The organism is Streptomyces sp. P3, from assembly GCF_003032475.1.
GTDB lineage: Bacteria > Actinomycetota > Actinomycetes > Streptomycetales > Streptomycetaceae > Streptomyces.
Genome location: NZ_CP028369.1, coordinates 57,672 through 115,342, shown reverse-complemented (window position 1 = coordinate 115,342; position 57,671 = coordinate 57,672). Strand labels below are relative to the sequence as shown.

The window sequence follows — 57,671 nt, the reverse complement described above, 5'->3', positions numbered from 1 at the left end:
TACGCGCCGGTTGCGCAGCCTGTACGCGCCGGTTGCGCAGCCCGTGCGCGCCGGGCTGCGCGGCGAGTCCGCAGAGGCGTCGTGCTGCGGCGCCTCTGCGGTGTGCCCCGGGCGCCGACATCCGCCTCCTGGCGGACGGGGTCAGCTTCATCCGGGCGGCCGGTGATCCCTGTGCGGCATCCGGTGATCCCGGTGCCGGCGACCGCACCCGCATCCGGTGACCTTGCGCCGAGTGGGCGCTCGTCCGGCTGCTGCGGGCGACGGCCGGGCGCCTCCCTTGGTGCGTACCACTGCCCGGCGAACGGCCGCCCTCAGGGGGCGGCCGTTCGTGCGTCAGCGGGCGGCGGCGCGGCGCAGTACCTCCGAGGCGGCGCCGCCGGTCCGTGGCAGCGGGGGCGGGGCCTCGGAGAGAGCGAACGGCTCGGGGGCCGAATCCGCGTTGGGGCGACGGCCGCCACGGCCCTCACCGAGGACCTGCCAGCCGTCGCGGGTCAGCGTGATGTACGCCCCGCAGCGCAGCCCGTGCAGCGTGCAGGCGTCCCGCAGGCCCCACATCCACGCGCCGTCCTCCTCCGTCCAGCGCGCGTCGCCGTCGCGGCAGTAGAGCAGCACGGCGGTGCGCACCGGGGTGCGGCGCCGCAGGTCGTGCGGGATGACCCGGCGCAGCTGGGCGAGCAGGGCGTTGCGGTACATCCATCCGTCGGTGGACGCCTGGCGCCGGGTGAACGAGGCGCTGGCCCGTACCCTCTCGTCCGGGTCGAGCACGGCCACTATCGCGGTGGCCGGCCCTGGCCGGTGCCGGGAGTGCAGCCCGCTGACGACCTCCCGCGGACTTCGCAGCAGCGGGATGCCGGCCGAAGCCCATTCGGCAGGCTCGAGCAAACGGTTGGCGGAAGTGGCGGACGTGTTCGTCGACAACGATGCCGCCGAGGACGGAGCGAATCCGAAGGTCACGATCCTCCCTTCGGCTACGGCCCACACTGCGGGCGGGGCGGATGAGGGGGAGCGCACGCCGCAGCAGAGCCCTAGCGGACTACGGGCGAGCCGTGCGGGGAGCGGACCTCAATTCTTCCTGCCGAACTTGGATGCGGCAACGAGCAATTGGGACTGCCGACCGTTATATGGCGGCGAGTGACTTATATCCCTACCCGGTGATTCGCGGCAGGACGCCTGAACCCACCGTTCCAGTCCGGCTCGCGAGCCCCGTCGGACCCATCGCGAGACCGTCGTCACGCTGCGTGAAGTGGCTGATTGTCACTGGCATCGGGTTGCATGGGGACATGGACGATCTGGAGCTGCGCACCGAAGCCGACGCCATCCTCGCCGAGCTCGTCGGCGCCCCCGGGGGCGCGGCACGGCTGCGGGAGGACCAGTGGCAGGCGGTGGCCGCCCTGGTGCGGGAGCGCCGGCGGGCCCTGGTGGTGCAGCGCACCGGATGGGGCAAGTCGGCGGTGTACTTCGTCGCCACCGCTCTGCTGCGCCGGCGTGGCTCCGGTCCGACGGTGATCGTCTCGCCGCTGCTGGCGCTGATGCGCAATCAGGTGGAGGCGGCGGCACGAGCGGGGATCCGGGCCCGCACCATCAACTCGGCCAACCCGGAGGAGTGGGACACCGTCTACGACGAGGTCGACCGCGGCGAGACCGACGTTCTCCTGGTCAGCCCCGAACGGCTCAACTCCGTCGACTTCCGCGACCAGGTGCTGCCCAAGCTCGCGTCGACGACCGGTCTCCTGGTGGTCGACGAGGCGCACTGCATCTCCGACTGGGGCCATGACTTCCGGCCCGACTACCGCCGGTTGCGGGCGATGCTCGCCGAACTCGCCCCCGGCGTCCCGGTGCTGGCCACCACCGCGACCGCCAACGCCCGGGTGACGGCCGATGTGGCCGAGCAGTTGGGCACCGGCGGCGGCGAGGCCCTGGTGCTCCGCGGTCCGCTGGACCGGGAGAGCCTGCGGCTGGGCGTGGTCCGGCTGCCGGACGCGGCACACCGCCTGGCCTGGCTCGCCGAGCATCTGAACGAGCTGCCGGGCTCCGGGATCGTCTACGCGCTCACCGTCGCCGCGGCCGAGGAGGCCACCGCCTTCCTGCGGCAGCGCGGCTTCGAGGTCGCGTCCTACACGGGCCGTACGGAGAACGCCGACCGGCTGCAGGCCGAGGCCGACCTGCAGGAGAACCGGGTCAAGGCACTGGTGGCGACGTCTGCGCTGGGCATGGGCTTCGACAAGCCCGACCTGGGCTTCGTGATCCATCTGGGGTCGCCGTCCTCGCCGATCGCCTACTACCAGCAGGTGGGGCGTGCGGGCCGCGGCGTGGCCCACGCCGACGTGCTGCTGTTGCCGGGCAAGGAGGACGAGGCCATCTGGCGTTACTTCGCCGACACCGCGTTCCCACCCGAGCCGCAGGTCAGGCAGACTCTTGCGGCTCTCGCCGAAGCCGGCCGCCCGCTGTCCGTGCCGGCCCTGGAGACGGCGGTGGACCTCCGGCGCAGCCGACTGGAGACCATGCTGAAGGTGCTGGACGTCGACGGCGCGGTCAAGCGGGTCAAGGGCGGCTGGACGTCCACCGGCGCCGCTTGGGCGTACGACGCCGAGCGCTACGCGTGGGTGGCACGGCAGCGGGCTGCGGAGCAGCAGGCCATGCGCGACTACGTGAGCACGTCGGGGTGCCGGATGGAGTTCCTGCGCCGACAGCTGGACGACGAAGGCGCTCAGTCCTGCGGCCGGTGCGACAACTGCGCGGGCCCCTGGGCCGACCCGACGGTCTCCGCGGACACGCTGACGGGCGCGACGAGGGAGCTGGACCGTCCCGGAGTGGAGGTCGAGCCTCGCCGGATGTGGCCGACCGGGCTGCCCGCGCTGGGCGTCGAGCTCAAGGGCCGTATCCCCGCCAAGGAGCAGTGCGCCGCCGGACGGGCTCTGGGACGCCTCTCGGACATCGGCTGGGGCAACCGGCTGCGTCCGCTCCTGGCCGAGAACACCCCTGACCAGCCGGTTTCGGACGACGTACTGAAGGCGGCGGTGGCGGTGCTCGCCGACTGGGCGCGCTCTGCCGAGGGCTGGGCCGCGAACGGCCCGGACGCCGCCGCCCGGCCGGTGGGAGTCGTCGCCGTGCCGTCCCTGTCCCGCCCCCGGCTGGTCGGCTCCCTCGCCGAGGGCATCGCGACCGTCGGCCGGCTGCCCTTCCTCGGTGCGCTGACGTACACGGGCCCGGGCGGTGCGCACGCGGCGCGGCGCAGCAACTCCGCCCAGCGGGTCCGGGCGTTGGCGGGCGCGTTCGCCGTCTCCGAGGAGCTGTCCGGGGCCCTGGCGGCATCCCCGGGACCCGTACTGCTGGTGGACGACTTCACCGACTCCGGCTGGACCCTGGCGGTCGCGGCGCGGCTGTTGCGCAGGGCGGGCGGGGGCGAGGTCCTCCCGCTGGTGCTCGCCACGGCCGGCTGAGCGTCCCGGCCGCATTCCTGCGAGAAGCTCCGACTTCCCTTTCGGGGAGGGCCGTTCGGCCGTCGGGCCGGAAGGTCGAGCGAACGTTGCCCGGTGCATGGACACGGTGTTACGGTTTCGCCGAGCCCCGTATGGGCCTACGCATGGAGGTAGCGGCTACTCGCCATTACAGAGATCGGCACCGTTCCGTCTCTCGCAGCTCGTCGATCCCACCCGGGGATTGCTGCGCCCATTTTTCACTGCGTAGGTATGCGGGGTATTCGTGTGTCGATTTTCCGGTGGCGTGGCCGTCTCTCTGCGATCAGCCGACACCGAAAGGCAGCGCATGAGCGAGGAACGGGCCGCGACAGGCCAGGAGCAGTCCAAGAGGCGGGATGGGCAGGCGGCCCAGGACCGGCAGGAGCAGACGGGCAACGGGGCGGGCTTCGACGTCCATGACTTCCAGCGCCGGGTCATCGCCGAATTCCGCGCCGAAGAGGGCAAGCTGAGCGGCATGTTCGACGGCTGGACCCTGACCGTGTTGACGACTGTCGGGGCCAGGACCGGACTGCGCCGTGAAAGCATTCTGGGCTACCTCGAATTCGACGGGAAAGGCGTCGTCGTCGCCTCCGCGAACGGCGCCGACAAGCATCCCGGTTGGTATCACAACATCCTCAGGAACCCGATAGTGACGGTGGAGACCGGCACCGACACCTATCAGGCGATCGCGGCCGTTCCGCAGGGCGGGGAACGCGACGCGCTCTTCGGCCGTGTGATCGAGGAGGCGCCCGGCTATGCCGACCACCAGGCCCGGACGGAACGGGAGATCCCGGTGGTCGTGCTCCACCGGATCGGTCCGGTGCCCGGGGCGGAACGGGTCAAGGGGATGGGCGACTGGATCGCCGAGGTTCACGACTGGCTGCGGGGCGAGCTGAGGTCCCTTCGCGAACAGGCCGATCGGCTGGTCGCGGGCAGGGCCGACAGGATCGAGCGGACCGCACCGGACCTCGCCCAGCAGATGCGCGCCCGCTGTCTGGATTTCTGCGGCGCGCTGACAAAGCATCACGGCGGTGAGGACATGGCCGTGTTCCCGGCGCTCGCGGGACAGTTCCCCGCCCTGGCTCCGGCGCTGGGCCAGCTCGGGGCCGAGCACAGGGCGGTGGCGGGAGCCCAGGAGGCCATCCGGGAACTCGTGGACGGCTTCGTCCCCGGCGAGTCCGACCCGATGCGGTTGCGGGAGGAGCTCGAGCGGCTGGCCGACCTCCTCGAGCGCCACTTCACCTACGAGGAGGAGACGATCGTCACCGCGCTCAACGCCACGGTGCCCGCCCCGCACGTCGGCTGACCGCGCAGCTCTGTTGACATGTCTCCGACCCGAGTTATCCACAGGCTGAGCGGGATTTTGCGATCTGCGGGATCGTCAGGGCATGACGAATCACAGCGAAGCCACGGGAACCCCCGAGAACAGTGACATTACGGGCTGGGCGGAGTCCGGGCCGGATGCCCCCGGCCGGGAGGGACGTCGTCGGGACGGGCGAGACGGGAAAAGGCACGACCGGGAAGGGCATGACCGGGACGAGGGTGGGCGGGAAGGGTGGGATGCGGCCGTTCACCAGGTCACCCTGCGCACCCCGGAGGAACTGGCCGACGCTCTTCCCTACCTGCTCGGCTACCGCCCCGAGGACAGCATCGTCCTGGTAGCCCTGCATGACGAGGGCGGGCGGGGCCGGTTCGGCGGCCGGGCCCGGCTCGGCATCCCCTCGAACCCCGACGACTGGCCCGCCGTCGCCGACCAGTTGGCGCGAGGGCTCGTGACGGGCGGTGAGCGCCGAGGCGCCCGTCCTGCCCAGATGGTCGCCTACCTGTGCCAGGAACCGGCGAACGGGGAGACGGGCCGTCGGACCATGGAACGGCTGCAGCCACTGGCCCAGCAGCTGAGGGTGGCGTGCGGGCGCCTCGACGTCCCGGTGATCGAGGCGCTCTGCATCGCCGACGGCCGCTTCTGGTCGTACTGCTGCGCGGGCAAGGGCTGCTGCCCGGTGGAGGGCGTCCCGATGGGACTGCCCGGGACCTCCGTGCTCGCCGCGGCCGCGACCTACGCGGGCATCCAGGTTCGAGGCACCCTGCGCGAACTGCGCGCTCGGCTGCAGCCTTTGGAGACCGTCGCCGCCCTGGAGCAGGAGATCGCCCTGGACACCGCGGGCCTGGCGCTCGTCCCCCGGATCCTCGACGAGTCGAGCCGCACGTCGGTGGCCGACGAGACGCTCGGACTGGCTCGACATGTCATGCGGCGCCTCACCGCGGCGCCACTCGTGCCTGGCTCCCGGGAGGCCGACTGCCGGGACGACGAACTGCTCGGACCGGACGAGGCCGCCGCCCTGATCCTCGGCCTGCAGGACCGGGTGACGCGCGACCGGGCGGCGGAGTGGATGGAGGGCGACGAGGCGGCCCCGGCGCTGCGTCTGTGGCGGGCACTGGCCCGCCGCTGCGTGGGCCCGTACGGAGAACACGCGGCGGCGCCTCTCACCCTGGCCGGCTGGGTGGCCTGGTCCAGCGGCGACGAACTAGAGGCTAGGGAGGCCCTGGCGATGGCCCTGGGCGCCGACCCCGGGTATCTCTTCGCCCGCCTTCTGCACCAGGCCTGCAACGAAGGCCTCGACCCCGAGTCGGTACGCCGCTGCCTCCGAGCCGAACGCACGGGACGCGCGCGCCCCGCGGCCCTCGGGACAGACGAGGAGCCGCACCGGCAGGAAGTGCGACGCGAGACGGCGCAGACACCGACGGCGGTGCGGGCTCCGGAGGCGGTGCGGGCTCCGGAGACGAGGGAGGAGTCGACAGCGGTGCAGACGCCGGTGATCAGGGAGGCTCCGGACTCGTGGGAGGAGCCCGAAGGCTCGCTCCCCGGACCGGAATCGGTAAGCGGCGCTTCGGTGGTCCGAGCCCCCCGCTCACACCCGCAGAAACCGCATCCCACCCGTCCCGCTTCGGCCGGCCGGGCCAGGTCCCGCCCCCGCCCCGTCGGCAAGGCCTCCGCACGGCGTCGTGGCTCCGGCACCGAAGGAGCGCGATCCGACGCCGACGCCGCCCCCGGCAGGTCGTGAGGCCGGAGCGAGATCGCCCGGCGCGGGCACCCGGAGCGCCGGGCTCGTCCACCGCCATTCGGTGAGGTCTGCGCCCCGGTGCGTGACCTGGGGGAGTGCGGTCCCGTTCACCTGAGTGGCGGAGCGCCCGTACGGGTGGCCCGCGACGCGCATCCGCACCTGCCGGAGCCTTCCACCAGGCCTCGACCATGCCCGAGGCGCACAGAGAGCAGAAGAAGTCACCCATGGACCAGCCGACTCCGCCCTCCGCCGCCGACGAACGCTCCCGCCTCGACAGCCCGCGCACGGCGTCCGGTCCCACGACGCCCTCTCCACCCGCTTCACCGGCCCCGCCGGCTCCACCGGTCGCGCAGAGGTCGGCCACGCTCCGTGCCCCGGATCCCTCGCCGCTGGCGGAGCCGGGAGGCGGGCCGGGCCCGGCCACCGGCCGGGGCGTTCGCGGCACCCCCCGCTTCCCGGTGGCGGGCGCGCCGCGCCGCGCGTCCACACCGACGAGCAGAGGCACCGTGCCGCCCTCCGCGCAGCGCACCACCGGACTGCCGCCCGCCCACACGGCGATGATCTGCGTCGCTCTGCCGGGCCTCGCCGTCTCGTCCGACCAGGGACAGTTGACGGGACACGGACTCGACGGGATCTACCGCGCGGGCCGACGGATCCTGTCCCGTTGCCTGCTGCGGGTGGCGGGCCGCGAACCGCTCGTCGTCCAGGCCCGGATGACATCGGCCGACTGCGCCCACTTCGTCGCCGCTCTGCGCGTCACGCCGCACGGCGGCCCGGACCCCGACGTGATCGTCGAGCGCACCCGCTCGGCGGACGGCGTCGAGCGGATCACCCTGCGCAGTGCCGCGGCCCGGCCGCTGTGCCTGCCGGTGGAGGTGGCTCTCGGCGCCGACCTGGCCGACCTGGGCGCGATCGGGGCCGGCGCCGCCGTTCCCGAACTGCCCGCCAGCGTCCACGGCACCGGCCTGCGCTGGTCCGGCGCCGGCGGAACCTCGTACGTCACCGCTCAACCGCCGCCCGCCGACGCGATCGCCGCCGCGGGACTGCTGCGCTGGGAGTTCGACGTTCCTCCCGGCGGCAGCGTCCGCGTGGAGCTGCGGGTACGTCTGGACGGCGCCGGACCGGTCCGGGCCGTGGGTCGTACGGCGACCAGCCCCCTGGCTCCGGCGAGCGCCAGTGGTGACGATCCGCGCGTCCGGGCCCTCCTGGCGACGAGCGTGAAGGATCTGCGGGCGCTGCTGGTGCGCGACCCCGCCCACCCCGCGGACACCCATCTGGCCGCCGGAGCGCCCTGGCGCTGCGGTCTCGCCCCGGCCGACGCCCTGGCCGCCGCCCGTATGGCACTGCCGCTCGGCACGCGCCTCGCAGCGGGGACGCTGCGCATCCTGGCCCGCACCCAGATCACCGGACCGGGCCCCCGCTCCGGCATGATTCCCGGCCCCCGGCGGGACGCGGGCCCGTACCTCCCGCCGGGCTGCACGGGAACGGAGGCCACGCTGCTCTTTCCCGCGCTCCTCGCCGAGGCCCGCCGCTGGGGACTGCCCGATCACGAGACGGAGGAACTCCTGCCGGCAGCCGAGCGGTGCCTGACCTGGTTGCGCGGCGCGGTCGGGGACCAGCCCTACCTGAGTGACCCCCAACCCGACGGTCCCGTACGCTGCGAGACCCAGGCCCATGCCCACCGTGCGGCCCTGCTCGGCGCCGACCTCCTCGACGCCTGCGCGAGACCGGGCGGCGGCACCCTGCGGGAGTGGGCCCGGACCTCCCGTGCCGTGTTCCGCCGGGACTTCTGGATCGACGACCCCGGCGGCGGTCGGCCCGCCGCCGCGCGCACTCCGGACGGACGGACGCTGCCCCACCTCTGTGCGACGGCGGCCCATCTCCTCGACACCGGACTGCTGGGCGGCGGCGCCCAAGCCCCGGGACTGCTGGACAAGGTGCAGACCGAGCAGCTCGCCCGACTGCTCGGCGGTCCGGTCATGGATTCGGGCTGGGGACTTCGCGGCCTCGGCGTCGACGAGGTCGGCTACAACCCCTTCGGCCACCGCAGCGGCGCCGTGCGCATCCACGAGACGGCGATCGCTTTCGCCGGCATGGCCGCCGCGGGCTACGAGAAGGAGAGCACAGCGCTGCTCCGGGGCGTGCTGGCTGCGTCCGAGGCCTTCGGCCACCGTCTCCCGGAGATGTACGCCGCGGAGCAGCGCGGGGACGGCAGCGCGCCGCTGCCCCATCCGGCCGCGTGCCGGCCCGCCGCGACCGCCGCGGCCGCGGGCGTCCTGCTGCTGACCGCTCTCGTCGGCATCCGCCCCGACGCGCCGGCCGGGACCGTCGCCCTGCGCCCATTGCCCGGCGCACCCCTGGGCGAGGTCGGTCTCACGGGAATGCGGGTCGCGGACGCCCCCTTCTCCGTACGGGTCAGCAGGCTCGGACTCGCCATGGTGGAGGAAGCGGCCGAGGGCCTTCAACTGGGCGCGTGACCTCTCCGTTCCATGAGCATTCGCGGCGAGGGTCGGCCATCGATGCGGCCGATGAAGGACGTGTTTATCGTCAGGAAGACGACTATGATCGCCGCATGTCCTACGACCCGTCAGCCTTTCCGCCCTTCGCCGTGACCGTGGACCTGGTCGTGCTGACCGTGCGCCGCCATGCCCTGTGCGCGCTGGCGGTGCGCAGGGGCGAGACGCCGTTCCAGGGATGGTGGGCGCTACCCGGCGGTTTCGTACGGGCGGACGAGGACCTCACCCAGGCGGCGGCGCGCGAGCTGGCGGAGGAGACCGGGCTGCACGCCCATGACCCCTCGGTCCCGGCCCAGGACAACGGTGCCCACCTGGAACAGCTGGCCACGTACGGCGATCCGGAGCGAGATCCCCGCATGCGCGTGGTGAGCGTCGCGCATCTGGCGCTCGCCCCCGACCTGCCCGCACCACGAGCGGGCGGCGACGCGAGCAACGCGCGCTGGGCGCCCGTCGAGGAACTGCTCCAGCACGGCGGGCACGTCCGGGACGGCGAACCGGTCGCGCCGCTGGCCTTCGACCACGCACGGATCCTCGCCGACGGAGTGGAACGCGCCCGCTCCAAGATCGAGTACTCCTCCCTCGCGACCGCGTTCTGCCCCACGGAGTTCACGGTCGGCGAACTGCGCCGTGTCTACGAGGCGGTGTGGGGCGTGGCGCTCGACCCGCGCAACTTCCACCGCAAGGTGACGGGTACGCCCGGCTTCCTGGTCCCCACCGGCGGCACCACCACCAGGCAGGGGGGCCGGCCCGCGCAACTTTTCAGGGCCGGCGGCGCGACGTTGCTCAACCCGCCGATGCTGCGCCCGGAGGTCTGAGAACCGGCACTGCGGCCCCGGATGCACGACCGGCCGTGCGGTACACGGAAAAAAGGGATATAGCGCGCTATCTTCCTGAAGGTGATCCAGGCCTACGGACTGACCAGCGATTCCCGTAAGGCGCTTCCGCCTGCCGTCGACGACGTCTCCTTCGAGGCGTGCGCGGGCCGCGTCACCGTGCTGCTCGGAGCGCCGGGCGCCGGCAAGACCACCGTGCTGAGACTTCTGCTCGGACTTCAACAGGGCCGCGGCCTGGCCTACTTCAGAGGCCGCCCTCTGCATCGCGTCGCCCACCCCGCACGCGAGGTCGGCGTCCTCCTCGGCGATGTGCCCGGACACCCGGCCCGCACGGTCCGCGGCCACCTGCGCATGTTGTGCGCGGCCGCCGGCGTCGCGGTCCGGCGAGCCGACGAAGTGCTCGAGGCGGTCGGCCTGGTCAGCCTGCGTGAAGAACGCCTCGGTGGCCTCTCCCGAGGTACAGACCGCCGACTAGGCCTGGCCTGCGCGCTTCTCGCCGACCCGCACACCCTCGTCCTCGACGACCCGGCCGCCGGGCTGTCCGGACGCGAGAGCCGCTGGCTGCACGGGATGCTGAGCGCGCACGCCGAGCAGGGAGGCGCGGTGCTGACGACCACGGCCGATCCGAAGGAGGCCGCCCGCGTCGCCGACCGGGTCCTCACCCTGGAGCAGGGCAGGCTCGTGGCCGACCAGGAGGCCGCCGACTTCGCCCGCACCCGGTTGCGCCCGAGGGTGGCCGTCCGCAGCCCCCACGCCGTTCGCCTCGCCGCACAGCTCACCAGGGAGGCCCGCGCAGCGCAGCGTTCCGTCGAGGTGGTGCAGGAGGGCGCCAACCGGCTCTCCGTGTATGGCAGCAGTTGCGCCGACGTCGGTGAGACGGCGTTCCGCCACGGCATCCTCGTCCACCAACTCGCCGACGAGACGGGCGACATGGGGCCTAAGACGCAAAAGGAGACCGCAGGGAGCAAGGCCGCGGAGAGCAGGTCCGCGAAGAGCGCGACCGCGGAGAACGAGGCCACGGGCAACAAGATCACGCGACACGAGGCCTTGAGGAGCAGGGCCTTGAGGAGCGAGGCCCTCGAGAGCATGGCGTTGGGGAACGCGGCCTTGGAGGAAACGGCCGGCGGAAGCGGGGCTGCGGGGAGCGTGGCCGGAGGCGCGGCGCGGTTGGAGTCGGACCCCGGAAGGACAAAACGATCGCTCTCGGCCGGGAGTCCGTCCGTGGTCGCGTCGTTGGAGCACCCCACTCCGCTCGACCCCGCCCCGGCAGACCCCGCCTCTACGGGCCCTGCCTCGACCGGCTCTGCCTTTACGGGCCCTGCCCCGACCGGCTCCGCCCCGACCGGTCGTCCCGAAGACGTGGACGACCTCCGTTTCGAGTCCGGCGCCGAGCCCACGGCCTCGCCGCCCGCCCCTCGCCGCGGCGCTGCCCGAACCCCCGGCAGCCTTCCCGCGTTGCCGCCTCCCCTCTCCCCGCGCTCCGCACCCAGCCCCTTGCGCCCCCTGCGCTACGAGATCCGCCGCGCCACCGGGATCAGCACCGGCTTCCTCACCGGCGCCGCCGTACTGCTCCTCTCCGCATTCACCGCCGTGGTGCTGGGCGGGGCGGGCCACACCGCCCAGGCGCGGCTGCTGGCCGCCTGGCCCGTACAGCTGCCGCTGCCGCCCGCGGCCCTCGGCGCGGGTCTGCTCGGCGCGCTGGCCTTCGGGGACGAGTTCCGCCACCCCGCCCTGGCGGGGTGGCGCGGCACCGTGCCGCGAAGGCTCGGGGTGCTCACCGCAAAGCTGATCGTCGCCGCGGTCACCGCCGTGACGCTGGCCTGTCTCACGGTGGGCTGCGACGCCGAGGTGCTCTACCTCGTCTACGGGCAGGAACTCGCCCGGGTTCCCGCGGACTGGATCTCGCTCGGCGTGAGTTGGCTCGGGCTCGTGGTCGGCTGTGCCTGGGCCGGGGTGCTGGCGGCCGGAGTCTTCCGGTCCACCACGGCCGGACTGGCGGCGGTGGTCGCGGTGCCCGTCGTCGTCGTGCCCGTCGTACAGAAGGCCGTGGAGAGCGCGTCCGTGCGGGCGGCTGCCGGACTCCCGATGCGGTTGCGCGAGACGCTTCTGGTGCAGTGGCCCTTCGGAGGGGAGCGATATGTGGACGCCGCGGCGCGCGTGCTCGGCCAACCCGTCGGCGGGGCAATGACGTTGTCCTTGGCCGCGCTGCTGTGCGCGTATCTGCTCACGACCCTGCGCGGCAGGGTCCGATGACGACCGTCCAGGCCCAACCGATCCCCGCGTGTGCGCAACTCCCCGAAGAAAGCCCATTTCTTTCCGATAAGGCGTCAATTGCGACGGGGTGAGCGATCACCCTTTCGTGTGCTTTTCACCAAAGACCTCAAGGGAGTTGGAAACAGCGCCGACAAAGGATCCGTGAGTACCCTTGCGCACACCATGATGACCGCCGCCCGCTCCGCCGACTCCGGTCTGGCCGGCCCGGGCGAACTCGACCGCTATCCCTACGCCGAGGCCCCCGTCGCCGACCGCGTCGGAGCCTCCGTCTGGGAGTCCGCGGAGCCCGAGCTGGGCCGCGTGGGCCGCCGCTCCACGGGGAACCGCGGGCGTGGGCTGCACGGCCAGCTCGTCCAACAGCTGGGGCAGATGATCGTCTCGGGTGACCTGGGCGCAGACCGCCCCCTGGTGCCGGAGGAGATCGGCCAGCGGTTCGAGGTGTCCCGTACCGTCGTCCGTGAGTCGCTGCGCGTCCTGGAGGCCAAGGGCCTGGTCAGTGCCCGTCCGAACGTCGGCACGCGCGTGCGTCCCGTGAGTGACTGGAACCTTCTCGACCCGGACATCATCGAGTGGCGGGCCTACGGCCCCCAGCGCGACGACCAGCGGCGCGAGCTGAGCGAGCTGCGGTGGACGATCGAGCCGCTGGCCGCCCGCCTCGCCGCCGGGCACGGACGGGAGGACGTTCAGCAACGGCTGAACGACATGGTCGAGATCATGGCCCACGCGATGACACAGGGTGACGTGCTCACGTACTCCCGGGCCGACACCGAGTTCCATTCGCTGCTCATCCAGGTGGCGAGCAACCGCATGCTGGAGCACCTTTCCGGGATCGTGTCGTCCGCCCTGCAGGTCTCCGGCGGTCCGGTCACGGGCTGTGAGCGGCCCAATGATGCCTCGCTGGCACACCACAGCCGGATCGTCGACGCCCTGGCCGCGGGCGACGGCACGGCGGCCGAGGTGGCCATGCGCCAGCTGCTCACCGTGCACCCCGAGGTGGAGCGCGTCGTGCCGGCGCCGCGCGAGCACTGACCCCCATTCCTCGGGCGGGACCGTCCGGGATGTCTTCCCTCCCCTGCGCCGGCCTCGGCCCGGTACGCCCGCACCCCGTCGGACCCCGCAGAGACCCGTCCCGGGAACTGCGGGGTCCGACGGTCTGCGTGGCGGGATTTGGCGGCGGAGGTGTGGGTAGACACCACGGGTGTGACCTCCTCTGCCCGTGTCTGACCGTTTTTGAACGCTTACGGGGTGTGACTCGGGCCACGAAGATTGGGCGTAACGCTTGTGGAAACAACGCGATGACCTAAGAGGTGACAGCCGCAGAGGGAATACGGACGCCGTTCAAGGCGCTGTGCATCCTCCCGGCCCCCGCCCGCGCCGTCGGCCCGTTCCCAGGCCGGTGGTCGGCTCCAGTCCGTCATGGACGGGGCCGGAAGCCGTTTTCCAACGTTCCGAGAGGTTGTTCGTGTCGGCCAGCACATCCCGTACGCTCCCGCCGGAGATCGCCGAGTCCGTCTCTGTCATGGCGCTCATTGAGCGGGGAAAGGCTGAGGGGCAGATCGCCGGCGACGATGTGCGTCGGGCCTTCGAAGCTGACCAGATTCCGGCCACTCAGTGGAAGAACGTACTGCGCAGCCTCAACCAGATCCTCGAGGAAGAGGGTGTGACGCTGATGGTCAGTGCCGCGGAGCCCAAGCGCACCCGAAAGAGCGTCGCAGCGAAGAGTCCGGCCAAGCGCACCGCCACCAAGACGGTCGCGGCGAAGACGGTGACCACGCGGAAGACCACCGCTGACGCCGCCCCGGCCACCCAGGCCGCACCTGCTGTGGACGACCCCGCAGAAGAAGAAGCCGCCCCCGCCAGGAAGGCGGCTGCCAAGAAGACCACGACGGCCAAGAAGACGGTCGCGAAGAAGACCGTGGCGGCCAAGAAGACGGCGGCCAAGAAGACCGCCGGCAAGAAGGACGACGGCGAGCCGGTCGAGGAAGAAGCCATCGAGGACGCCCCCAAGGCGGGCGACGAGCCCGAGGGCACCGAGAGCGCCGGCTTCGTCCTCTCCGACGACGACGAGGACGACGCGCCGGCCCAGCAGGTGGCCGCCGCGGGCGCCACCGCCGACCCGGTCAAGGACTACCTCAAGCAGATCGGCAAGGTCCCGCTGCTCAACGCCGAGCAGGAGGTCGAGCTCGCCAAGCGCATCGAGGCCGGTCTGTTCGCCGAGGACAAGCTGGCCAACGCCGACAAGCTCGCACCGAAGCTCAAGCGCGAGCTGGAGATCATCGCGGAGGACGGCCGCCGCGCCAAGAACCACCTCCTGGAGGCCAACCTCCGTCTGGTGGTGTCCCTGGCCAAGCGTTACACCGGCCGCGGCATGCTCTTCCTGGACCTCATCCAGGAGGGCAACCTCGGTCTCATTCGCGCGGTCGAGAAGTTCGACTACACCAAGGGCTACAAGTTCTCCACGTACGCCACCTGGTGGATCCGGCAGGCGATCACCCGCGCGATGGCCGACCAGGCCCGCACCATCCGTATCCCGGTGCACATGGTCGAGGTCATCAACAAGCTCGCGCGCGTGCAGCGTCAGATGCTTCAGGACCTGGGTCGCGAGCCCACGCCGGAGGAGCTGGCCAAGGAACTCGACATGACCCCCGAGAAGGTCATCGAGGTCCAGAAGTACGGCCGTGAGCCCATCTCGCTGCACACCCCGCTGGGCGAGGACGGCGACAGCGAGTTCGGTGACCTCATCGAGGACTCCGAGGCCGTCGTGCCGGCGGACGCGGTCAGCTTCACGCTTCTGCAGGAGCAGTTGCACTCGGTCCTCGACACCCTGTCCGAGCGGGAGGCGGGCGTCGTCTCGATGCGGTTCGGTCTCACCGACGGTCAGCCGAAGACCCTCGACGAGATCGGCAAGGTCTACGGCGTCACGCGTGAGCGGATCCGCCAGATCGAGTCCAAGACCATGTCGAAGCTGCGTCACCCGTCACGTTCGCAGGTGCTGCGCGACTATCTCGACTAGGTTGCTTCCGTACCCGCCGAAGGCCCGGTGTCCCGTCAGGGACCCGGGCCTTCGGCGTGCACGCGCGGGTGCGTCCCGCCATGCGGTGGATCACTGTGGGTGTTCAGGGAGCACTTCAGAGTGAGGAGTCCTCATGCGACGTCTCTTGGTCCGGGCCCTGTCCCGGCCGTTGATTCTCGCGGCCGTGGCCATGGTCATACCGTTGGCCTCCGCCGCCCCCGCCGCCTCCGACGGCGTCGTCCTCGGGGGCTATCCGGTCGACGTCTCGCAGAGCCCGTGGACGGTCGCACTGTCCAGCCGTGACCGGTTCGGAGGTATGCGCTCGGGACAGTTCTGCGGTGGTGTGGCGGTCGGCTCGACGACCGTGCTCACGGCGGCGCACTGCATGGGCGAGGAGGCCCTGGGAGGGCCGCCGGAGCGGGTCTCGGACCTCAAGGTCGTCGCCGGCCGCACGGACCTCTACTCGGACGTGGGGCAGGAGGTCGCGGTACGCAGCGTCTGGGTGAACCCCCGTTACGACCGCTCCAGCAACGCCGGGGACTTCGCCGTGCTCACGCTGGCCGCGCCCCTCCCGGCGGGAGCGGCCATCGGCATGGCCGCCGCGGGTGACACGGCGTACCGGCCCGGCGGGGAGGCCCTGGTCTACGGCTGGGGGGACACCACGGGGTTCGGCGCGTACCCGCACACGCTCCGGGCGGCGCCCGTGCACGTGCTGGCCGACTCGCTCTGTGAGCGGGCGTACCCGGGTTCGTCGGACGGTGCGTACCTCGCGCAGAGCATGGTGTGCGCCGGAGAGACGCGCGGGGGCCGGGACGCCTGCCAGGGGGACAGCGGCGGGCCCCTGGTCGCGCAAGGCCGGCTCATCGGGCTCGTGTCGTGGGGCAGCGGTTGTGGACGGCCCGGCAGCCCCGGCGTCTACACGCGGGTCTCCGACGCTCTGCGGACGCTCGGCTGGAATGTCGCCGCCCGAGGCGCGCTCAGGGCTCCTGACGGCCCCTGAGCGGGCCGATCCCCGGGTGGGGGGCGGGACTGCGGATGAGAAGCGGGCGGCCGCCCCTGGTGTCAGGGGCGGCCGCCCGTTCGCCGGCCTGTGCCGACTCTGGCTCGTCGTGGACGCGTCGGATCAGCGCTCTTCTTCCAGGGCGGACGCCGGAACGGTAGTCAGTCGCTCCGTCTCGTCCTGTATCTCAGCGGCGATCTTCTTGAGTTCCGGCTCGAACTTGCGGCCGTGGTGGGCGCAGAAGAGCAGTTCTCCGCCGCTGAGCAGGACGACGCGTACGTACGCCTGGGCGCCGCAGCGGTCGCAGCGGTCAGCGGCCGTCATCGGGCTCGCGGGGGTCAGAACAGTAGTCACGTCGCCTCTTCTCTAGCTCGACGAGCTGTCGTACCAGGGTCAACATCCAACCAGCCCCAAAACGTTCCCGCTCGTGGCTTGTCCTCGAAAAAATCTTTCCGAGGTGGCCGTCTGCTGCCGGTTTGGCGGCGAATGTGCCGTATTGCGTGGTCTGTAATGCTTACGGTTTCGCACTGTCGGTCGTGGTTCGATCCTCCCGGCCGGCTTGCCGGTTTGTTCATGAGGACGTGCCCGGAGCCTAAATGGTTCATGCCCCGAAGGGAACGTGATATGTACTTCACTCCAACGAGGGATCGAACATGCATGCGACGCTGGACTAGTCTGAGTTTGGGACGAGGGTGGCGTTACAACGGCTCTACCAGGCCTCGGTACCCTCTTGGCGGCTACCCGAGCCGCGCCCTTACCCAGAAGGGCCCCAAGTGAAATTCAGCGAGGAGCGAACCGCGTGACCGCCGAAACGTCCGTGCCGTCCACAGCGCTGCTGGCAGGAGCAGACCGGGACGGTTCCAACTACACCGCGCGGCACCTGCTCGTCCTCGAGGGCCTCGAGGCCGTGCGGAAGCGCCCGGGCATGTACATCGGCTCGACCGACAGTCGCGGTCTGATGCACTGCCTGTGGGAGATCATCGACAACTCGGTCGACGAAGCCCTGGGCGGGTACTGCGACCACATCGAGGTGATCCTCCACGACGACGCCTCGGTCGAGGTCCGTGACAACGGCCGGGGCATCCCCGTCGACGTCGAGCCCAAGACCGGCCTGTCCGGCGTCGAGGTCGTCATGACCAAGCTGCACGCCGGCGGCAAGTTCGGCGGCGGCTCCTACGCCGCCTCCGGCGGTCTGCACGGCGTCGGCGCCTCCGTCGTCAACGCCCTGTCCGCCCGACTCGACGTCGAGGTGGACCGAGGGGGGAACACGCACGCGATCAGCTTCCGGCGCGGTGTCCCCGGCTCCTTCGCCGCGGGCGGTCCCGACGCCAAGTTCGAGCCGGGCGGCCTGCGCAAGGTCAAGGGGGTCGCCAAGAACCGCACCGGCACCCGCGTGCGGTACTGGGCCGACCGGCAGATCTTCCTCAAGGACGCCAAGCTCTCCCTGGAGAACCTCCACGGCCGTGCCCGCCAGACCGCCTTCCTGGTGCCCGGCCTGACCATCGTCGTCCGCGACGAGTACGGTCTCGGCGACGGTGGCAGCAAGGGGGAGGAGTCCTTCCGCTTCGACGGCGGCATCAGTGAGTTCTGCGAGTACCTGGCCACCGACAAGCCGGTCTGCGACGTCCTGCGCTTCACCGGGCAGGGCACCTTCAAGGAGACGGTCCCGGTCCTGGACGACCACGGGCAGATGACACCGACCGAGGTCACCCGTGAGCTCGGCGTCGACGTGGCGCTGCGCTGGGGCACCGGCTACGACACGAACCTCAGGTCGTTCGTCAACATCATCGCCACGCCCAAGGGCGGCACGCACGTCGCGGGCTTCGAGCAGGCCGTCGCCAAGACGATGAACGAGGTGCTGCGCGCCAAGAAACTGCTGCGCGTCGCCGAGGACGACATCGTCAAGGACGACGCCCTGGAGGGCCTGACCGCCGTCGTCACGGTACGCCTGGCCGAACCTCAGTTCGAGGGGCAGACGAAGGAGGTCCTCGGTACCTCGGCCGCCCGGCGCATCGTGAACACGGTGATCTCCAGGGAGCTCAAGGCCTTCCTGACCTCGACCAAGCGCGATGCCGCGGCGCAGGCCCGGGTCGTGATGGAGAAGGCGGTCGCCGCCGCGCGCACGCGTATCGCGGCCCGGCAGCACAAGGACGCGCAGCGTCGCAAGACGGCGCTGGAGTCCTCTTCGCTGCCCGCGAAGCTGGCCGACTGCCGCAGCGACGACGTCGAGCGCAGCGAGCTGTTCATCGTCGAGGGGGACTCGGCGCTCGGCACTGCCAAGCTCGCCCGGAACTCCGAGTTCCAGGCGCTGCTGCCGATCCGGGGCAAGATCCTCAATGTCCAGAAGTCGTCCGTGACCGACATGCTGAAGAACGCCGAGTGCGGCGCGATCATCCAGGTCATAGGAGCCGGTTCCGGTCGGACGTTCGATATCGACGCGGCCCGCTATGGCAAGATCATCATGATGACGGACGCCGATGTGGACGGCTCCCACATCCGCACGCTGCTCCTGACGCTGTTCCACCGCTACATGCGGCCCATGGTCGAGGCCGGCCGGGTGTTCGCCGCGGTTCCGCCGCTGCACCGTATCGAGCTCGTGCAGCCCAGGAAGGGCCAGGACAAGTACGTGTACACGTACTCGGACCGTGAGCTGCGCGACCGGCTCATGGAGTTCCAGAGCAAGGGCGTCCGGTACAAGGACTCGATCCAGCGCTACAAGGGTCTCGGTGAGATGGATGCCGACCAGCTGGCCGAGACCACGATGGACCCGCGTCACCGCACGCTGCGCCGCATCAACCTCTCCGACCTGGAGTCGGCCGAGCAGGTGTTCGATCTGCTGATGGGCAACGACGTTGCCCCGCGCAAGGAGTTCATCTCCAGCTCGGCGGCGACCCTGGACCGGTCGCGCATCGACGCGTAACCCCCGCGCCCTCCGAGCAGCCGCATCAAAGGGCGGACCAGGGCTTCTCCACCCTCGGGTGGAGAAGCCCGGCCGCACGGATCCACCCATGATCCACCCTGGCTCCGATCTGCGAGCCGACGTGTTTCCGTAGCGTCGAAGGCGTCGGCAGCGCTGGCTGCCGGCCTCCCCTTCCCGCTCACGGAGGCTGTGATGCCCGGGCTCCTCCACGCACTGGTGATCGCGGCGGTGATCGCCCTCGTGATCGTTCGGCAGTTCCGGGCCGGCCGTATAGACGCGGACCGGCGATGGTGGGTCCTGCCCGGCGTCCTGGCGGTCACGGCGCTGCGCGATCCCGACCTGCTCGACGCGCGCCACCCCACCACATCCGCCCTGTTCCTCGGTACCGAACTGGTCGTCGGCCTGGCCATGGGGGCCGCCTGGGCGTGGACCACGCGGGTGTGGGTCGAGGCGGACGGCTCGGTGTGGGGCAGGAGCACCAGGGTGAGCGCAGCCGTCTGGTTCGCCGGCATCGCGCTGCGGCTCGGCCTCTTCGGGCTCGGCGTACTGGCGGGCCTCCACCAGCACGGCTCGGCCCTGGTGCTGGGACTCGCGACCAGCCTGCTGGTGCGCTCCGGGCTCCTGGTTCTACGGGCGCGGTCCCTGTACGGTCCCGACATCGCGCAGGCCACGGCGTACGGTGACCGCGTGCCCCGGTCCGCGTGGAAGGAGCGCGTGTGACGGAGAACCTCTGGACCAGATGGCCCTCGCGAGAAGCGCTGAGTCCCGAGGAGATCCCCCGGCTCAGGCGGCTGCTGGCCTGGGGAGTGCGGCTGCTGGTGCTCGTCGCGCTGGTGTGGGGCGCCCTCCACGACAGCCGCGTCCACGGGTGGGCCGGGGTCGTCGGGGCGGGCGGGCTGCTCGTGGCCGGCGGGCTCGCGTGGGCCCTGTTCCGGACCACGCTCGAGCACCGGCTGTGGCCTTCCCTCGCCCTCCTCCTCGCACTGCTGGTACTGGCCGTCGGGGCCGGGGCCGCAGGACTGCGCTCCGCGGCCGTGGTCCTGTGCTGTGGTTGCGCCATCGCCGCTCTGGAGCGACTGCCCCTGGCCGCCGCCGTGCCCGTGGCCTCGGCCGGATTCGCCGCCTTCGCCGCGGTCGACGACGACCGCGGGCCGGTCTCGGCGGCCGTCATCGGGGGCATGGCCCTCGCCGGCTACGCGCTGCGGCTCGACGCCGAGGCCAGAGGAACCGCACAGCGACTGCTCGCCCAGGAGCAGGCGGCCCGCGCGGCCGAGGCCGAGTCCGCCGCGCTCGCGGAGCGGGCCCGCATCGCCCGGGAGATACACGACGTGCTCGCCCACAGTCTCTCGGCGCAACTGGTGCACCTGGAGGCGGCCCGGCTGCTGATCGAACGGGGCGCGGACCGCGCACAGATCCTCGAACGCGTGGTGGCGGCCCGCGGCATGGCCCGCGACGGTCTGGAGGAGACCCGGCAGTCGCTCTCCGCGTTGCGCGGCGAGGTGACGCCGCTGGAGGAGTTCCTCACCGGTCTCGTCGGAGCGTCCGAAGGCGCCGAGGTCACGGTCGCCGGCGAGCGCGTCCCGTTGCCGGTCGAGGCCTCGCAGGCCGTGCGCAGGGTCGCCCAGGAAGCGTTGACGAACGCACGCAAGCACGCGCCGGGCGCGAAGGTGAGCGTGCGGCTCGAGTACGGCCCGCGCGAAGTCACCCTGGACGTGCGGGACTCGGGCGGCTCGCCGGGCGAACTTTCGCAGGCCGGCGGCGGGTACGGTCTGCTGGGTATGCGTGAGCGCGCCGAGTTGCTGGGCGGCTCGCTCGCCGCAGGGCCGGACGAGAAAGGGTTCGTGGTGACGCTGAGGGTGCCCGTATGACCGGGGAACCGGAGAAGCCCGCCAGGGTGGTGGTCGCAGACGATCAGACCGTCGTCAGAGAAGGCATCGTGATGCTGCTCGGGCTCCTGCCGGGAGTCGAGGTGGTGGGCGCCGCGGGGGACGGCGAGGAGGCGGTACGGCTCGTCGCCGAACTGGCCCCCGACGTGGTGCTGATGGACCTGCGCATGCCCCGCTGCGACGGCGTGGAGGCCACTCGGCGCATCACCGCGACATACCCCGGCACCCAGGTCGTGGTGCTCACCACGTATGCGGACGACGAGTCCCTGTTCCCGGCGCTGAAGGCCGGAGCGCGGGGATATCTCACGAAGGACGCCGGCGGGGACGAGATCGTACGCGCCGTGCACAGCGTGCTGTCCGGGGACGCCGGCCTGTCGCCGAGTGTCCAGCGCAGGCTGCTGGAGCGGTTGTCGGCGCCCGAACCCGAGCCGGCCCGGCCCGCCGTCGTGCCCGACGGGCTCACCACACGGGAGGCGGAGGTTCTGGTGCTGATCGCCGAAGGCCTCAGCAACCCGGAGATCGCCCGCAGGCTGAGCGTGTCCATCGCCACGGTGAAGACCCACATCAACAACATGTTCTCCAAGACGGGACTCAAGGACCGTGCTCAGGCGGTCAGTTACGCCTACCGGAAAGGGCTGGTGCGGCCGCCCGCAGCGGGATCGGCCTGATGGTCACCTGATGGAGTGAAGTGTGCGGGGAAGAAGAGTCAGGGATCTTCCCGTTCTGTCCATCCTTGGGCATGCAGTCAAGCAACGGTTGCGTCCGCACCGGCGGGGACGATCCCGAGACCGGCGGCGCCACGCCGCATGCGCGCGAGCCCCACCGACGTCACGATCAGCCGTACCCGGGAGCGACGGGTGAGGTGCGCTACGACGACCCGTGGTACGAGGCGCTCGCCTCGGGCTGGGGCGAGTCGGCCGGGGTGGGTGTCTACCCGGCCGAGATCCCCGCGGCCCGTGCGGCGCGCGCGACCGGTGCCGCTGCGGCGGCCGAGATCTACCTCGAGGTGCAGCGCAGCGCGGCCTTCCAGGAGGTGCGCAGCCGGTACCGGCGGTTCGTGGGGCCCGCCTCCGTCGGGTTCCTCGTCTGGTACGTGGCCTACGTCGTGACGGCGACGAGCGCGCCCGGGTTCATGGCGCGGCCGGTGGTGGGCGCGGTGAACGTGGCACTGCTCGCCGGGCTCGGACAGTTCCTCAGCACGTTCCTGCTCACCTGGGCCTACGCCCGGCACGCACGGCTGCGCCGCGACCGGGCGGCACTCGAACTGCGCTGGGACACCCAGGAACTGACCCGCGGAGCCCGCGGCGGTGCGTCGTGACCGGCAACCATCAGACGCTCGCGTTGATGCTGTTCAGCGCCTTCGTCGCGGTGACGCTGGGGATCACCACCTGGGTGAGCCGCAACCGGCGTGGTTCGGCGGAGGAGTTCTACGCCGGGGGCCGGCTGTTCTCGCCCATGGAGAACGGGTTCGCCATCGCCGGCGACTACATGTCGGCCGCCTCCTTCCTCGGGATCTCCGGACTGATCGCGCTCTTCGGGTACGACGGCCTGCTGTACTCGGTGGGCTTCCTGGTCGCCTGGCTGGTGGTCCTGTTCCTGGTGGCCGAACTGGTCCGCAACTGCGGGCGGTTCACCCTGGCCGACGTGGTCGCCGCGCGGATGAGGGAGCGGCCGGTGCGGATCGCGGCGGGAACCTCCTCGGTCACCGTGTCCGTTCTGTACCTGGTGGCGCAGATGGTCGGCGCGGGCAGTCTGGTCGCGCTGCTCCTCGGGAACACCGGCGAGGCGGCTCGGTCCTGGGCCGTCATCGGGGTGGGTGCGCTCATGGTCGTCTATGTGTCGCTGGGAGGGATGCGGGCCACGACGTGGATCCAGATCGTCAAGGCGGTTCTGCTGCTGGGCGGCACCGTCACGCTCACCGTGCTCGTCCTCGTGCGCTTCCACGGCGACTTCGACCAACTGCTGCGCACGGCCGCCGAGCGCAGCGGGCACGGCGACGCGTTCCTTGCGCCCGGGCTGAAGTACGGCGGGGACTGGACCGCGCGCTGCGACTTCATGAGCCTCGGTCTCGCCCTGGTGCTGGGCACGGCCGGGCTGCCGCACATCCTGTCCCGCTTCTACACCGTGCCGACCGCGCAGGCCGCCCGGCGGTCCGTCGTCTGGTCGATCGGGCTCATCGGCGGCTTCTATCTGATGACGATCGTGCTGGGCTTCGGCGCGGCGGCGATCGTCGGCCCGGACGCGGTCCGCGGCTCGAACGCGTCGGGGAACACGGCGGTGCCCCTGCTGGCCCTCGATCTGGGCGGCGGTCCCGACTCCACGGGGGGCACCGTTCTGTTCGCGGTGGTGGCGGCCGTCGCCTTCGCCACGATCCTCGCGGTCGTCGCCGGGATCACGCTGGCCTCCTCGGCGTCGGTGGCGCACGACCTCTACGCCTCCCTGCGTCGTCGGCGTTCCCGGCCCCGCAGCGAGGTGGCGGTGGCACGGGTCGCCGCCGTGGGAGTCGGAGCGGTCGCGATCGCCCTCGGTCTGCTGGCCCGCGATCTCAACGTCGCCTTTCTGGTCGGTCTCGCGTTCGCCGTCGCCGCCTCCGCGAACCTGCCGGTCCTGCTGTACTCGCTGTTCTGGCGGGGCTTCACCACGCGGGGCGCCGTGTGGGCGGTGTACGGAGGGCTGATTCCGGCCCTGGCGCTCGTGGTGTTGTCGCCGGTGGTGTCGGGCAGTCCGGGGTCGCTGTTCCCGGCGGTGGACTTCCAGTACTTTCCGCTGGAGAACCCCGGCCTGGTCTCGATTCCGCTGGGCTTCCTGGCGGGCTGGCTGGGCACGGTCACCGCGGCCGAGGTCGCGGACGAGGCCAGGCACGCGGAGGCCGAGGTGCGGTCGCTGACCGGAGCGGGCGCGGTCTAGACGCCGGCCGTGGGGAGCGGAAGCGGCCGAAACGGTGCCTTGCGCGGCCGGGCCGCCGGGGGAGGATCCTGCGTCGCTACGGAGCCACCCACGCATACCGGTGCTCGGGGCGGCCGGTGTCGCCGTACCTGAGGGAGAGGTGCAGCCTGCCGGCCTGCTCGAGGTGGCGCAGATAGCGCTGGGCGGTGGAGCGGCTCAGGCCGGTCTCGGCGGCGACCTCGTGGGCCGAGAGCGGGTGGTCGGCGCGGTGCAGCACCGCGCAGATCAGGTCGGTGGTGGGTTCCGAGTGACCGCTCGGCAGGCCGGGGGACGGGGGCGCGGGCGTGGTGCGCAGCGCGCTGAAGATCCTGTCCACCTGGTCCTGACCGGCGACGCCGTGGCCGCCGACCCGGTCCACCGTGCGGCGCAGGGCGGCGTACGAGTCGAGGCGGGTGCGCAGCGCCGCGAAGGTGAACGGTTTCACCAGGTAGTGCAGTGCGCCCAGCCGCATCGCGGTCTGCACCGTCGTGACGTCACCAGCCGCTGTGATCATGATGACGTCCGTGCCGTGGCCCTGCTCCCTCATGCGGTGGACGAGTTCCAGTCCGGTGCCGTCGGGAAGGTAGTGGTCGAGCAGGACCAGGTCGATGCCTCCGCGCTGCACCGATGCGAGCGCCTGGGCGGCACTGTGCGCGCGGGCGGCGACCCGGAAGCCGGGAACCTTCCCCACGTATTTGGCGTTGATCTCGGCGACACGGAAGTCGTCGTCCACCACCAGGACGTCAATCATCGGGCCTCTCTCCGTGAAGGCCAGGCGGGCGATGTGCCCGTGTTTCGGCTTCGTTGTTCTAGCGCGAGCTAAACGAGCACAACAGGCCCTTGCAAGCAAAAGAAGCGCATGTGCCCAGAAGGCTCCTCCAGCCCCGCCGATCGCCTCTACCGTCCCCGGCCATGAGCGCACACACCGGCCCCGCCATCGAGCTGCGGGGCGCGAGCAAGGTCTTCAGGACCCCGTCGGGGGTCCCGCACACCGCTGTGCGGAACCTCGACCTCACCGTCGCACGGGGCGAGTTCGTGGCCGTCGTCGGACCGACCGGCTGCGGCAAGTCGACCACATTGACCCTGGTCAGCGGGCTGGAAGAGCCCACCCAGGGCGAGGTGCTGGTCACCGGTCAGTCCGTGCGCGGCGTCGGCGACAAGGTCGGCTTCGTCTTCCAGCAGGACGCGACCTTCCCGTGGCGCACGGTCCTGTCCAACGTCATGGCCGGGCCCCGTTTCCGGGGCGTGCCCAAGGCGGAGGCGAAACGCAGGGCCCGTGAGTGGCTGGACCGGGTCGGCCTCGCCGCCTTCGAGGACCGCTATCCGCATCAGCTCTCCGGCGGCCAGCGCAAACGCGTCGCCCTCGCCGCGACCTTCGTCAACGACCCCGAGATCCTGCTCATGGACGAGCCGTTCTCGGCGCTCGACGTGCAGACCAGGGCGCTGATGTCGGACGAACTCCTCGAACTGTGGGAGGGCACCGGCGCGTCCGTCGTGTTCGTCACCCACGACTTGGAGGAGTCCATCGCGCTGGCCGACAGGGTCGTCGTGATGACCGCCGGTCCCGCCACCGTGAAGCAGGTCTTCGACATCGACCTGCCGCGGCCGCGCAAGGTCGAGTCGGTGCGTCTGGAGCCGCGGTTCATCGAGATCTACCGCGAGATCTGGGAGTCCCTCGGCGAAGAGGTCCGCATCACCCGCGAAAGAGGAACCGCAGATGTCGCCTGACGTTCTCAGCACGCCGGTCGTCGACACGGCCAAGACGCCGGATCGCGCCCACACACGCGCGCGTGCCGCACGCAGACGCAAAGTCGTCGTCATGGCCTCGAGAGGGCTGCTCCTGGTGGCCGTGCTCGGTCTGTGGGAGGCGCTCTCCCGGGCCGAGATCATCGATCCGTTCAACTTCTCGATGCCCACGAAGATCTGGGACCAGATCTACACCTGGGTGATGCACGGAACCGCTCTCGGTTCACTGGGCGAGCAGATCTGGTACACGCTCCACGAGGCGCTGCTGGGCTGGGTCATCGGTGTGGTCGCGGGTGTGGTGTGCGGTATCGCACTCGGGAGGATCGCCTTCCTCGCCGATGTCCTCGGTCCGTACATCAAGGTGCTCAACTCCATACCGAGGATCGTGCTGGCCCCGATCTTCGTGATCTGGTTCGGCCTCGGCCCGGCCTCCAAGGTCGCCTCGGCCGTCGTCCTGGTGTTCTTCCCGGTCTTCTTCAACGCCTTCCAGGGCGCTCGAGAGGTCGACCGCAATCTCGTCGCCAACGCCCGCATCCTCGGCGCGAGCGATCGAAGGGTGACGCTCCAGGTGGTCATCCCGTCCGCCACCTCCTGGATCTTCACCAGCCTTCACGTCAGCTTCGGCTTCGCCCTCATCGGCGCCATCGTCGGCGAGTACATCGGCGCGACCAAGGGCATCGGCCTGCTCGTCGCGCAGTCGCAGGGCACGTTCAACGCGGCCGGCGTGTACGCGGCCATGGTCATCCTCGCCGCCGTCGCCCTGGTTGCCGAGGGACTGCTGACCTTCGCCGAGAGCCGCATCTTCCGCTGGAAGCCGGCCGGCTCCGACAGCTGACATCTCGTTGAACGATCCGTCGATCCGTCGATCCGTCGATCCCTTCGTCCACTCGCCACACCCTCGGCATCGCCTTCTCACAAGGACGTGAACCCACTATGCGCACCACCGCCAGATACACGGCCCTCGCCGCCGCCGGCCTGCTCGCCCTCACCTCCCTCACCGCCTGTGCCAACGACGCGGCGAGTACCGCGTCGACCGGCTCCGGCAGCAAGGGGGACGGCAAGGGGACGAAGGTCAAGATCATGGTCGGCGGCCTGGACAAGGTCATCTACCTGCCGGCGATGCTCACCCAGCGGCTGGGCTACTTCGACGCCGAAGGACTCGATGTCGAGCTGCTGAGCGAGCCGGCCGGGGTGCAGGCCGAGACCGCGCTCGTCTCGGGCCAGGTCCAGGGCGCCGTCGGCTTCTACGACCACACCCTCGATCTCCAGGTGAAGGGGAAGGACGTCGAGTCCGTGGTGCAGTTCTCGCACGCACCGGGCGAGGTGGAGATCGTCTCCGCCAAGGCGCAGGGCGACATCGGCTCGCCCGAGGACTTCAAGGGCAAGAAGCTCGGCGTCACGGGCCTCGGCTCCTCGACCGACTTCCTCACCAAATACCTCGCCGTCAAGAACGGCGTGAAGGTCAGCGACTTCACCCCGGTCGCCGTCGGCGCGGGTCCGACGTTCATCGCGGCTCTCCAGCAGGGCTCCATCGACGCCGGAATGACCACCGACCCGACCGTGGCGACCGTCCTCGACAAGAAGGCCGGCAAGATCCTCGTCGACATGCGCACCCCGAAGGGCTCGGAGGAGGCGCTCGGCGGACCGTATCCGTCGTCCAGCCTGTACATGCAGACGGACTGGGTCAACGGTCACAAGGACACCGTTCAGAAGCTGGCCAACGCGTTCGTCAGGACGCTCAAGTGGATGTCCACCCACAGCGCGTCCGAGATCGCCGCGAAGATGCCGGCCGACTACTCGCAGGGGAACAAGCTGCTCTACTCGGTGGCCATCAAGAACACGCTACCCATGTTCACCGTGGACGGTGTGATGCCCAAGAACGGGCCCGAGACCGTCGAGAAGGTGCTCAAGGCGTTCAACCCGACCATCAAGAACGCCGAGGTGGACCTGGACAGGACCTACACGACCGAGTTCGTCGCCAAGGCGGCGGGCTGACGGCCGCACGGCCGACGGTCTCGCAACGACGGCCTCGTTTCGAGGTCCGTGCCGTCAGGCGCGGGTCGCCCACACGTAACGGTGTTCCGGGCGGCCCGCGTCGCCGTACTTCAGGGTCAGCCGGGCCCTCCCCGTGCGCTCCAGAAGCTTCAGATAGCGCTGGGCGGTCTGCCGGCTCACCCCGGTCCGGTCGGCGATCTCCTGTGCCGACAGCGGACCGTCGGCGTTCATCAGGGCCTGCCGCACGAGTTCGGCGGTGGTGGGGGAGTGACCCTTGGGCAGACCGGGTTCCGAGGGGGCGGACAGCGCGCCGAAGATGCGGTCGACGTCGGCCTGCTCGGCCTCGCCGCCGCCGTCGAGCGTGCGGCGCAGATCGGCGTACGCCTCCAGCTTGCCGCGCAGACCGGCGAAGGCGAACGGTTTCACCAGGTACTGCAGCGCGCCCTGGCGCATCGCGGCCTGCACGGTCGAGACGTCCCGTGCGGCGGTCACCATGATCACGTCCGTCTGGTGGCCGCGCCGGCGCATCTCCTGGACGACCTCCAGGCCCGTGTCGTCGGGCAGGTAGTGATCCAGCAGGACGAGGTCCAGGTGCGGCAGCAGTTCCAGCTGACGCAGCGCGTCGGCGGCGCTGTGGGCCTCGCCGGCGACGTGGAAGCCCGGGACCTTGTCGACGTAGGCGGCGTTGACCCGGGCCACCCTGGCGTCGTCGTCCACGACCAGTACCTCGATCATCGTGACTCCTCCTCGGCGGCGCCGAGCGCCGGTAGGGCCGGCACGGGTTCGGGATCCGGCACGGGTTCGGGATCCGGTTCGGTCAGCGCCTCCGGCAGGACGATGGTGAACTCGGCGCCCCCGCCGGCCGCCTCGCCGACCGTGGCGCTGCCGCCCTGCCGTTCCGCGAGCCTGCGCACCAGTGAGAGCCCGATGCCGCGCTTGCCGTGCGCCGGCGGCTTCTTCGTCGACCAGCCCTCGGTGAAGATCAACTCACGTTGCCCGTCCGGGATGCCGGGCCCGGTGTCCCGCACCCGCAGAACCGCGGCACGCCCCTCCGTCCGCAGCTCGACCTCCACGCGCGCGTGCGGAGTGCCCGCGACGGCGTCGAGCGCGTTGTCCACGAGATTGCCGACGACCGTGACCAGCCCGCGCGGATCGATCAGCCGGTCGGGCAGCCGGGTCCGGTCCGAGACCCACAGGGCGACGCCCCGCTCGGCCGCGACGGTCGCCTTGCCGACCAGGAGGGCGGCGAGCAGCGCGTCCCCGATCTTCTCCGTCACCTGTTCCGCGGTGGCCCGGTGGTCGCCGACCACCTCCCCCACGAAGTCGACGGCATCGTCGAACATCTCCAGTTCGAGCAGTCCGAGCAGGGTGTGCATGCGGTTGGCGTGCTCGTGGTCCTGGGCGCGCAGCGCGTCGATGAGACCGCGCGTCGAGTCGAGTTCCCGGCCCAGCTGTTCCAGTTCGGTGCGGTCGCGCAGGGTCGCCACGGCGCCGCCGTCGTCGGTGGGCATCCGGTTCACCACCAGGACACGCTGTCCGCGCACGGCGACCAGGTCCGTGCCGCTCACCCGCCCGGCCAGGACGTCGGCCGTACGTCCCTCGCCGAGGGCCTCGTCGGGCGGCGTGCCCACCGCCTCGTCCCCGATGCCGAGGAGACGCTGGGCCTCGTCGTTGAGCAGCCGGACACGGCCTGCGCGGTCCAGGGCCACCACGCCCTCCCGGATGCCGTGCAGCATCGCCTCACGCTCGGAGAGCAGCGCGGAGATGTCCGAGAAGGCCAGGTCGCGTGTCTGCCGGTGGACCCGCCGGGAGATGAGCCAGGCGGCCAGCGCACCGACGGCGAGGGCGCCCCCGGCGTAGGCGAACAGCCCGGGGATGGCGTGGATGAGCCGGGCGCGAACGCTGTCGTACTCGATGCCGACGGAGACCGCGCCGATGATGTCGCCGTCCGCGTCGCGCAGGGGGACCTTGCCGCGGGCCGAGCGGCCCAGGGTGCCGCTGTCGATCTCCATCACGTCCTTGCCCGCCAGCGCCTGGCGCGGGTCCGTCGAGACATGGCCGCCGACCTGATCGAAGTCGGGGTGCGACCAGCGTGTGCCGTGGAGGTCCATCACCACGACGTACTCGGCCCCGCTGGCCTTGCGGATCCGTTCGGCCTCGCGCTGCACCGGGCCGTCGACCGTCGGCGGCGTGCTCCGCAGATCCTCGGCGATCTGGGGCACCGCCGCGGTCGTCTGCGCGATGGCGAGAGCCCGGCGCATCGCCTGGTCGTCCAGCTGATTGCTCAGCGGGGCGAGGAACAGTCCGGTCGCGAGCACCACGACCCCCGCGGCGATCGCCAGCTGCATGAGCAGGACCTGCGAGAACATGCGCCGCGGCATTCCGAGGCGCAGCCGCCGGGCGGGGGGAGTGGGGCTCATACCCAAGACGGTACGTGGGCCGGCCCGTGCAGCCGAAGGGGCGGGTGAGGTCGATCTCTCGACCGGTTCAGGAGAAGACGGTTCGACCGGGCGGGGGCGGCCAGCCCCGTCCGGTGGGGCACGTCATCGTGCCGTGGCCGCGCCCGCCAGTTCGTGCACCGCCACCACGTCCATGCGCGCGGGCGCACCGAGGACCGACGTGCCGCAGCTCTCCGGCCTCGGCGGCAGCGAGGCGCCCTGGGCCACGACGACCAGCCAGTGCCGTCCGTCCGTGTGCGCGACCGTCACCTCCCAGCGGGGCGCGCCACCGGTCGTGCGCACGACGCTCAGCACCTCGGCGGCGTCCTCGCCGGTCTCCGCGCGCACCGCCAGCTCCGCGGCCTGGCCCGGCCGCTCCCAGGCCGAGCTGCCCCGGCAGCCCTCCGCGACGATCCGGCCTCCCTGGACGCCGCGCAGGACCTCCTCGACCGTGTGGGCCGTGACCCGGCCGTACGCGTAACCGTGCGGCAGGACGAGCAGGGTGGGGGAGAAGCGATGGCCGCCCAGATGAGTGACCTCCCAGGCACCCCGCACCCCCGAGGCGGCGAGTTCCGCGGCCAGCGGACGGCCGAGCAGCGCACAGCAGCGGTCCCGCTTGCCGTTGGTGCAGACGAGGGCGAGCGGGTCGCCCGTGTGGGACGCGCCGCCCAGCACCCTGTCGAACGTGTGGTGCTCGCCCCGGCCGAGCGCGGCGAAGTCGAGGTCCAGCAGCCGGCGCGGGTCGTGGGTCGTGGCGCCGTGCAGCCACACCCGTCCGGGAACGGTGTGGGCCGCGTACACCTGCCGCAGGGCCGGTGCGCCGAAGTCCGCGTGGCGACCGGGCCGCCGGATGAGCGCGACGCGCACGCCCGTGTCCTGCGCGGCGGCCTCCAGGGCGCGGCCCAGAACGGGATCCAGGTGGCTCGAGACCAGTGCGCGGGCACCCCAGGGGCCGGGCTGTTCCAGGAGCAGCCAGGTGGTTGCCGTGGCCGCGGTTCCGGCGATGGGCTCGTCGAGGTCCCGCGAGACGGTTGCACACGTACTCACAGAGGTGAGCCTAACCTGAGTTGCGCCGGGACGACTTCCGGTCAGCCCGACGGCCCGGCATCGGCACTACGCCGGAATGCCCTGTCCGTCGTGGCACAACGGCGCATGCCGCGGCGGGCAGGGCTTCCGGCGGTGCCACGGCGCGTACCGCCCGGTCGTGCCCGCGCCGCCCGAGCGATGCGACACCCCGTGGGCTGTGGGGGCGCCGACCCCGGACGGCCGGGGAAGGTCGTCGCGGCAGCACACCGCCCCCGGTCCTGGCGGCCGCGGAGCCGCGGAGCCGGAGAGCCGGCGCCGCGGAGCCGCGGAGCCGGGGATGGGGGGCAAGGGAGCCGGTCAAGCCCGGCCTACTCCGCCAGAGGCAGCGGCTGAGGCGGTTCAGGGCCCACGTAGTGGCCGCTCGGGCGGAACCGCAGGGGCCGTTCGCCGTACTCCTCCAGGGCATGGGCGATCCAGCCCGCCGTACGGGCCACGGCGAAGACCGTCTCACCGGCCGAGGGCTCCATGCCGCAGGACACCGTGAACACGGCGAGGGCCAGGTCCACATTGGCGTGCAGCGGCGCGTGGCGGGCGGTCGTGGCGACGATGTCCCGGGCCGCGTCGAGGGCGGGCGCCGCCTCGGGGATCTCCTCCAGGAGCGCGAACAGGGCACGCGCGCGTGGGTCCTCGCCGGTGTACAGCGGGTGGCCGAGGCCGGGGATGCGGCGCCCGGCCCGCAGTTCCTCCGCGATCACGGGTCCGGCGCTGCCGAGGTCGAGCACCTCCAGCAGCAGGCGGTGCGCGAGCCCGCCCGCCGCGCCGTGCAGTGGTCCCTCGAGCACCCCCAGCCCGGCGGAGACGGCCGCGTAGGGGTGCGCGCGGGCGGAGGCGGCGACCCGCACCGCGAGCGTCGAGGCGGCCAGGTCGTGGTCGGCCAGCAGACCGAGCGCCGTGTCGAGGACGTGCAGCCGCGCCTCTTCGGCCGTGCGTTGGCTGAGCCGCTCCCACAGACGGCGGGCGAGCGACCCCTCGACGACGCGGCGGCCGTGCCGCCGCGCGGGCAGGGCGGCGACGAACGTGGGGATCAGGGTCCGCGCGGTGCCGAGCACGGCCTCCTCGGACAGGTCGAACCGCAGCGGGTCCACGGCCGCCGCCGCCACTGCGGCGACCCGCAGACGATCGGTCGTGCCGGTGTGCTCCGGCAGCGCGTCGACGGCCCGGACCGCGGCCTCGACGGACTCCGCGGGCGCGGTGAAGACGGCTCCCGGGCGCGGTCGCCCGGTCCACAGCCATTCGGCGACCTCCTCGTAGGAGTGCCGGCCGGCCAGCTCGACCGCGTCGACCCCGCGGAAGTAGTAGCGGTCACCGTCGATCGACGTGAGGCGGGTGCGCACGGACAACTCCGCCCCGGGCCCGGGGGTCCCGTCGGCCTCGCGCCTGTTGCGCCGGGCGAGAGCCTCGACCTCCCCGGCGTCGAAGGTGCTGCCCCGGCCCCCGGGCGCGCGCCGGCTGCCCAGCCGGCCGCGGCTGACGTACGCGTACACCGTCTCGGGCTTCACTCCGAGCAACTCGGCGGCTTCCTTGGTGCTCAGCCGTCGTCCGAGGCTGCCGGGCGCGGGGTCCTCATCGTGCATGGGGGTCACCGTATCCACACGGGCGCCCGACGGTTCCCGGCGGCCGGGACACGCCTGTTCCCCGACACCCGCCGATTCCGGGCGGGGTGGACGGCGTTGTTGCGGGATGCGGCGCGTCAGGAGCAGCAGAGACCCTTGCCCGACGTCTGCTCCGCGCGTGCTGCGACGACCGTTCACCGCGTGCTGCGACGGCCGTTGACTCCGGGGGCCCGCGCCCGGCTCGTATCCTGGGCGCGCAGTAGTTCGCGCAGTAGTTCGCGCAGTCAGTTCGCGCAGGTGCGCCGCGGCCGCGAGCCGGTGCACGCGCAGTTGTCAGAAAGGCCGCACGGTGGCACACGGTCCCGGTCCGCAGCAGATCCCGGTCGTCGTCCTCGCCGGATTCCTGGGCTCCGGGAAGACGACACTGCTCAACCATCTCCTGCACCACGGCGGAGGCAGCCGGATCGGTGCGATCGTCAATGACTTCGGCGCCATCGAGATCGACGCCATGGCGGTGGCCGGCGCGCTCGGCGACTCCACCGTCTCGCTCGGCAACGGCTGTCTGTGCTGCGCCGTCGACGCCGGCGAACTGGACGTCTACCTCGAGCGGCTGGCCCGGCCCGGCACCGGGATCGACGTCGTCGTGATCGAGGCCAGCGGCCTCGCCGAACCGCAGGAACTCGTCCGCATGGTGCTCGCCAGCGATCACCCGGGGATCGTCTACGGGGGGCTCGTCGAGGTCGTCGACGCGGCCGAGTTCGACGACACCCGGGCGAGGCACCCGGAGATCGACCGGCATCTCGCCCTCGCCGATCTCGTCGTCGTGAACAAGCTCGACCGCGCACCGGACCCCGAGCGTGTCCTCGGGCTCGTCCGCACCCTCACCGACCGGGCAGCCGTCGTCCCGGCCACCCACGGCCGTGTGGACCCGGAGCTCCTCTTCGACTGCCGGCCGAGCGAGGAGCGCATCGGGCAGCTGTCCTTCGACGACCTGCATCGGCACGCCGACGCGCAGGACCCCGACGCGCACGACACCAGCGCTGATGCGCACGACGGGCATCTGCACGCCGGCTACGACAGCGTGTCCTTCGCCTCGGAGGTCCCTCTCGACCCGCGTCTGCTGATGCGGTTCCTCGACAGCCGGCCGGAGGGGCTCTACCGGATCAAGGGGTACGTCGACTTCGGTCCCCATGACCCGGTCAACCGGTACGCCGTGCACGCGGTAGGGCCCTTCCTGCGCTTCTACCCGCAACCCTGGCCGGCCGACGGAGCCCGCCTCACGCAGCTCGTGCTCATCGGCGCGGGCATCGACACCGCGTTCCTCGGCAAGGAACTCGAGGGTTGTCGCAGCGACGCCCCACACGCCGACGAACACGGCATGTGGGGCGTTCTGCGCTTCGTCCAGAACCCCGAGGAAGACCTCCCCGAGGCGGCCGAGGTCTGATGCCGTGGCCGGAAAGGTTCACCGGCTCGCGACGCCCGGCACGACTCCCCCACGCTCGGCTTCGCTCGCGCGGGAGGGGCCCCCACCGCCGCGTTGTCGCATCACCCGAGTACCTCCCGTACACGGGCGATGCTCCGCCTTGCGATCCACCGCACCGGACGCCGCGAGCTTCTCGGCAGACCTTTCCGGCCACGCACTAGATCGGCCCCGCCACCACGCTCACCGTCTTCGCCAGCGACACGCCCGAGCCGTCACGGCGCGGGTCGATCTCCGGCAGCTCGGCCGGCAGACCGTTCTTCTGGGCGGCCTTGGCCGGGACGGGGCCCGCCCACGCCAGCGACAGGCAGTCCTCGCCCTTCAGGAACCGCTGGCAGCGCACACCGCCGGTGGCGCGGCCCTTGCGCGGATACTGGTCGAAGGGGGTCAGCTTGGCGGTCGTCTGGACGGAGTCGTCCAGCGTCCCCCGGGAGCCGGCGATGGTGAACACCACGGCGTCCGCAGCGGGGTCCACGGCAGTGAACGAGATCACCTTCGCGCCCTCGGTGAGCTTGACGCCCGCCATGCCGCCCGCCGCACGGCCCTGCGGACGCACCTGGGACGCCTGGTAGCGCAGCAGCTGGGCGTCGTCCGTGATGAAGACCAGATCCTCGTCGCCGGTGCGCAGTTCGACGGCGCCGACGATCCGGTCCCCGTCCCTGAGGGAGATGACCTCCAGCTCGTCCTTGTTCGTCGGATAGTCGGGCACGACCCGCTTGACGACGCCCTGTTCCGTGCCGATGGCCAGCCCGGGGGACGACTCGTCGAGCGTGGTCAGGCAGACCACCGTCTCGTCCCCCTCGAGGGACACGAACTCCGCCAGCGGGGCTCCTCCGGACAGGTTCGGCGCGGACGCCGTGTCCGGAAGCTGCGGCAGGTCGACGACGTTGATCCGCAGCAGACGACCTGAGGACGTCACCGCGCCGATCTCGCCGCGCGCGGTGGCCGGCACCGCCGAGACGATCACGTCGTGCTTGGTGCGAGTGCCGTCCCCGTCCCCGTCTTCGGTGTTCGCCGTGAAGGGGTCGCCGTTCGCCGTGCGCGCCAGCAGCGCCGTGGAGGACAGCAGGACCCGGCACGGGTCGTCCGCCACCTGGAGGGGTACGGCGGCGGCCGTGGCGCCCGACGACTCCAGCAGGACGGTACGCCGCTCGGTGCCGAACTTCTTGGCCACCGTGGCGAGTTCCGCGGAGACCAGCTTGCGCAGCTCCGCGTCCGAGTCCAGGATCCGGGTCAGCTCGGCGATCTCCCCGGTGAGCCTCTCCTTCTCCGCCTCCAGCTCGATGCGGTCGAACTTGGTGAGGCGGCGCAGCGGGGTGTCCAGGATGTACTGGGTCTGGATCTCCGACAGCCCGAAGCGCTCCATCAGGCGCTCCTTCGCCTGCGCGCTGTTCTCGCTGGAGCGGATGAGCCGGATGACCTCGTCGATGTCGACGAGGGCCGTCAGCAGGCCCTCCACCAGGTGCAGCCGGTCACGGCGCTTGGTGCGGCGGAACTCGCTGCGGCGGCGCACGACGTTGAACCGGTGGTCGAGGTAGACCTCCAGCAGCTCCTTCAGGCCCAGCGTCAGCGGCTGGCCGTCCACCAGCGCCACGTTGTTGATGCCGAAGGACTCCTCCATCGGCGTCAGCTTGTAGAGCTGCTCCAGCACCGCCTCCGGCACGAAGCCGTTCTTGATCTCGATGACCAGACGCAGACCGTGCGCCCGGTCGGTGAGGTCCTTGACGTCGGCGATGCCCTGGATCTTCTTGGACCCGACCAGGTCCTTGATCTTGGCGATGACCTTCTCGGGGCCGACCGTGAAGGGCAGTTCGGTGACGACCAGGCCCTTGCGGCGGGCCGTGACCGTCTCCACCGCGACCGTGGCGCGGATCTTGAAGGTGCCGCGGCCGCTCTCGTAGGCGTCCCGGATTCCGGAGAGGCCGACGATCCGGCCGCCGGTCGGCAGATCCGGGCCGGGGACGAACTTCATCAGGGCGTCCAGATCCGCGCCCGGATAGCGGATCAGATGGCGGGCGGCCGCGACGACCTCGCCCAGGTTGTGCGGCGGCATGTTCGTGGCCATGCCGACCGCGATCCCGGAAGCGCCGTTGACCAGCAGGTTCGGGAAGGCGGCGGGCAGTGCGACGGGCTCCTGCTCCTGCCCGTCGTAGTTCGGCGCGAAGTCGACCGTGTCCTCGTCGATCGACTCCGTCATCAGGCTCGTCGCCGCGGCCTGGCGGCACTCCGTGTACCGCATGGCGGCCGGCGGGTCGTCATTGCCGAGGGAGCCGAAGTTGCCGTGGCCGTCGATCAGCGGCACACGCATGGAGAAGGGCTGGGCCATGCGCACCAGGGCGTCGTAGATCGACGAGTCGCCGTGCGGGTGCAGCTTGCCCATCACCTCGCCGACCACACGGGCGCACTTCACATAGCCGCGCTCCGGGCGCAGGCCCATCTCGTTCATCTGGTAGACGATGCGGCGGTGCACCGGCTTCAGACCGTCACGGGCGTCCGGCAGGGCGCGGGAGTAGATGACCGAGTACGCGTACTCGAGGAAGGAGCCCTGCATCTCGTCGACGACGTCGATGTCGAGGATCCGCTCCTCGTACGAGTCGTCGGGCGGCGGGGTCTTCGTGCTGCGGCGGGCCATCGCTGCCGGCTCCTTGCTGGGGCGTGTGACGGGATCTGATGCGGACCATTGTGGACCGTGGCACTGACAGGGCGGGCGAGGACCCGGCGTCGGCCCTTCGGCCCCGCCCGCGAAGTCGCCTCGTCCACGGCTGCCCGCAGGCTACGCGATCTCGCTCTCGGCGTATGTCGTCCGGGAACTTCGCCTCCTGTCCGCACGCTTGCATACAGTGACAGGACCGGCAGGAAAACCGCGGTTTCGACGACCGCGTCCGCGATCGGAAGGGACGTACATGCCCATGGGTCACACGGCCACAGCCCAGGCAGGCTCCGGGGGCCTGACAGCGACCGAGCACCGCCTGGCCAACGGCCTGCGCGTGGTGCTCTCGGAGGACCACCTGACCCCCGTGGCGGCGGTGTGCCTCTGGTACGACGTCGGCTCACGCCATGAAGTCAAGGGCCGTACAGGCCTCGCCCACCTCTTCGAGCACCTGATGTTCCAGGGGTCCGGCCAGGTCAAGGGCAACGGCCACTTCGAGCTGGTCCAGGGTGCGGGCGGTTCGCTGAACGGCACCACCAGTTTCGAGCGCACCAACTACTTCGAGACCATGCCCGCCCACCAGCTGGAGCTCGCCCTCTGGCTGGAGGCCGACCGCATGGGATCCCTGCTCACCGCGCTCGACGACGAGTCGATGGAGAACCAGCGCGACGTCGTCAAGAACGAGCGCCGCCAGCGTTACGACAACGTTCCCTACGGCACCGCCTTCGAGAAGCTCACCGCTCTCGCCTACCCCGACGGCCACCCCTACCACCACACGCCGATCGGCTCGATGGCCGACCTGGACGCAGCGACGCTGGAGGACGCGCGCGCGTTCTTCCGCACGTACTACGCGCCCAACAACGCGGTCCTGTCCGTGGTCGGCGACATCGACCCGGAGCAGACGCTCGCCTGGATCGAGAAGTACTTCGGTTCCATCGCCGGGCACGACGGCAAGCCCGCCCCGCGCGACGGCTCCCTGCCCGACGTCATCGGCGAGCAGGTGCGGGAGGTCGTCGAGGAGGAGGTGCCGGCCCGCGCCCTGATGGCGGCCTACCGTCTGCCCGAGGACGGCACGCGCGCGTGCGACGCCGTCGACCTGGCGCTCACCGTCCTCGGCGGCGGCGAGTCCTCCCGCCTCTACAACCGGCTCGTGCGCCGCGACCGTACGGCGGTGGCGGCCGGCTTCGGCCTGCTGCGGCTGGCCGGAGCACCTTCCCTGGGCTGGCTGGACGTGAAGACGTCCGGTGACGTCGAGGTGCCCGTCATCGAGGAGGCCATCGACGAGGAGCTCGCCCGGTTCGCCGAGGAGGGCCCCACGGCCGAGGAGATGGAGCGCGCCCAGGCCCAGTTGGAGCGCGAGTGGCTCGACCGCCTCGGCACGGTCGCCGGCCGCGCCGACGAACTGTGCCGGTTCGCCGTCCTGTTCGGCGACCCGCAGCTCGCCCTGACCGCGGTCCAGCGGGTGCTGGACGTGACGGCCGAGGAGGTGCGGGAGATCGCCCGGGCCCGCCTGCGTCCCGACAACCGCGCGGTGCTCGTCTACGAGCCCACCGCCCCCGAAGCCCCCGCCGACCAGGACGAGAACGAGGAGGCGGCCCGGTGACCGAGCTCGCCACGATGGACTTCCACCCCCAGCCCCTGGCGGGCGAGGCCAAGCCGTGGGCGTTCCCGGCGCCCGAGCGCACCGCCCTGGCCAACGGCCTGACTGTGCTGCACTGCCACCGCCCCGGTCAGCAGGTCGTCGCCGTCGAGATCCTGCTCGACGCCCCGCTGGACGCGGAACCGGCCGGTCTCGACGGCCTCGCCACGATCATGGCGCGCGCCTTCACCGAGGGCACCGACAAACACTCCGCCGAGGAGTTCGCCGCCGAACTGGAGCGCTGCGGCGCCACCCTGGACGCGCACGCCGACCACCCCGGCGTCCGCATCAGCCTCGAGGTCCCGGCCTCGCGCCTGACCAAGGGCCTCGGTCTGCTCGCCGACGCCCTCAGGGCGCCCGCGTTCGCCGACAGCGAGGTCGAGCGCCTCGTGCGCAACCGCCTGGACGAGATCCCGCACGAGCTGGCCAACCCCTCCCGGCGCGCCGCCAAGGAGCTCTCCAAGGAGCTGTTCCCGGCCACGGCCCGTATGTCGCGTCCGCGGCAGGGCACCGCCGAGACGGTAGAGAAGATCGACTCCACGTCCGTCCGGGCCTTCTACGACAAGCACGTCCGCCCCGCGACGGCCACCGCCGTGGTCGTCGGCGACCTCACGGGGGTCGATCTGGACACGCTCCTGGGCGACACCCTGGGCGCCTGGACGGGCTCCGCCGCCGAGCCCCGGCCGGTGCCCCCGGTGACCGCCGACGACGCCGGCCGGGTCGTCATCGTGGACCGCCCGGGCGCCGTCCAGACGCAGCTGCTGATCGGCCGGATCGGCGCCGACCGGCACGACCGCGTGTGGCCCGCCCAGGTGCTCGGCACCTACTGTCTCGGCGGCACCCTCACCTCCCGTCTGGACCGCGTCCTGCGTGAGGAGAAGGGCTACACCTACGGCGTCCGCGCCTTCGGGCAGGTCCTGCGGTCCGCGCCGGACGGCTCGGGCGCCGCGATGCTCGCCATCAGCGGCTCCGTCGACACCCCGAACACCGGTCCCGCGCTGGACGACCTGTGGAAGGTGCTGCGCACCCTCGCCGCCGAAGGGCTGACCGACGCCGAGCGGGACGTCGCCGTGCAGAACCTGGTCGGCGTGGCGCCGCTGAAGTTCGAGACCGCGGCGGCCGTCGCGAGCACGCTGGCCGACCAGGTCGAGCAGCACCTGCCCGACGACTACCAGGCGACGCTGTACCAGCAGCTCGCCGCGACCGGCACGGTGGAGGCCACCGCGGCGGCCGTGAACGCCTTCCCGGTGGACCGGCTGGTGACGGTTCTGGTGGGCGACGCGGCCCGGATCAAGGAGCCCGTCGAGGCCCTCGGCATCGGCGAGGTGAAGGTCGTGTCCGCCGAGTAGCAACCGGCCGCCGCGGCAACGGCACGCACGCGCAGGGGCCCTGGTCGACCGAGCGTCACCAGGGCTTCTGTTTGTCCGAATTGGGGTGGAGGTTGCCTGTCTGCTCTGTGGGATGCGCTACAAAAATCGTGATCCGTTTGAGGATTGATCCCCGCGCCGCTTAGCTTCATCCGGGCTGTCCGTCAGGCACTGCGCCGCAGCCGCGGCACCGGACAGTCATCGCCGAGTCCCCGTACGGCGCGAGCCAGGGGAGCCGGGGACCCACTTGTGAAGTCCCTGGGGTGAATCGGACGCCCGCGTGCACGCGAGGGGGTCCGTAGGAGACCTTCCTGCTCCGAACCCGTCAGCTAACCCGGTAGGCGAGAGGGAAGGAAAGGACACCCCTGACTTCATGGCGTTCACCTGCGCCACCGGGAAGCACCGCCGGCCCAGCCGGATGCAGCGCTCCACCGCTCGCGCGGTCGGCGTGGCGGCGCTCACCACCACCGGTGTGATGGCCACCGTCGCCTCCACCCCGGCCTTCGCGGCCGAGCCCACCCCCGAGCAGACCGGTCTGATCCCCGTCGTCACGGCCGGCGAGTCCGTCGCCGAGTCCGTCGCCGACCAGGTCGACGAGCAGGTCGCCGCGCAGAAGCAGGCCGCCTTCGAGGAGGCTTCCCGCAAGGCCGCCGCCAAGAAGGCCGTGGAGGAGCGCGAGGCACGCGTGCGTGCCGCCCGCGAGGCCGAGCGCAAGCGTCTCAACGCCTTCGTGCCGCCGATCACCGCCTCCTACGTCTCCACCGGCTACCAGGCCAGCAGCTCGCTGTGGTCCTCCGGCAGCCACACGGGCATCGACTTCCACGCGGCCAGCGGCACCACCGTGCACGCGGTCGGCTCCGGCACCGTGGTCGAGGCCGGCTGGGGCGGCGCCTACGGCAACCAGGTCGTCCTGAAGATGAACGACGGGACGTACACGCAGTACGGTCACCTGTCGTCCATCGAGGTGTCGGTGGGCCAGACGGTCACCCCGGGCCAGCGCATCGGGCTGTCCGGCGCGACGGGCAACGTCACCGGCCCGCATCTGCACTTCGAGGCCCGCACGACCCCCGAGTACGGCTCGGACATCGACCCGGTCGCCTATCTCCGGGGGCACGGCGTCAACGTCTGACGAATGACGGCGACAGATCGTTCGGCCCCGGCCCCTCGGCCGGGGCTTTCGCCGTTTCCGGGGGTCCGCTGTCCAAAAAATATCCCTGGATTCCGGCTCCCCGTCGGAAATTCCCGCTCATTGCAATAGAGTCACGGAACACACGTCAACCGTCGACGTTTCACGGGGATTAAGGCGGAGGTCCGTCATGCGAATTCCGGCGCACTCGGTGTGCACGGCCATCCGGGACGACATCGTCGCGGGTGTCTACGAACGCGGCAGCCGCCTCACCGAGGAACTCCTCGCCCGTCGCTACGGCGTCTCGCGTGTCCCCGTCCGCGAGGCGCTGCGCACACTGGAGGCCGAGGGCTTCGTCGTCACCCGGCGGCACGCGGGCGCGTGTGTGGCGGAGCCCACCGAGCAGGAGGCCGCGGACCTGCTGGAGATGCGGCTGCTGCTGGAGCCGCTCGGTGCCTCCCGGGCCGCCCAGCGGCGCACGGAGGCCCATCTGAAGGTGCTGCGCGGCCTGGTCCGGCTGGGTCAGGAGCGGGCCAGGAGAGGCAACAGCGAGGATCTGCGCTCTCTTGGGGGCTGGTTCCACGAGACGCTCGCACAGGCCTCCGGAAGTCCCGCCCTCTCGTCGATGCTCACCCAGCTCCGGCACAAGATCGCCTGGATGTACGCGGTGGAGGCGCCGGCCGATCCCGTGGCGTCCTGGGCGGAGCACGGCGCCATCGTGGACGCGGTGACGCGCGGCGACGGGGAGCGCGCGCGGGCTGTCACGGCGCTGCACACCGAGCGCGCGACGCTCGCGCACCGGCTGCGGTTCTCCAGGGGATCCGAGAGCGCAGACCGTGTGAGGACCTCGCAACCTCCCGTAAACATGACCGGTCTGCGGCATTAACACGGGAGCCGTATACAAAGAAGAAGTAATTCGCGGGGGATTACTCATGCTGCCCGTGAACAGGAAAAGCGAAGGGCTCGCCCGGTAATTCGGACGAGCCCTTCGCCGCATAATGCGGCGGTGCTCAGACGGTCTCGGGGAGTTCTTCGAGCCCCTCGGCGACCAGCTTCGCCAGCCGGTCGAGCGCGGCGTCCGCGCCCTCGGCGTCGGAGGCGAGGACGATCTCCTCGCCGCCCTGGGCGCCCAGGCCGAGAACGGCCAGCATGGAGGCCGCGTTGACGGGGTTGCCGTCGGCCTTGGCGATCGTCACGGGGATGCCTGCGGCCGTGGCGGCCCGGACGAAGATGGAAGCGGGGCGGGCGTGGAGGCCCTCGGCCCAGCCGACGTTGACGCGGCGCTCAGCCATGTGATGCTGCCCTTCGGTGTCTCAGGTTGTCTAGACCAGTGTTCCACACGTGAAGCGTGTGAGGGACGGTCCCTGGGTGTCCCGTCACCATGTGGCCGTCGGATCGCGGCCTCGACCCGACGTGCGTCCTCCAGACTGCCTCGCGCTGTTGTCGGAAGCGAGCCGTAGTGTGGGCCCCATGCAGAGCGCGTCGGACCGGCACGAGTACCCCGCCCACTGGGAGGCCGACGTGGTGCTGCGCGACGGCGGCACCGCGCGCGTGCGCCCCATCACCGTCGACGACGCCGAGCGCCTGGTCAGCTTCTACGAGCAGGTCTCGGACGAGTCGAAGTACTACCGCTTCTTCGCGCCCTACCCGCGCCTGTCCGCGAAGGACGTCCACCGCTTCACGCACCACGACTTCGTGGACCGGGTGGGACTCGCGGCCACGGTCGGCGGCGAGTTCATCGCCACCGTGCGTTACGACCGCATCGGCGCCGACGGCATGGCCGCCTCCGCGCCGGCCGACGAGGCCGAGGTGGCCTTCCTCGTGCAGGACGCCCACCAGGGACGCGGCGTCGCCTCCGCCCTCCTCGAACACATCGCGGCCGTCGCACGCGAGCGCGGCATCCGCCGCTTCGCCGCCGAGGTGCTCCCCGCCAACAACAAGATGATCAAGGTGTTCACGGACGCCGGTTACACCCAGAAGCGCAGCTTCGAGGACGGCGTCGTCCGCCTGGAGTTGGACCTCGAGCCCACCGAGCGCTCGCTCGCCGTGCAGCGCGCCCGGGAGCAGCGTGCCGAGGCGCACTCCGTACGGCGGCTCCTGACACCCGGCTCGGTCGCCGTCGTCGGCGTCGGCCGCGCCCCGGGCGGGGTCGGCCGGAGCGTCCTCGGCAATCTCCGGGAGGCCGGGTTCACCGGCCGCCTGTACGCCGTGAACCAGACCTTTCCCGAGGATCTGAAGGAACTGGACGGGGTGCCCGCCCACCGTTCGATGCGGGACATCGCGGAGCCTGTGGACCTCGCGGTCGTCGCCGTGCGGGCCGAGAAGGTGCCCGCGGTCGTCGCCGAGTGCGGCGAACACGGCGTGCAGGGACTCGTCGTCCTCTCCGCCGGCTACGCCGAGAGCGGTCCCGACGGGCGCGAGCGGCAGCGCGAACTCGTCCGCCACGCACGCGCGTACGGCATGCGGATCATCGGCCCCAACGCGTTCGGGGTCATCAACACCTCGCCCCGGGTCCGGCTCAACGCCTCCCTCGCCCCCGAGATGCCGAGGCCGGGCCGGATCGGCCTGTTCGCCCAGTCCGGCGCCATCGGCATCGCCCTGCTCTCCCGGCTGCACCGGCGCGGCGGCGGGGTCACCGGCGTCACCGGCGTGTCGACCTTCGTCTCCTCCGGCAACCGTGCGGACGTCTCCGGCAACGACGTCCTCCAGTACTGGTACGACGACCCCGACACCGACGTCGCCCTCATGTACCTGGAATCCATCGGCAACCCGCGCAAGTTCACCCGCCTCGCCCGGCGTACCGCGGCCGTCAAGCCCCTGGTCGTCGTCCAGGGCGCCGGTTCCGCCCCGCAGGGGCACGCCGTACGGGCCACGCGGCTGCCGCACGCGACCGTGTCGGCGCTGCTGCGGCAGGCCGGCGTGATCCGCGTGGGCACCATCACCGAGCTGGTCGACGCGGGCCTGCTCCTCGCCCGTCAGCCACTGCCGACGGGGCCGCGCGTCGCGATCCTCGGCAACTCCGAGTCTCTCGGACTGCTCACGTACGACGCCTGCCTCTCCGAGGGGCTGCGCCCGCTGCCCCCGCTGGACCTGACCACCGAGGCCGCGGCGGAGGACTTCCACGCCGCACTGGCACGCGCCCTGGCCGACGAGACGTGCGACGCGGTGGTCGTGACGGCCATCCCGGCGATCGGGGAGACCTCGCCCGGCGACGCGGAACTCGCGGAGGCCCTGCGCTCGGCGGCGGCCGCGGCTCCGGCCAAACCGGTGCTCGTGGTCCATGTGGAGCTCGGCGGCCTCGCGGCGGCGCTGTCCGCCGCCGCGAGCACCGCACCGCGCGCGGAGGCCTCACGCGCGCGTGCCGCGGCACAGGAAGCCGGGCAGCCGCAGCCCCCCGTCGTCGAGGCGCCCGAGGGCGCACACCTCATCCCCGCCTACCCGGCCGCCGAACGCGCCGTCCGCGCCCTCGCCGAGGCCGTGAAGTACGCCCAGTGGCGGCGCGAGGCGGCTGACCCGGGCAGGGTGCCCGAGTACGAGGACGTCGACGAGCGGGGTGCCGCCGCACTGATCGACGGGCTCCTCACGCGCGGGCAGGGACTCACCCTGGGCGCCGAGGAGACCGGCGAGCTGCTCGGCCGTTACGGCGTCCGCATCCGCCGGGCGATACCCGCGCCCTCTCCCGACGAGGCCGCGCGGGCCGCCGCGGATCTCGGCTACCCCGTCGCCCTCAAGGCCACCGCCCCGCACCTGCGCCACCGAGCCGACCTGGGCGGTGTACGTCTCGACCTGGCCGACGAAGAGCAACTGCGCAGGGCCTACGCCGAGTTGATCGACCTCTTCGGGCGGCCGCAGGAGCTCAGGCCGGTCGTCCAGGCGATGGCGCCGCGCGGCGTCGACACCGTCGTCCGGGCGGTCATCGACCCGGCGGCGGGGGCCGTGCTGTCCTTCGGGCTCGCCGGAGCCGCCTCGCAGCTCCTCGGGGACATGGCGCACCGACTGGTTCCGGTCACCGACCGCGACGCGACGTCGCTGATCCGCTCGATCCGGACCGCTCCGCTCCTCTTCGGCTGGCGAGGCTCGACGCCCGTCGACACGCGCGCCCTGGAGGAGCTGCTGCTGCGCGTCTCACGACTGGTGGACGACCACCCCGAGGTCGTCGCCGTCACCCTGGAGCCGGTGGTCGTCGCCCCGCACGGCCTGACCGTCCTCGGCGCCTCCGTGCGTCTCGCACCCCCGCCCGCGCGCGACGACCTCGGTCCCCGGACCCTGCCGGTGTACTGAGGTGGGAGCAGCGCCGGCCCGGGAGCCGGGGGACGGCGGAGAGCCGGCGCGGTCGCCGGAGGCCGCGGCACCCGTCGCCGTGCGGCACCCCGCGGTCGGCCTGCCCGAGGGGTCCTGGTGGGACCGGGACGTGGTGGCCCGGACCCTCGGCGAGTTCCGGTCGGCGGCCGGGCCGGACCTGGCCTGCCATCAGGGGCCGGAACTCGTCTTCGCCGATCCCGTCTCCGTGTCTTCGTGGCCCGCCCGGCCGCCTTCCACGACCCCGTGTTCCGGGATCCGACGCCGGGCGAACTCGCGAGCCCGGACCGCCGCCTCGGCGAACACCCCCGGTCGTGGCCGCGTTCGACGCGGCCGCGGGCTGACCCGAGCCCACCCCCTGCCTCGTGGCCGCGGAACGGCTCGAGATCATCCGGGAGCACGTCCTCAGGTACGCGCGCGTGGACGCGCCCCCGGGCAGCGGTCCGTCCCCTGGGTACGCCGTCCGCGCCGCTGAGGGGACACGCCCCCTGGGCAGCGGTTCGCCCCCTGGGTGCGCCGGCCGTACCGCTGAGGGGACGCGCCCCGCGCCCGCTTCCGGCCCCCGGAAGCGATCGCGAGAGGCACCTCGCAGTCAGTGGGTCCCCGTAGGATGGACCCCATGGCCAAGACCAGTACGACGACCCAGGGGCTGCGCGCGGCGATCGAGCGCAGCGGCTACTACCCGGCCCTCGTGGCCGAGGCGGTGGAGGCCGCCGTCGGCGGCGATCCGATCCGGTCGTACCTGGTTCACCAGGAGACCACGTTCGACCAGAACGAGGTACGCCGGCATGTCACGGTGCTGGTGCTCACCGGTAACCGCTTCATCGTCAGCCACACCGACGAGCAGGCCGCCGACACCACCTCCCCGACGCCGTACGCCACGACGTCCACGGAGTCGGTGAAGCTCGGCCGCATCTCGTCGGTCGTCGTCAGCCGCGTGGTCGCCAACCCGGAGTCGTACACGCCGGGCACCCTGCCGCGCGAGGTGGTGCTGACCATCGGCTGGGGCGCCGTCTCCCGCATCGACCTGGAGCCGGCCGCCTGCGGCGACCCCAACTGCGACGCCGACCACGGCTACACCGGAAATTCGACGGCGGACGACCTCAGCCTGCGCGTCAGCGAGGCCGGAGACGGCCCGGAGACGGTGCGCCAGGCGCTCGCCTTCGCGCAGGCGCTCTCCGAGGCGACAGCGGACGTCCCCCGCTGATGACGCAGCAGGCCTGGGACTTCCCCGAACCGCTCGCCGTCGCCTCCGCGCCCGTCCCCGCGTACGGCTCCGGCTCCCTCGCCGACCTGCTGCCCACGCTGGCCGCGGGCATGGGCGTACCGGGCACGACCGCGGCCATCCCGGAGCTGACCCCGGCCGACCGCAACTGCGTCTTCCTGATCGACGGCCTCGGCTGGGAACAGATCAAGGCCCACCCCGACGAGGCGCCCTACCTGCACACGCTCCTCGGCAGCTCGCGCGGGGGCACCGGGCGTCCGCTCACCGCCGGCTACCCGGCGACCACCGCGACCTCCCTCGCCTCCGTCGGCACCGGCCTCCCGCCGGGCGCGCACGGCCTGCCCGGCTACACCGTGCGCAACCCGGCCACCGGCGAGCTGATGAACCAGCTTCGCTGGCAGCCGTGGACCGCGCCGGGCGTCTGGCAGCCCTATCCCACGGTCTTCCAGCTCGCCCACAAGGCGGGCGTGCACGCCGCCCAGGTGTCGTCCCCCACGTTCCAGAACACCCCGCTGACCAAGGTCGCGCTCAGCGGCGGAACGTTCCACGGGCGGCTCACCGGCGAGGAGCGCATGGACTGCGCAGCCGAGCAGCTCGCCGCCGGCGACCGCTCCCTGGTCTACACCTACTACGCCGAACTGGACGGCGCCGGGCACCGCTACGGCGTCGCCTCCGACACCTGGCGCGGTCAGCTCATGTACGTCGACCGGCTGGTCCAGCGCCTGGCCGAGCAGCTCCCGCCGCGCAGCGCGCTCTACGTCACCGCCGACCACGGCATGATCGACGTGCCCTTCGACGAGGAGCACCGGATCGACTTCGACGCGGACTGGGAGCTGAGCGCCGGCGTCGCCCTGCTGGGCGGCGAAGGCCGCGCCCGCCATGTCTACGCCGTACCGGGTGCCGCGGGCGACGTCCTGACCTGCTGGCGCGAGGTGCTCGGCGAGCAGTTCTGGGTGGCCTCCCGGGAGGAGGCGATCGACGCGGGCTGGTTCGGTCCGCGGATCGACGAGCGGGTGCACGCCCGCCTCGGCGACGTGATCGCGGCCGCCCGGGACGACGTCCTGCTCATCGCCTCCGAGCGGGAGCCCAAGGAGTCGTCGATGGTCGGCAACCACGGCTCCATGACCCCTGCCGAGCAGCTGGTCCCCCTGCTCGAAGTACGCTCCTGAAGCCCCTGAACCGTCCTGCTCCGCCGCACTTCATCGAAAGGCGTTCAACTCCCCATGCCCGAGCTGGTGTTCTTCTCCGGAACCATGGACTGCGGGAAGTCGACGCTGGCTCTCCAGATAGAGCACAACCGCTCCGCGCGTGGCCTGCAGGGCATCATCTTCACCCGCGACGACCGTGCGGGCGAGGGCAAGCTGTCCTCCCGCCTAGGCCTGGTCACCGACGCGGTCGAGGTCGAGGACGGCCAGGACCTCTACGCCTATCTCGTCGACCACCTCTCGCAGGGCGGCCGCGCGGACTACGTGATCGCGGACGAGGCGCAGTTCCTCGCCGAGGAGCAGATCGACCAGCTCGCGCGTGTGGTCGACGACCTGGACGTCGACGTCTACGCCTTCGGTATCACCACCGACTTCCGTTCCAAGCTGTTCCCCGGTTCCCAGCGGCTCGTCGAACTCGCCGACCGCGTGGAGGTGCTGCAGGTCGAGGCCCTGTGCTGGTGCGGCGCCCGCGCCACGCACAACGCCCGCACGGTGGGTGGCGAGATGGTGCTGGAAGGTGAGCAGGTCGTCATCGGTGACGTGAACGGGGCGGACACGGAGGTCGGCTACGAGGTGCTGTGCCGGCGTCACCACCGTCGGCGTATGACGGGTGCCGCCGCGCATGCCGGCGCGCTCTCGCCGGACGTCCTGCCGGTCGTCCCCACCTGAGCCTCGAACCCGTCTGTCCCGATGTGGGTTTGACGCCAACCGCCGTCCGAGAACCGGCCTGTGCGTGGTCTGCGTGACGGTTGCGCAGTTTCGGCTCGTCGGGGCGCACGGTCCGGTCGCGTTCCGCGTCGTGGTGCAGGCAGGGCAAGGGCAGGCTTCGGGCGAGGTGGCAACCGGCCCGGCCGGCACGGGCGTCAGAGCGTTCCGGCCGGCAGGCCATGTGGTCGCGCCGTCCCGCCGTGCCACTGCGGCGAGCGGGGCCGACACCGCGCCCGTGCCGCGCGGTCCGGGCCGTCCGCTGCCGTGCACGGCAGCGGACGCACCGGAGGTTGTTTGCCGGAGATTTCCGGATGATGACCAAAGCGGGCCGTAGCGGGGAAGACTGGCGTCGTGTCAGAGATACGAACGGTTGTGGACCGCTCACTGGTGCGCTGTGAGGCGGCGTGGACACCGGCCGTCGAACGACAGGTGGCCGCCACCGGTGACGACCCGGAGAGCTGGCTGCCGGCGGCGGCAGGGCTGCTGCGCGCCTCCTGGAGCGAGGGCGGCAGGGACTGCGCGGTGGCCGCGGTTGCCGTCCTGGAGTACGCGCTCGACGTGGGGGAGAGGCAGGATCAGGTTTCTGGAGGACGCCGGACGGTGGGCCGACGCGGCGTTCGCCGGCATCACCGCCGACCATCTGGAGGCGGGCCTCGTCAGCTGCACCGCCGTCCACGCGGGCGCGGTTGGTCCGCGTCCACTACAGGGACGCCCCGGCGGCGTGGGCGGCCCATCACTACGTCGGCATCTGAGAACCACGGGGCCTGCGGCGTCGTCGTCAGAAGATCCTCGGATCTGAGGTGGAGTCGGATTTCCTGCTCAGCCCAGATGATCTTCCCGCCCGGCCGCATACCGGGTCCCAGCGATGGGCGATCCGTGCCGTGATCGGCAGCACCGCCCGGAGGCACCCGGCAGAACGCCATCTCGACGTCTACGCCTTCGGTACCACCACCGACTTCCGTTCCAAGCTGTTCCCCGGTTCCCGGCGGCTCGTCGAACTCGCCGACCGCGTGGAAGTGCTGCGGGTCGAGGCCCTGTGCTGGTGCGGCGCCCGCCGCCACGCACAACGCCCGCCGGTGGACTGCTTCATGGTCGTCGAGGGCGCGCAGGTCGTCGTCGGCGACGTGAACCAGGCGGACACGGCCGGCCACGAGGTCCTGTGCGGGCGCCACCACCGACGCCGGACGACCGCGACGTCGGCGCGCGGCCGCCCCGTCCCCGACGTGCTGTCGGTGCAGCAGATCTGAGCGACGCCCGCGTGCGGGAACGCGTGGGGGCGTTGACTACCGGGGTTCCTGGATCAGGGCGAAACGGGCGCCTTCCGGGTCGGCCACGACCGCCACGCGCCCGTGTGTGCTGTCCTGGGCCGGGGTGAGCACCCGTCCGCCGAGTGCGGCCACGCGGGCCATCGCCGCGTCCGTGTCGGCCACCTCGAAGTACGTCGTCCAGTGCGGCCCCTGGTCCCGGGGCAGAGCGGCGCCCACGCCGTGCAGGCCGGCGACCGGGTGACCGCCGACGTGCAGCGTCACGTAGTCGTGGTCGGGGGACTCCACAGCCTCCTCGGCGTAGCCGAAGACGGTCTCGTAGAACTTGCGGACGCCCGCCGTCTCATAGGTCGTCAGATCGTTCCAGACCGGGGTTCCGGGCACGCCGGAGACGGTGGCGCCCACATGGCCCGCCGCCTGCCAGACGCCGAACACCGCGCCGGAGGGGTCGGAGCCGATCGCCAGCCGCCCGGCGTCGGAGGCGTCCAGGGGGCCCACCCCGATCGTCCCGCCGCACAGCCGTACCGTTTCCGCGGTGCTGTCCACGTCGTCGGAGGCGAAGTAGGGCGTCCAGGCGACGGGCAGGTGGCGGTCCGGGGGGAGTTGCCCGATGCCGGCGACCTCCTCGCCGTCGAGCAGCGCACGCACGTACGGCCCGAGCTGCTCCGGGCCGGGCCGGAAGTCCCAGCCGAAGAGCCGACCGTAGAACTCCTGCGTGGCCGTCAACCCGTGCGCCATCAGGCTCACCCAGCAGGGTGTCCCGGGCGCGTACCGCGCGTGTGTCGCGCCGATCGTGCCGGCCGGCCCGCCTGCCTCGGTCATCGTCTCCCTCTCCTCGGCCACTCGGGGTGTCGTGTCGCTGCCGTCCTCGGAGGATCCCTGGTGGGGGGTTTCTCCCGGGTTTACGCGCGGTTGTCGCCGTATGTCGATCGCCTGTACGGCACGTGCTCGATCCCGCACGCCTCGTGATCGAGGCTGTCCGGCCGAGCAGAGTAGCCGGACACGGGCGGCGGGGCCACCCCGTGCGCGAGGATGGTGGCCATGAACGCCATCATCACCGCATCGGAACTGGCCGGCGACCTCGCGGGGGAGAACCCGCCCGTCGTCCTCGACGTCCGCTGGCAGCTCAGTACGGCGAAGGCGGCCGGCGAGCCGCCCTTCGACGGCCGCGCCGCGTACGCGTCCGGGCACGTGCCGGGCGCGGTCTACGTCGACCTGGACCGCGATCTCGCGGGCCCCGCGGGTGCGGCGGGCCGTCACCCGCTGCCCGACCTGGGGGAGTTCGGCGCCGCGATGCGCAGGGCGGGCGTCTTCGCCGGCCGGCCGGTCGTGGTGTACGACGGCGGGCAGGGCTGGGCGGCGGCACGCGCGTGGTGGCTGCTGCGCTGGACGGGTCACCCGGACGTGCGTGTCCTGGACGGCGGGTTGCCGTCGTGGCAGGGGGAACTCTCGGTGGACGCCCCCACGCGCGCGGAGGGCGACTTCGCGCCGGTCCCGGGCGCCACGGGCCTTCTCGACGCCGACGGGGCCGCGGCCCTCGCCCGCTCCGGCGTGCTGTTCGACGCCCGTGCGGGGGAGCGGTACCGGGGTGAGGTCGAGCCGATCGACCGCGTCGGCGGGCACATCCCGGGCGCCGTCTCCGCGCCGACGAACGACAACGTGGGCCCGGACGGCCGGTTCCTGCCCCCGGAGGACCTGAGGGACCGCTTCAAGGGTCTGGGGGCGTCCGACGACGCCGAGGTCGGCGTCTACTGCGGCTCGGGCGTCTCCGGCGCGCACGAGGTGCTCGCCCTGGCCGTCGCCGGCATTCCCGCGGCCCTGTATGTCGGATCCTGGTCGCAGTGGTCCTCGGACCCGTCCCGGCCGGTCGCCGTGGGCCCGGACCCCCAGTGATCCCGTCGGTCGGGCAGCACAGGAGGGCCGCACCGAACGGGTGCGGCCCTCCTTGTGTGTAGACAGCGCCGTGCGCGCCGGTGTCGGCGCACCGGCCGACGCCCCGCAGGGCTGGTCCGAGGACCCGGTCACTCCTGCTTCTTGCGCCGGGTGCCGAACACGATCTCGTCCCAGCTCGGCACCGCGGCCCGACGGCCCGGACGGACGCCGTCCGCCTCGGCCTGACGGTCGGTGGCGCCGACGAGACGGTCGCGGTGGCTGCCGACGGAACGGGGCATGAGGACGTCCGCGTAGGCGGAGCCGGCCGAGGCGGCGGGCGCCGGCGGCTCCTCGACCTCGGGCTCCTGTTCGTCCGGTTCCTCCGTGACGGGATCTGCCGGGCGCTCGGGGACGACCATGTCGCCACGGAAGCTCGGCACCGCCTCCAACAGGCTGGTCAGCGAGTCGCGTTCACGCTCGCCGACCTCCTCGGACGGCTCGGACGGCGGGGCCGGCGGGCTGGGCCGTTCCCGGTCGAGGGCGCGGTCCAGCGGCCGGTCGCGCGGCAGCCGGGCGATGCGCGGGACGAACGGAAAGCTGGGCTCCGGAGCGGCCAGGTCGTCGGACTCGCCGATCAGCGAACGCGCTTCGTCGTCGACGGCCTGGACGAGCCGCCGGGGCGGGTCGTACGTCCAGCTCGCCGAATGCGGTTCCCCCGCTACCAGGTAGACGAGCAGGACCTCCCAGGTGCCGTCGTCACGGCGCCACGAGTCCCACTGGACGGTGTCCTTGTCGGCGCCGCGCAGCAGCAGCCGCTCCTGGACGGCCTCGCCCAGTTGGGGTCCGGCGTTCTCGCCGGGCCGACGGACCGGAGTCTTCCGGGCCCGCTCGGCCATGAAGGCGCGTTCGGCCAGCACGGGGCCTTCGAAGCGGCGCACACGGTCGACGGGGATGCCGGCCGTCTGGGCGACTTCTTCCGCGGTGGCACCGGCACGTATACGCGCCTGGATGTCGCGGGGGCGGAGATGGCTCTCCACCTCGATCTCGATCTGGCCGAGGCGGGGACGGTCGCCGCGTACGGCGGCGCGCAGACGCTCGTCGATCGGAAGCGTGTACTCCGTGCTGTCCGCAGCCTTCAGCACCAGCCGTGTGCCGTCATTCGAGACGGCCACGACACGCAGTTCGGGCATGGGGACCTCCCGGGTGGTGCCTGCCGACGTCACGTGCGTCGCTGCTTCCGCTAGTCGAGTGTGGCCTGCCCGGGTGCAGCCTGCCACAACCTTGCCGAGTTGCCCGGCGTGTCGGGCACGGGTCCCGCACCGCCGTTATGGCACGGTTACCTATTCTCCACGCTGAGTCACCGAAGCCGTCACCCTGTGCGACCGGCCTCCCTCGGGCGGTCCGGCGAGGCCCCGGACATCCTGGCGGGAGACCGCGTCCAGGGCTCGCAACAGTACTCCATTTGGGCCACGTGCGTGGATTGGCGCGCCATCCGACTTCTGGCGCGAGGTGGCACGCGGCCCTTCGTGGCGCGCGTTTCGCGATCTTGAAAGTGTCGTACCTCACGCAATCGCCCGAATCGCCGCTCCGGATTTGGGCTGTACATCCCCTTCTCGCGCGGATGGCCGATCTCGTGCGGAAAGGTCGGATGAGCTACCGGTGTGCGGGAAAGGCCGGAAACCGTCGGGGAGCCCGGGCCCGGCAGAACGCGAAGGCGGGGCCGGGCTCGTCGACGATGTCCGCTACGCGCCCAGGACCCGGCGCAGGTAGTCGTTCTGGAACCGCCGGTCGGGATCGAGCCGGTCCCGCAGGGCCGTGAACTCGCCGAAGCGCGGGTAGACGGAGGCGAAGTACTCGGCGTCCCGCGTGTGGATCTTCCCCCAGTGCGGCCGGCCCTCGTACGCCGTGAAGATGTGCTCGGCGGCGGTGAAGTACTTCGAGTAGGGCGTGCCCTTGACCATGTGGACGGCGATGTACGCGCTGTCCCGTCCCGAGGCGGTGGACAGGGTGATGTCGTCCGCCGGCGCGGTGCGCACCTCCACGGGGAAGCTGACCCGCAGACCGGAGCGGTCGACCATCGCCTTCAGCTCGCGCAGCGCCTCGGTCACCGCCTCACGGGGGAGCGCGTACTCCGTCTCCAGGAACCGCACCCGGCGCGGGGACGTGTAGACCTTGTAGGGGATGTCCGTGTAGGTGCGCGCGGACAGGGCCTTGCTGGAGATCTGAGCGATGGCCGGGATCGTGGCGGGCGCCGCGCGGCCGACCCACTGGGCGACCTGGAAGACACCGTTGGAGAGCAGTTCGTCCTCGACGAAGCCGGCGACCCGGCTCACCGGCTTGCGGGGCCCGGTGCTGCGGTTGTTGCGTTTGGTGTTGGTGCTGCCCGTGTGCGGGAACCAGTAGAACTCGAAGTGCTCGTTCTCGGCCCACAGCTCGTCGAAGTCGGCGAGGACCCGGTCGAAGGGCATCGGCTCCTCGCGCGCGGTGAGCAGGAAGATCGGCTCCACGGCGAAGGTGATCGCGGTGACGATGCCGAGGGCGCCCAGTCCGATCCGCGCCGCCGCGAAGACGTCGGGGTTCTCCTTCTCGGAACAGGTGAGCACCGAGCCGTCGGCCGTCACCAGTTCGAGGCCCTTGATCTGGGCGGCGATGGAGGCCGACTCGCGGCCCGTGCCGTGGGTGCCGGTGCTGGTGGCGCCCGACACCGTCTGCTCCATGATGTCGCCCATGTTGGTGAGCGACAGGCCCTCGCGCGCGAGGGCCATGTTGAGCCTCTTGAGCGGCGTGCCGGCTTCGACCGTGACGGTCCTGTTCTCCCGGTCGACGTCGCGGATGCCGGTCAGCAGTTGCGGGCGGATCAACACGCCGTCCGTCGCGGCGATCGAAGTGAAGGAGTGGCCGGAGCCGACCGCCTTCACCTTCAGCCCGTCCTCGGCGGCCCGGCGCACCGCAGCGGCCAGTTCGTCGACCGAGGCGGGTGTCTCCTCCCGCGCGGGACGTGCGACGACGTTGCCGCCCCAGTTACGCCAGACGGCGTTCTTCCCGCTCGCTGTGCTGCTCAACGGTGCCTCCACGACCCGGCGCCGGCCTGCTCAGCCGGCGGTACCCCAGGAAACCGACCGCGACCGCGACGGCCCCGGACACCGCCGGAACCCCGTACCCGGCCCGCGCCCCGGCTGCGTCGATGACCCAGCCGGCGATGGAGGAGCCGAGCGCGACGCCGACCGCGAGCCCGGTGCTGATCCAGGTCATGCCCTCGGTCAATCGCGCGCGTGGTACGTGCTCTTCGATGAGGGACATGGTGGTGATCATCGTGGGAGCGATGGCCAGGCCCGCTACGAACAGCGCCACGGCCAGAAACGGCAAGTTCCCGACCAGTAGGAGGGGGATCATACTCACGGCCATCATGAACACGCCCAGCAGCCAGCGCCGTTCCGCCGCGCCTTTCGGGCGCAGCAGTCCGAACACGAGTCCCGCCAGGCAGGAACCGGCCGCGTAGAGCGCGAGGACGACGCTGGCGGCCGGCTTGTGGCCCTGCTCGTCGGCGAACGCGACGGTGACCACGTCGACCGCTCCGAAGATCGTGCCGGTCGCCACGAAGGTGGCCACCAGGACCTGCAGCCCCGGCGAGCGCAGCGCCGAGCCCGTGCCGTGCCGCTCGTCGCGCGGGGGCGGCGTCGGCTCGGTGGCCCGCTGCGCGGTCAGCCAGAAGACCCCGACGGCCAGGAAGCAGGCCGCGAGCAGCGGTCCGGCCTCCGGGAACCAGGCCGTGGACAGACCGATGGAGATGATCGGCCCGAAGATGAAGCACACCTCGTCGACCACGGACTCGAAGGAGTACGCGGTGTGCAGCTGGGGAGTGCCCCGGTACAGGGAGGCCCAGCGGGCCCGGATCATCGCGCCGAGACTGGGCACCGTGCCGACGCCGGCGGCGCACACGAACAGCACCCAGTCCGGCCACTCGAAGTGCGCGGCCGCCAACAGCCCGGCCGCGGCGCCGAGGGCGACCAGGGTCGCGGGCCGCAGCACCCGGCGCTGACCGTGGCGGTCCACCAGGCGCGAGATCCGCGGTCCGAAGACCGCGGCCGCCAGCGCGATGGTGGCCGACAGCGCGCCCGCGAGCCCGTAGCGCCCCGTGAGCTGCGAGACCATCGTGACCACGCCGATGCCCATCATCGACAGCGGCATCCGGCCCACGAATCCCGCGGCGGAGAAGCTCTTGGAGCCGGGGGCGGCGAACAGGTCGCGGTACGGGCTGGGCACGTGGGTCTCCGGGGGTCCGGTCACGCGTGTGCGCGAGGCCGGCACGGCGTGAGGGAGGCGGTTCGGCAGGGACTCGGCGGGCATGCGGGTCCCGGCGTAACCGGTAAGGCGTGAAGCAGCTCATACGACTGACGAACTTAGGGAACCCTAACGCATCCGGGCGGACGGCCGTGCTCGCGTCCGGCACCCCGCCCTGCCGCGGCCGTCTCAGGCGGGTGGCAGGATCGACCCATGCGAGACGCGCGCGATGCCACCCCTTACGACGCCCTGCTCCTGCTCTCCTTCGGCGGCCCGGAAGGGCCGGACGACGTGGTTCCGTTCCTGGAGAACGTGACGCGCGGGCGCGGCATCCCCAAGGAACGCCTCAAGGAAGTCGGGCAGCACTACTTCCTGTTCGGCGGGGTCAGCCCCATCAACGACCAGAACCGCGCCCTCCTGGACGCCCTGCGCAAGGACTTCGCCGGTCACGGCCTGGATCTGCCGGTCTACTGGGGCAACCGCAACTGGGCCCCGTACCTCACGGACACCCTGCGCGAGATGGTCGCCGACGGCCGCCGTCACATTCTCGTCCTCGCCACCAGCGCCTACGCCTCGTACTCCGGCTGCCGCCAGTACCGCGAGAACCTCGCCGAAGCGCTGGCCACGCTGGAGTCGGAGGGCCTCGAACTGCCCCGGGTCGACAAGCTGCGCCACTACTTCAACCACCCAGGGTTCGTGGAACCCATGGTCGAGGGCGTGCTGCGGTCGCTGGCCGACCTTCCCGAGGACGTCCGCGACGGCGCGCACCTCGCCTTCTCGACCCACTCCATCCCCATCACCGCCGCCGACGCCTCCGGCCCCGTCGAGGAGCACGGCGACGGCGGCGCGTACGTGAAGCAGCACCTGGACACCGCGCGGGTCGTCGCCGACGCCGTCCGCGAGCGGACCGGCGTGGACCACCCCTGGCAGCTCGTCTACCAGTCCCGCTCCGGCGCCCCGCACATCCCCTGGCTGGAGCCGGACATCTGCGACCACCTCGAGGAACGGCACGCGGCCGGCGTACCGGCCGTCGTGATGGCCCCCATCGGCTTCGTCTCCGACCACATGGAGGTCCTCTACGACCTCGACACGGAGGCCGCGGCCAAGGCGCGTGAGCTCGGCCTGCCGGTGCGCCGCTCGGCCACCGTGGGCGCCGACCCGCGCTTCGCCGCCGCGATCCGCGAGCTCGTCCTGGAACGCGCCGCCGCGCAGAACGGCCTGGAGGTCACCCCCTGCGCCCTGGGCGCGCTGGGCGCGAGCCACGACCTGTGTCCGGTCGGCTGCTGCCCCGCCCGCGCCCCCAAGCCCGCCGCCGCGGGCGCCGACAGCCCCTACGCGTGAGGAACGGCGTGACCGACCCCCTGCACACCGAACTGCTGCGACTGGCCGAGGAGGCCGCCCGCCGCGCCGGCGAGCTGCTGCGCGACGGACGTCCGGCCGACCTCGCGGTCGCCGCCACCAAGTCGAGCCCGATCGACGTCGTCACCGAGATGGACCTCGCGGCCGAGAAACTGATCACCTCTCTGATCGCCGAGCGCCGCCCCGACGACGGCCTCCTCGGCGAGGAGGGCGCCTCCAGCGCGGGCAGCAGCGGCGTCCGCTGGGTGATCGACCCCCTCGACGGCACCGTGAACTACCTCTACGGCCTTCCCACCTGGTCCGTCTCCATCGCGGCGGAGCAGGACGGCGAGACCGTCGTCGGGGTCGTCGCGATCCCCCTGCGCGGCGAGACGTACCGCGCGGTGCGCGGCGGCGGGGCCTGGGTGACCGGTGCCGGGGGGCACGAGCGGGCGCTGTCCTGCCGGCCGGCGGCGCCGCTGGACCAGGCGCTGGTCTCCACCGGCTTCAA

The 57,671-nt window shown here is 71.9% G+C and carries 43 protein-coding genes, 1 pseudogene and 1 riboswitch (1 of these 45 only partly in view); of the genes and pseudogenes, 31 read left to right on the top strand and 13 right to left on the bottom strand.

Translation table 11 applies throughout. The features are described 5' to 3' along the window. Positions 1 to 333: 333 nt before the first annotated feature. Positions 334 to 954 (bottom strand): hypothetical protein, encoded by a 621-nt coding sequence (locus tag C6376_RS00365; RefSeq protein ID WP_057575394.1) that lies wholly within the window; start codon positions 952 to 954, stop codon positions 334 to 336. A 326-nt stretch (positions 955 to 1,280) separates the two neighbouring features. Between C6376_RS00365 and C6376_RS00360 the strand changes: the two genes are divergently transcribed. The 9 genes from C6376_RS00360 (at position 1,281) to C6376_RS00320 (ending at position 16,156) form a co-directional block, all read left to right on the top strand. Next, entirely contained in the window at positions 1,281 to 3,440 is a 2,160-nt protein-coding gene (locus tag C6376_RS00360) for a RecQ family ATP-dependent DNA helicase (protein ID WP_107441557.1), read from the top strand. 325 nt (positions 3,441 to 3,765) lie between these two features. Next, positions 3,766 to 4,764: a nitroreductase/quinone reductase family protein gene (locus C6376_RS00355; protein WP_107441556.1), complete on the top strand. Its 999-nt coding sequence runs from the start codon at positions 3,766 to 3,768 to the stop codon at positions 4,762 to 4,764. An 82-nt stretch (positions 4,765 to 4,846) separates the two neighbouring features. Beyond that, a complete protein-coding gene (locus C6376_RS00350; RefSeq protein ID WP_107441555.1) occupies positions 4,847 to 6,520 on the top strand; it encodes a DUF4192 domain-containing protein in 1,674 nt (557 codons plus the stop codon). Between the two features lie 557 nt (positions 6,521 to 7,077). Next, positions 7,078 to 8,997, top strand: a complete 1,920-nt coding sequence (locus C6376_RS00345) for a glycogen debranching N-terminal domain-containing protein (protein ID WP_107448698.1) — start codon at positions 7,078 to 7,080, stop codon at positions 8,995 to 8,997. Positions 8,998 to 9,092: 95 nt separating this feature from the next. Then, positions 9,093 to 9,851 carry an NUDIX domain-containing protein gene (locus tag C6376_RS00340; protein ID WP_107441554.1) on the top strand — a complete coding sequence of 253 codons (759 nt, stop codon included), beginning with the start codon at positions 9,093 to 9,095 and terminating at the stop codon, positions 9,849 to 9,851. 81 nt (positions 9,852 to 9,932) lie between these two features. After that, positions 9,933 to 12,122, top strand: a complete 2,190-nt coding sequence (locus C6376_RS00335; RefSeq protein ID WP_107441553.1) for an ATP-binding cassette domain-containing protein — start codon at positions 9,933 to 9,935, stop codon at positions 12,120 to 12,122. A gap of 162 nt (positions 12,123 to 12,284) precedes the next feature. Next, the gene (locus C6376_RS00330; RefSeq protein ID WP_107441552.1) at positions 12,285 to 13,172 is read left to right on the top strand and encodes a FadR/GntR family transcriptional regulator; all 888 of its coding nucleotides are present in this window, start codon (positions 12,285 to 12,287) and stop codon (positions 13,170 to 13,172) included. 433 nt (positions 13,173 to 13,605) lie between these two features. After that, positions 13,606 to 15,156, top strand: a complete 1,551-nt coding sequence (locus tag C6376_RS00325; protein WP_107448697.1) for an RNA polymerase sigma factor — start codon at positions 13,606 to 13,608, stop codon at positions 15,154 to 15,156. A gap of 133 nt (positions 15,157 to 15,289) precedes the next feature. Continuing rightward, on the top strand, positions 15,290 to 16,156 hold the full coding sequence (locus C6376_RS00320) for a serine protease (protein ID WP_107441551.1): 867 nt from the start codon (positions 15,290 to 15,292) through the stop codon (positions 16,154 to 16,156). A gap of 123 nt (positions 16,157 to 16,279) precedes the next feature. Here C6376_RS00320 and C6376_RS00315 read toward each other — a convergent pair whose 3' ends face one another. Beyond that, a complete protein-coding gene (locus C6376_RS00315; RefSeq protein WP_057575406.1) occupies positions 16,280 to 16,510 on the bottom strand; it encodes a hypothetical protein in 231 nt (76 codons plus the stop codon). Positions 16,511 to 16,955: 445 nt separating this feature from the next. On the opposite strand from C6376_RS00315, the gene C6376_RS00310 reads away from it, so the two are divergent. The 6 genes from C6376_RS00310 to C6376_RS00285 all read left to right on the top strand — a co-directional run bounded on the left by C6376_RS00310 (position 16,956) and on the right by C6376_RS00285 (position 23,869). After that, entirely contained in the window at positions 16,956 to 19,076 is a 2,121-nt protein-coding gene (locus C6376_RS00310; RefSeq protein WP_107441550.1) for a type IIA DNA topoisomerase subunit B, read from the top strand. A 192-nt stretch (positions 19,077 to 19,268) separates the two neighbouring features. Further along, positions 19,269 to 19,796: a DUF1453 domain-containing protein gene (locus C6376_RS00305; protein WP_107441549.1), complete on the top strand. Its 528-nt coding sequence runs from the start codon at positions 19,269 to 19,271 to the stop codon at positions 19,794 to 19,796. After that, entirely contained in the window at positions 19,793 to 20,944 is a 1,152-nt protein-coding gene (locus C6376_RS00300; protein WP_107441548.1) for a sensor histidine kinase, read from the top strand. The genes C6376_RS00305 and C6376_RS00300 overlap by 4 nt, the downstream gene beginning before the upstream one ends. Next, the gene (locus C6376_RS00295; protein WP_107441547.1) at positions 20,941 to 21,630 is read left to right on the top strand and encodes a response regulator transcription factor; all 690 of its coding nucleotides are present in this window, start codon (positions 20,941 to 20,943) and stop codon (positions 21,628 to 21,630) included. The genes C6376_RS00300 and C6376_RS00295 overlap by 4 nt, the downstream gene beginning before the upstream one ends. A gap of 71 nt (positions 21,631 to 21,701) precedes the next feature. Next, the gene (locus tag C6376_RS00290; protein ID WP_107441546.1) at positions 21,702 to 22,280 is read left to right on the top strand and encodes a DUF485 domain-containing protein; all 579 of its coding nucleotides are present in this window, start codon (positions 21,702 to 21,704) and stop codon (positions 22,278 to 22,280) included. Beyond that, a complete protein-coding gene (locus C6376_RS00285; protein ID WP_107441545.1) occupies positions 22,277 to 23,869 on the top strand; it encodes a cation acetate symporter in 1,593 nt (530 codons plus the stop codon). Before C6376_RS00290 ends, C6376_RS00285 begins: the two co-directional genes overlap by 4 nt. 76 nt (positions 23,870 to 23,945) lie before the next feature. Here the strand turns inward: C6376_RS00285 and C6376_RS00280 are convergent, their stop codons facing one another. Beyond that, on the bottom strand, positions 23,946 to 24,638 hold the full coding sequence (locus tag C6376_RS00280; RefSeq protein WP_107441544.1) for a response regulator: 693 nt from the start codon (positions 24,636 to 24,638) through the stop codon (positions 23,946 to 23,948). A 161-nt stretch (positions 24,639 to 24,799) separates the two neighbouring features. Between C6376_RS00280 and C6376_RS00275 the strand changes: the two genes are divergently transcribed. The 3 genes from C6376_RS00275 (at position 24,800) to C6376_RS00265 (ending at position 27,628) form a co-directional block, all read left to right on the top strand. After that, complete coding sequence (locus C6376_RS00275; protein WP_107441543.1) at positions 24,800 to 25,615, top strand: ABC transporter ATP-binding protein; 816 nt, start codon at positions 24,800 to 24,802, stop codon at positions 25,613 to 25,615. Then, entirely contained in the window at positions 25,605 to 26,468 is an 864-nt protein-coding gene (locus C6376_RS00270) for an ABC transporter permease (protein ID WP_107441542.1), read from the top strand. Before C6376_RS00275 ends, C6376_RS00270 begins: the two co-directional genes overlap by 11 nt. Before the next feature lie 98 nt (positions 26,469 to 26,566). Continuing rightward, a complete protein-coding gene (locus tag C6376_RS00265; RefSeq protein ID WP_107441541.1) occupies positions 26,567 to 27,628 on the top strand; it encodes an ABC transporter substrate-binding protein in 1,062 nt (353 codons plus the stop codon). 54 nt (positions 27,629 to 27,682) lie between these two features. Here the strand turns inward: C6376_RS00265 and C6376_RS00260 are convergent, their stop codons facing one another. From C6376_RS00260 to C6376_RS00245, 4 genes are all read right to left on the bottom strand, one after another. Beyond that, complete coding sequence (locus tag C6376_RS00260) at positions 27,683 to 28,363, bottom strand: response regulator (protein WP_107441540.1); 681 nt, start codon at positions 28,361 to 28,363, stop codon at positions 27,683 to 27,685. Then, positions 28,360 to 30,048 carry a sensor histidine kinase gene (locus tag C6376_RS00255; RefSeq protein WP_107441539.1) on the bottom strand — a complete coding sequence of 563 codons (1,689 nt, stop codon included), beginning with the start codon at positions 30,046 to 30,048 and terminating at the stop codon, positions 28,360 to 28,362. Before C6376_RS00255 ends, C6376_RS00260 begins: the two co-directional genes overlap by 4 nt. A gap of 123 nt (positions 30,049 to 30,171) precedes the next feature. After that, complete coding sequence (locus C6376_RS00250) at positions 30,172 to 31,113, bottom strand: sucrase ferredoxin (protein ID WP_107441538.1); 942 nt, start codon at positions 31,111 to 31,113, stop codon at positions 30,172 to 30,174. 347 nt (positions 31,114 to 31,460) lie between these two features. Further along, on the bottom strand, positions 31,461 to 32,726 hold the full coding sequence (locus C6376_RS00245) for a citrate synthase (RefSeq protein ID WP_107441537.1): 1,266 nt from the start codon (positions 32,724 to 32,726) through the stop codon (positions 31,461 to 31,463). Between the two features lie 328 nt (positions 32,727 to 33,054). Between C6376_RS00245 and C6376_RS00240 the strand changes: the two genes are divergently transcribed. After that, positions 33,055 to 34,149 carry a GTP-binding protein gene (locus tag C6376_RS00240; RefSeq protein WP_107441536.1) on the top strand — a complete coding sequence of 365 codons (1,095 nt, stop codon included), beginning with the start codon at positions 33,055 to 33,057 and terminating at the stop codon, positions 34,147 to 34,149. 196 nt (positions 34,150 to 34,345) lie between these two features. On the opposite strand, the gene C6376_RS00235 is transcribed toward C6376_RS00240, so the two are convergent. Then, a complete protein-coding gene (locus C6376_RS00235; RefSeq protein ID WP_107441535.1) occupies positions 34,346 to 36,817 on the bottom strand; it encodes a DNA topoisomerase (ATP-hydrolyzing) subunit A in 2,472 nt (823 codons plus the stop codon). A gap of 271 nt (positions 36,818 to 37,088) precedes the next feature. Here C6376_RS00235 and C6376_RS00230 point away from each other — a divergent pair, with 271 nt between their 5' ends. From C6376_RS00230 to C6376_RS00215, 4 genes are all read left to right on the top strand, one after another. Then, positions 37,089 to 38,438, top strand: coding sequence for a pitrilysin family protein (locus C6376_RS00230; protein WP_107441534.1), 1,350 nt, complete (start codon positions 37,089 to 37,091; stop codon positions 38,436 to 38,438). After that, complete coding sequence (locus C6376_RS00225; protein WP_107441533.1) at positions 38,435 to 39,823, top strand: pitrilysin family protein; 1,389 nt, start codon at positions 38,435 to 38,437, stop codon at positions 39,821 to 39,823. Before C6376_RS00230 ends, C6376_RS00225 begins: the two co-directional genes overlap by 4 nt. A 210-nt stretch (positions 39,824 to 40,033) precedes the next feature. Next, positions 40,034 to 40,200, top strand: a riboswitch (cyclic di-AMP (ydaO/yuaA leader). Positions 40,201 to 40,214: 14 nt separating this feature from the next. Continuing rightward, on the top strand, positions 40,215 to 40,970 hold the full coding sequence (locus C6376_RS00220) for a M23 family metallopeptidase (RefSeq protein ID WP_107441532.1): 756 nt from the start codon (positions 40,215 to 40,217) through the stop codon (positions 40,968 to 40,970). A gap of 187 nt (positions 40,971 to 41,157) precedes the next feature. Continuing rightward, positions 41,158 to 41,853 carry a GntR family transcriptional regulator gene (locus C6376_RS00215; RefSeq protein ID WP_107441531.1) on the top strand — a complete coding sequence of 232 codons (696 nt, stop codon included), beginning with the start codon at positions 41,158 to 41,160 and terminating at the stop codon, positions 41,851 to 41,853. 124 nt (positions 41,854 to 41,977) lie between these two features. Here C6376_RS00215 and C6376_RS00210 read toward each other — a convergent pair whose 3' ends face one another. Then, complete coding sequence (locus C6376_RS00210; RefSeq protein WP_007385204.1) at positions 41,978 to 42,259, bottom strand: HPr family phosphocarrier protein; 282 nt, start codon at positions 42,257 to 42,259, stop codon at positions 41,978 to 41,980. 178 nt (positions 42,260 to 42,437) lie between these two features. Here C6376_RS00210 and C6376_RS00200 point away from each other — a divergent pair, with 178 nt between their 5' ends. The 5 genes and pseudogenes from C6376_RS00200 to C6376_RS00180 all read left to right on the top strand — a co-directional run. Beyond that, entirely contained in the window at positions 42,438 to 45,248 is a 2,811-nt protein-coding gene (locus tag C6376_RS00200) for a bifunctional GNAT family N-acetyltransferase/acetate--CoA ligase family protein (protein ID WP_107441530.1), read from the top strand. A 628-nt stretch (positions 45,249 to 45,876) separates the two neighbouring features. Beyond that, positions 45,877 to 46,473: a DUF5998 family protein gene (locus tag C6376_RS00195; RefSeq protein WP_107441529.1), complete on the top strand. Its 597-nt coding sequence runs from the start codon at positions 45,877 to 45,879 to the stop codon at positions 46,471 to 46,473. After that, complete coding sequence (locus C6376_RS00190) at positions 46,473 to 47,660, top strand: alkaline phosphatase family protein (protein WP_107441528.1); 1,188 nt, start codon at positions 46,473 to 46,475, stop codon at positions 47,658 to 47,660. Before C6376_RS00195 ends, C6376_RS00190 begins: the two co-directional genes overlap by 1 nt. 54 nt (positions 47,661 to 47,714) lie before the next feature. Then, on the top strand, positions 47,715 to 48,365 hold the full coding sequence (locus tag C6376_RS00185; protein ID WP_107441527.1) for a thymidine kinase: 651 nt from the start codon (positions 47,715 to 47,717) through the stop codon (positions 48,363 to 48,365). A 962-nt stretch (positions 48,366 to 49,327) separates the two neighbouring features. Further along, a pseudogene (locus tag C6376_RS00180) lies at positions 49,328 to 49,651 on the top strand (thymidine kinase); the annotation flags it as partial. Positions 49,652 to 49,687: 36 nt separating this feature from the next. Here C6376_RS00180 and C6376_RS00175 read toward each other — a convergent pair. Next, on the bottom strand, positions 49,688 to 50,491 hold the full coding sequence (locus C6376_RS00175; protein ID WP_107448696.1) for a VOC family protein: 804 nt from the start codon (positions 50,489 to 50,491) through the stop codon (positions 49,688 to 49,690). A gap of 219 nt (positions 50,492 to 50,710) precedes the next feature. Here C6376_RS00175 and C6376_RS00170 point away from each other — a divergent pair, with 219 nt between their 5' ends. Further along, positions 50,711 to 51,562, top strand: coding sequence for a sulfurtransferase (locus C6376_RS00170; RefSeq protein ID WP_107441526.1), 852 nt, complete (start codon positions 50,711 to 50,713; stop codon positions 51,560 to 51,562). 128 nt (positions 51,563 to 51,690) lie between these two features. Here C6376_RS00170 and sepH read toward each other — a convergent pair whose 3' ends face one another. The 3 genes from sepH to C6376_RS00155 form a co-directional block, all read right to left on the bottom strand. Continuing rightward, positions 51,691 to 52,731 (bottom strand): septation protein SepH, encoded by a 1,041-nt coding sequence (gene sepH / locus C6376_RS00165; protein WP_107441525.1) that lies wholly within the window; start codon positions 52,729 to 52,731, stop codon positions 51,691 to 51,693. Positions 52,732 to 53,283: 552 nt separating this feature from the next. Beyond that, entirely contained in the window at positions 53,284 to 54,603 is a 1,320-nt protein-coding gene (locus C6376_RS00160) for a D-arabinono-1,4-lactone oxidase (RefSeq protein ID WP_107441524.1), read from the bottom strand. Then, on the bottom strand, positions 54,563 to 55,804 hold the full coding sequence (locus C6376_RS00155) for an MFS transporter (protein ID WP_107448695.1): 1,242 nt from the start codon (positions 55,802 to 55,804) through the stop codon (positions 54,563 to 54,565). The genes C6376_RS00160 and C6376_RS00155 overlap by 41 nt, the downstream gene beginning before the upstream one ends. 231 nt (positions 55,805 to 56,035) lie before the next feature. On the opposite strand from C6376_RS00155, the gene C6376_RS00150 reads away from it, so the two are divergent. Beyond that, complete coding sequence (locus tag C6376_RS00150; RefSeq protein ID WP_107441523.1) at positions 56,036 to 57,163, top strand: ferrochelatase; 1,128 nt, start codon at positions 56,036 to 56,038, stop codon at positions 57,161 to 57,163. An 8-nt stretch (positions 57,164 to 57,171) separates the two neighbouring features. Next, on the top strand, positions 57,172 to 57,671 hold the 5' portion of the coding sequence (locus tag C6376_RS00145; protein WP_107441522.1) for an inositol monophosphatase family protein. It continues 316 nt past the right edge of the window; the window shows 500 of its 816 coding nt (coding positions 1-500); its start codon is at positions 57,172 to 57,174; its stop codon lies off the right edge, out of view.

Coding starts and splice junctions, on each gene's coding strand:
- C6376_RS00360 (WP_107441557.1), top strand. CDS start 1,281: ATGGACGATCTGGAGCTGCGCACCGAAGCCGACGCCATCCTCGCCGAG.
- C6376_RS00355 (WP_107441556.1), top strand. CDS start 3,766: ATGAGCGAGGAACGGGCCGCGACAGGCCAGGAGCAGTCCAAGAGGCGG.
- C6376_RS00350 (WP_107441555.1), top strand. CDS start 4,847: ATGACGAATCACAGCGAAGCCACGGGAACCCCCGAGAACAGTGACATT.
- C6376_RS00345 (WP_107448698.1), top strand. CDS start 7,078: ATGATCTGCGTCGCTCTGCCGGGCCTCGCCGTCTCGTCCGACCAGGGA.
- C6376_RS00340 (WP_107441554.1), top strand. CDS start 9,093: ATGTCCTACGACCCGTCAGCCTTTCCGCCCTTCGCCGTGACCGTGGAC.
- C6376_RS00320 (WP_107441551.1), top strand. CDS start 15,290: ATGCGACGTCTCTTGGTCCGGGCCCTGTCCCGGCCGTTGATTCTCGCG.
- C6376_RS00305 (WP_107441549.1), top strand. CDS start 19,269: ATGCCCGGGCTCCTCCACGCACTGGTGATCGCGGCGGTGATCGCCCTC.
- C6376_RS00295 (WP_107441547.1), top strand. CDS start 20,941: ATGACCGGGGAACCGGAGAAGCCCGCCAGGGTGGTGGTCGCAGACGAT.
- C6376_RS00290 (WP_107441546.1), top strand. CDS start 21,702: ATGCAGTCAAGCAACGGTTGCGTCCGCACCGGCGGGGACGATCCCGAG.
- C6376_RS00280 (WP_107441544.1), bottom strand. CDS start 24,638: ATGATTGACGTCCTGGTGGTGGACGACGACTTCCGTGTCGCCGAGATC.
- C6376_RS00275 (WP_107441543.1), top strand. CDS start 24,800: ATGAGCGCACACACCGGCCCCGCCATCGAGCTGCGGGGCGCGAGCAAG.
- C6376_RS00270 (WP_107441542.1), top strand. CDS start 25,605: ATGTCGCCTGACGTTCTCAGCACGCCGGTCGTCGACACGGCCAAGACG.
- C6376_RS00265 (WP_107441541.1), top strand. CDS start 26,567: ATGCGCACCACCGCCAGATACACGGCCCTCGCCGCCGCCGGCCTGCTC.
- C6376_RS00260 (WP_107441540.1), bottom strand. CDS start 28,363: ATGATCGAGGTACTGGTCGTGGACGACGACGCCAGGGTGGCCCGGGTC.
- C6376_RS00255 (WP_107441539.1), bottom strand. CDS start 30,048: ATGAGCCCCACTCCCCCCGCCCGGCGGCTGCGCCTCGGAATGCCGCGG.
- C6376_RS00245 (WP_107441537.1), bottom strand. CDS start 32,726: ATGCACGATGAGGACCCCGCGCCCGGCAGCCTCGGACGACGGCTGAGC.
- C6376_RS00235 (WP_107441535.1), bottom strand. CDS start 36,817: ATGGCCCGCCGCAGCACGAAGACCCCGCCGCCCGACGACTCGTACGAG.
- C6376_RS00230 (WP_107441534.1), top strand. CDS start 37,089: ATGCCCATGGGTCACACGGCCACAGCCCAGGCAGGCTCCGGGGGCCTG.
- C6376_RS00220 (WP_107441532.1), top strand. CDS start 40,215: ATGGCGTTCACCTGCGCCACCGGGAAGCACCGCCGGCCCAGCCGGATG.
- C6376_RS00215 (WP_107441531.1), top strand. CDS start 41,158: ATGCGAATTCCGGCGCACTCGGTGTGCACGGCCATCCGGGACGACATC.
- C6376_RS00210 (WP_007385204.1), bottom strand. CDS start 42,259: ATGGCTGAGCGCCGCGTCAACGTCGGCTGGGCCGAGGGCCTCCACGCC.
- C6376_RS00200 (WP_107441530.1), top strand. CDS start 42,438: ATGCAGAGCGCGTCGGACCGGCACGAGTACCCCGCCCACTGGGAGGCC.
- C6376_RS00195 (WP_107441529.1), top strand. CDS start 45,877: ATGGACCCCATGGCCAAGACCAGTACGACGACCCAGGGGCTGCGCGCG.
- C6376_RS00190 (WP_107441528.1), top strand. CDS start 46,473: ATGACGCAGCAGGCCTGGGACTTCCCCGAACCGCTCGCCGTCGCCTCC.
- C6376_RS00185 (WP_107441527.1), top strand. CDS start 47,715: ATGCCCGAGCTGGTGTTCTTCTCCGGAACCATGGACTGCGGGAAGTCG.
- C6376_RS00175 (WP_107448696.1), bottom strand. CDS start 50,491: ATGACCGAGGCAGGCGGGCCGGCCGGCACGATCGGCGCGACACACGCG.
- C6376_RS00170 (WP_107441526.1), top strand. CDS start 50,711: ATGAACGCCATCATCACCGCATCGGAACTGGCCGGCGACCTCGCGGGG.
- sepH (WP_107441525.1), bottom strand. CDS start 52,731: ATGCCCGAACTGCGTGTCGTGGCCGTCTCGAATGACGGCACACGGCTG.
- C6376_RS00150 (WP_107441523.1), top strand. CDS start 56,036: ATGCGAGACGCGCGCGATGCCACCCCTTACGACGCCCTGCTCCTGCTC.